This is a genomic window from Nocardia asteroides (assembly GCA_019930625.1).
GTDB classification, from domain to species: Bacteria; Actinomycetota; Actinomycetes; order Mycobacteriales; family Mycobacteriaceae; genus Nocardia; species Nocardia sputi.
Map to the genome: position 1 here is coordinate 5,057,981 of CP082844.1, position 57,671 is coordinate 5,115,651.

54 protein-coding genes (2 of these 54 running past the window's edge) are annotated in these 57,671 nt (G+C 67.3%); 26 read left to right on the plus strand and 28 right to left on the minus strand.

Annotated elements, in window-relative coordinates; translation table 11 throughout:
• Both K8O92_23265 and K8O92_23270 read right to left on the minus strand, forming a co-directional pair.
• Positions 1–390, minus strand: partial view of an NAD-dependent epimerase/dehydratase family protein gene (locus K8O92_23265; GenBank protein ID UAK30790.1) — the beginning only. Its footprint begins 690 nt before the window's first position; the window shows 390 of its 1,080 coding nt (coding positions 1–390); its start codon is at positions 388–390; its stop codon lies beyond the left edge, outside the window.
• A complete protein-coding gene (locus K8O92_23270; GenBank protein UAK30791.1) occupies positions 387–548 on the minus strand; it encodes a hypothetical protein in 162 nt (53 codons plus the stop codon). The genes K8O92_23265 and K8O92_23270 overlap by 4 nt, the downstream gene beginning before the upstream one ends.
• A 144-nt stretch (positions 549–692) precedes the next feature.
• Here K8O92_23270 and K8O92_23275 point away from each other — a divergent pair, with 144 nt between their 5' ends.
• Positions 693–1,520, plus strand: coding sequence for an SDR family oxidoreductase (locus tag K8O92_23275; GenBank protein ID UAK30792.1), 828 nt, complete (start codon positions 693–695; stop codon positions 1,518–1,520).
• Between the two features lie 15 nt (positions 1,521–1,535).
• On the opposite strand, the gene K8O92_23280 is transcribed toward K8O92_23275, so the two are convergent.
• The 6 genes from K8O92_23280 to K8O92_23305 form a co-directional block, all read right to left on the minus strand.
• Positions 1,536–2,885, minus strand: coding sequence for a family 1 glycosylhydrolase (locus tag K8O92_23280; GenBank protein UAK30793.1), 1,350 nt, complete (start codon positions 2,883–2,885; stop codon positions 1,536–1,538).
• A 96-nt stretch (positions 2,886–2,981) separates the two neighbouring features.
• Positions 2,982–3,563, minus strand: coding sequence for a TerD family protein (locus tag K8O92_23285; GenBank protein UAK30794.1), 582 nt, complete (start codon positions 3,561–3,563; stop codon positions 2,982–2,984).
• An 89-nt stretch (positions 3,564–3,652) separates the two neighbouring features.
• On the minus strand, positions 3,653–4,585 hold the full coding sequence (locus K8O92_23290; GenBank protein UAK30795.1) for a phytoene/squalene synthase family protein: 933 nt from the start codon (positions 4,583–4,585) through the stop codon (positions 3,653–3,655).
• A 16-nt stretch (positions 4,586–4,601) separates the two neighbouring features.
• Complete coding sequence (crtI, locus tag K8O92_23295) at positions 4,602–6,137, minus strand: phytoene desaturase (GenBank protein ID UAK30796.1); 1,536 nt, start codon at positions 6,135–6,137, stop codon at positions 4,602–4,604.
• A gap of 14 nt (positions 6,138–6,151) precedes the next feature.
• Entirely contained in the window at positions 6,152–7,270 is a 1,119-nt protein-coding gene (locus tag K8O92_23300) for a polyprenyl synthetase family protein (protein UAK35896.1), read from the minus strand.
• 66 nt (positions 7,271–7,336) lie between these two features.
• A complete protein-coding gene (locus K8O92_23305; GenBank protein ID UAK30797.1) occupies positions 7,337–7,834 on the minus strand; it encodes a protein kinase in 498 nt (165 codons plus the stop codon).
• 313 nt (positions 7,835–8,147) lie between these two features.
• Here K8O92_23305 and K8O92_23310 point away from each other — a divergent pair, with 313 nt between their 5' ends.
• Positions 8,148–9,011: a MerR family transcriptional regulator gene (locus K8O92_23310; protein ID UAK30798.1), complete on the plus strand. Its 864-nt coding sequence runs from the start codon at positions 8,148–8,150 to the stop codon at positions 9,009–9,011.
• Positions 9,012–9,381: 370 nt separating this feature from the next.
• Here the strand turns inward: K8O92_23310 and K8O92_23315 are convergent, their stop codons facing one another.
• Both K8O92_23315 and K8O92_23320 read right to left on the minus strand, forming a co-directional pair.
• Positions 9,382–9,999 carry a DUF1109 domain-containing protein gene (locus K8O92_23315; GenBank protein UAK30799.1) on the minus strand — a complete coding sequence of 206 codons (618 nt, stop codon included), beginning with the start codon at positions 9,997–9,999 and terminating at the stop codon, positions 9,382–9,384.
• Between the two features lie 44 nt (positions 10,000–10,043).
• Entirely contained in the window at positions 10,044–10,736 is a 693-nt protein-coding gene (locus K8O92_23320; GenBank protein UAK30800.1) for a TetR/AcrR family transcriptional regulator, read from the minus strand.
• A gap of 240 nt (positions 10,737–10,976) precedes the next feature.
• Between K8O92_23320 and K8O92_23325 the strand changes: the two genes are divergently transcribed.
• Positions 10,977–11,210: a hypothetical protein gene (locus tag K8O92_23325; GenBank protein ID UAK30801.1), complete on the plus strand. Its 234-nt coding sequence runs from the start codon at positions 10,977–10,979 to the stop codon at positions 11,208–11,210.
• Between the two features lie 455 nt (positions 11,211–11,665).
• Here K8O92_23325 and K8O92_23330 read toward each other — a convergent pair whose 3' ends face one another.
• The 3 genes from K8O92_23330 to K8O92_23340 form a co-directional block, all read right to left on the minus strand.
• Entirely contained in the window at positions 11,666–12,247 is a 582-nt protein-coding gene (locus tag K8O92_23330; GenBank protein ID UAK35897.1) for an MspA family porin, read from the minus strand.
• Between the two features lie 210 nt (positions 12,248–12,457).
• Positions 12,458–14,497, minus strand: coding sequence for a glycoside hydrolase family 15 protein (locus K8O92_23335; GenBank protein ID UAK35898.1), 2,040 nt, complete (start codon positions 14,495–14,497; stop codon positions 12,458–12,460).
• A 72-nt stretch (positions 14,498–14,569) separates the two neighbouring features.
• The gene (locus K8O92_23340; protein UAK30802.1) at positions 14,570–15,151 is read right to left on the minus strand and encodes a TetR family transcriptional regulator; all 582 of its coding nucleotides are present in this window, start codon (positions 15,149–15,151) and stop codon (positions 14,570–14,572) included.
• Positions 15,152–15,236: 85 nt separating this feature from the next.
• Between K8O92_23340 and K8O92_23345 the strand changes: the two genes are divergently transcribed.
• The 6 genes from K8O92_23345 (at position 15,237) to K8O92_23370 (ending at position 20,605) form a co-directional block, all read left to right on the plus strand.
• Complete coding sequence (locus tag K8O92_23345; protein ID UAK30803.1) at positions 15,237–15,710, plus strand: DUF4334 domain-containing protein; 474 nt, start codon at positions 15,237–15,239, stop codon at positions 15,708–15,710.
• A gap of 6 nt (positions 15,711–15,716) precedes the next feature.
• Complete coding sequence (locus tag K8O92_23350; protein ID UAK35899.1) at positions 15,717–16,811, plus strand: NAD(P)-dependent alcohol dehydrogenase; 1,095 nt, start codon at positions 15,717–15,719, stop codon at positions 16,809–16,811.
• A 110-nt stretch (positions 16,812–16,921) separates the two neighbouring features.
• A complete protein-coding gene (locus K8O92_23355; GenBank protein UAK30804.1) occupies positions 16,922–17,494 on the plus strand; it encodes an exonuclease domain-containing protein in 573 nt (190 codons plus the stop codon).
• A gap of 348 nt (positions 17,495–17,842) precedes the next feature.
• Positions 17,843–19,186, plus strand: coding sequence for a cytochrome ubiquinol oxidase subunit I (locus K8O92_23360; protein UAK35900.1), 1,344 nt, complete (start codon positions 17,843–17,845; stop codon positions 19,184–19,186).
• Positions 19,187–19,189: 3 nt separating this feature from the next.
• Positions 19,190–20,242, plus strand: a complete 1,053-nt coding sequence (locus K8O92_23365; protein ID UAK30805.1) for a cytochrome d ubiquinol oxidase subunit II — start codon at positions 19,190–19,192, stop codon at positions 20,240–20,242.
• A gap of 219 nt (positions 20,243–20,461) precedes the next feature.
• Entirely contained in the window at positions 20,462–20,605 is a 144-nt protein-coding gene (locus K8O92_23370; GenBank protein ID UAK30806.1) for a hypothetical protein, read from the plus strand.
• A gap of 107 nt (positions 20,606–20,712) precedes the next feature.
• On the opposite strand, the gene fabG is transcribed toward K8O92_23370, so the two are convergent.
• The 3 genes from fabG to K8O92_23385 all read right to left on the minus strand — a co-directional run bounded on the left by fabG (position 20,713) and on the right by K8O92_23385 (position 23,303).
• Entirely contained in the window at positions 20,713–21,459 is a 747-nt protein-coding gene (fabG, locus tag K8O92_23375) for a 3-oxoacyl-ACP reductase FabG (protein UAK30807.1), read from the minus strand.
• Positions 21,460–21,505: 46 nt separating this feature from the next.
• Complete coding sequence (locus K8O92_23380) at positions 21,506–22,669, minus strand: acyl-CoA dehydrogenase family protein (GenBank protein UAK30808.1); 1,164 nt, start codon at positions 22,667–22,669, stop codon at positions 21,506–21,508.
• A gap of 382 nt (positions 22,670–23,051) precedes the next feature.
• Positions 23,052–23,303 (minus strand): hypothetical protein, encoded by a 252-nt coding sequence (locus K8O92_23385; GenBank protein ID UAK30809.1) that lies wholly within the window; start codon positions 23,301–23,303, stop codon positions 23,052–23,054.
• A gap of 556 nt (positions 23,304–23,859) precedes the next feature.
• On the opposite strand from K8O92_23385, the gene K8O92_23390 reads away from it, so the two are divergent.
• Positions 23,860–24,546 (plus strand): cysteine hydrolase, encoded by a 687-nt coding sequence (locus K8O92_23390; GenBank protein UAK30810.1) that lies wholly within the window; start codon positions 23,860–23,862, stop codon positions 24,544–24,546.
• A gap of 74 nt (positions 24,547–24,620) precedes the next feature.
• On the opposite strand, the gene K8O92_23395 is transcribed toward K8O92_23390, so the two are convergent.
• The 4 genes from K8O92_23395 to K8O92_23410 all read right to left on the minus strand — a co-directional run bounded on the left by K8O92_23395 (position 24,621) and on the right by K8O92_23410 (position 33,999).
• A complete protein-coding gene (locus K8O92_23395; GenBank protein ID UAK30811.1) occupies positions 24,621–31,787 on the minus strand; it encodes an amino acid adenylation domain-containing protein in 7,167 nt (2,388 codons plus the stop codon).
• A 441-nt stretch (positions 31,788–32,228) separates the two neighbouring features.
• Positions 32,229–32,429 (minus strand): hypothetical protein, encoded by a 201-nt coding sequence (locus K8O92_23400; GenBank protein UAK30812.1) that lies wholly within the window; start codon positions 32,427–32,429, stop codon positions 32,229–32,231.
• 77 nt (positions 32,430–32,506) lie between these two features.
• Entirely contained in the window at positions 32,507–33,250 is a 744-nt protein-coding gene (locus K8O92_23405) for a cache domain-containing protein (protein UAK30813.1), read from the minus strand.
• Positions 33,247–33,999 (minus strand): GntR family transcriptional regulator, encoded by a 753-nt coding sequence (locus K8O92_23410; protein UAK30814.1) that lies wholly within the window; start codon positions 33,997–33,999, stop codon positions 33,247–33,249. The genes K8O92_23405 and K8O92_23410 overlap by 4 nt, the downstream gene beginning before the upstream one ends.
• Before the next feature lie 300 nt (positions 34,000–34,299).
• Here K8O92_23410 and K8O92_23415 point away from each other — a divergent pair, with 300 nt between their 5' ends.
• Both K8O92_23415 and K8O92_23420 read left to right on the plus strand, forming a co-directional pair.
• Positions 34,300–34,566 (plus strand): hypothetical protein, encoded by a 267-nt coding sequence (locus tag K8O92_23415; protein UAK30815.1) that lies wholly within the window; start codon positions 34,300–34,302, stop codon positions 34,564–34,566.
• 110 nt (positions 34,567–34,676) lie between these two features.
• The gene (locus K8O92_23420) at positions 34,677–35,573 is read left to right on the plus strand and encodes a hypothetical protein (GenBank protein ID UAK30816.1); all 897 of its coding nucleotides are present in this window, start codon (positions 34,677–34,679) and stop codon (positions 35,571–35,573) included.
• An 869-nt stretch (positions 35,574–36,442) separates the two neighbouring features.
• Here the strand turns inward: K8O92_23420 and K8O92_23425 are convergent.
• The 4 genes from K8O92_23425 to K8O92_23440 all read right to left on the minus strand — a co-directional run bounded on the left by K8O92_23425 (position 36,443) and on the right by K8O92_23440 (position 40,148).
• Positions 36,443–37,762, minus strand: coding sequence for an MFS transporter (locus K8O92_23425; protein UAK30817.1), 1,320 nt, complete (start codon positions 37,760–37,762; stop codon positions 36,443–36,445).
• On the minus strand, positions 37,759–38,886 hold the full coding sequence (locus K8O92_23430; GenBank protein UAK30818.1) for a PLP-dependent cysteine synthase family protein: 1,128 nt from the start codon (positions 38,884–38,886) through the stop codon (positions 37,759–37,761). The genes K8O92_23425 and K8O92_23430 overlap by 4 nt, the downstream gene beginning before the upstream one ends.
• Positions 38,887–38,991: 105 nt before the next feature.
• Positions 38,992–39,447, minus strand: a complete 456-nt coding sequence (locus tag K8O92_23435) for a hypothetical protein (protein UAK30819.1) — start codon at positions 39,445–39,447, stop codon at positions 38,992–38,994.
• Positions 39,448–39,794: 347 nt separating this feature from the next.
• Positions 39,795–40,148, minus strand: coding sequence for a RidA family protein (locus K8O92_23440; GenBank protein ID UAK30820.1), 354 nt, complete (start codon positions 40,146–40,148; stop codon positions 39,795–39,797).
• A 177-nt stretch (positions 40,149–40,325) separates the two neighbouring features.
• Between K8O92_23440 and K8O92_23445 the strand changes: the two genes are divergently transcribed.
• The 8 genes from K8O92_23445 (at position 40,326) to K8O92_23480 (ending at position 47,531) form a co-directional block, all read left to right on the plus strand.
• Positions 40,326–41,300, plus strand: coding sequence for a WYL domain-containing protein (locus tag K8O92_23445; protein UAK30821.1), 975 nt, complete (start codon positions 40,326–40,328; stop codon positions 41,298–41,300).
• 258 nt (positions 41,301–41,558) lie between these two features.
• Complete coding sequence (locus K8O92_23450; protein UAK35901.1) at positions 41,559–42,053, plus strand: hypothetical protein; 495 nt, start codon at positions 41,559–41,561, stop codon at positions 42,051–42,053.
• Positions 42,050–42,760, plus strand: coding sequence for a hypothetical protein (locus K8O92_23455; GenBank protein UAK30822.1), 711 nt, complete (start codon positions 42,050–42,052; stop codon positions 42,758–42,760). The genes K8O92_23450 and K8O92_23455 overlap by 4 nt, the downstream gene beginning before the upstream one ends.
• Positions 42,761–42,773: 13 nt before the next feature.
• Positions 42,774–43,649 (plus strand): 1-acyl-sn-glycerol-3-phosphate acyltransferase, encoded by an 876-nt coding sequence (locus tag K8O92_23460; protein ID UAK30823.1) that lies wholly within the window; start codon positions 42,774–42,776, stop codon positions 43,647–43,649.
• An 87-nt stretch (positions 43,650–43,736) separates the two neighbouring features.
• Positions 43,737–45,590, plus strand: coding sequence for a hypothetical protein (locus K8O92_23465; GenBank protein ID UAK35902.1), 1,854 nt, complete (start codon positions 43,737–43,739; stop codon positions 45,588–45,590).
• On the plus strand, positions 45,587–45,775 hold the full coding sequence (locus K8O92_23470) for a hypothetical protein (protein ID UAK30824.1): 189 nt from the start codon (positions 45,587–45,589) through the stop codon (positions 45,773–45,775). The genes K8O92_23465 and K8O92_23470 overlap by 4 nt, the downstream gene beginning before the upstream one ends.
• On the plus strand, positions 45,775–46,161 hold the full coding sequence (locus tag K8O92_23475; protein ID UAK35903.1) for a hypothetical protein: 387 nt from the start codon (positions 45,775–45,777) through the stop codon (positions 46,159–46,161). Before K8O92_23470 ends, K8O92_23475 begins: the two co-directional genes overlap by 1 nt.
• The gene (locus K8O92_23480) at positions 46,158–47,531 is read left to right on the plus strand and encodes a hypothetical protein (GenBank protein ID UAK30825.1); all 1,374 of its coding nucleotides are present in this window, start codon (positions 46,158–46,160) and stop codon (positions 47,529–47,531) included. Before K8O92_23475 ends, K8O92_23480 begins: the two co-directional genes overlap by 4 nt.
• Before the next feature lie 331 nt (positions 47,532–47,862).
• Here K8O92_23480 and K8O92_23485 read toward each other — a convergent pair whose 3' ends face one another.
• Positions 47,863–48,546, minus strand: coding sequence for a hypothetical protein (locus tag K8O92_23485; protein UAK30826.1), 684 nt, complete (start codon positions 48,544–48,546; stop codon positions 47,863–47,865).
• A gap of 674 nt (positions 48,547–49,220) precedes the next feature.
• Here K8O92_23485 and K8O92_23490 point away from each other — a divergent pair.
• On the plus strand, positions 49,221–50,105 hold the full coding sequence (locus K8O92_23490) for a hypothetical protein (protein UAK30827.1): 885 nt from the start codon (positions 49,221–49,223) through the stop codon (positions 50,103–50,105).
• A 406-nt stretch (positions 50,106–50,511) separates the two neighbouring features.
• Here the strand turns inward: K8O92_23490 and K8O92_23495 are convergent, their stop codons facing one another.
• On the minus strand, positions 50,512–51,867 hold the full coding sequence (locus K8O92_23495) for a 2OG-Fe(II) oxygenase (protein ID UAK30828.1): 1,356 nt from the start codon (positions 51,865–51,867) through the stop codon (positions 50,512–50,514).
• Positions 51,868–52,313: 446 nt separating this feature from the next.
• Between K8O92_23495 and K8O92_23500 the strand changes: the two genes are divergently transcribed.
• The 3 genes from K8O92_23500 to K8O92_23510 all read left to right on the plus strand — a co-directional run bounded on the left by K8O92_23500 (position 52,314) and on the right by K8O92_23510 (position 54,447).
• On the plus strand, positions 52,314–53,240 hold the full coding sequence (locus K8O92_23500; GenBank protein UAK30829.1) for an ATP-binding cassette domain-containing protein: 927 nt from the start codon (positions 52,314–52,316) through the stop codon (positions 53,238–53,240).
• Positions 53,237–54,046, plus strand: a complete 810-nt coding sequence (locus K8O92_23505) for an ABC transporter permease (GenBank protein ID UAK30830.1) — start codon at positions 53,237–53,239, stop codon at positions 54,044–54,046. The genes K8O92_23500 and K8O92_23505 overlap by 4 nt, the downstream gene beginning before the upstream one ends.
• 62 nt (positions 54,047–54,108) lie before the next feature.
• A complete protein-coding gene (locus tag K8O92_23510) occupies positions 54,109–54,447 on the plus strand; it encodes a hypothetical protein (GenBank protein UAK30831.1) in 339 nt (112 codons plus the stop codon).
• Here K8O92_23510 and K8O92_23515 read toward each other — a convergent pair.
• Together K8O92_23515 and K8O92_23520 are read right to left on the minus strand one after the other, a co-directional pair.
• Entirely contained in the window at positions 54,422–54,601 is a 180-nt protein-coding gene (locus tag K8O92_23515; GenBank protein UAK30832.1) for a hypothetical protein, read from the minus strand. The genes K8O92_23510 and K8O92_23515 overlap by 26 nt on opposite strands.
• 204 nt (positions 54,602–54,805) lie before the next feature.
• Positions 54,806–54,994, minus strand: coding sequence for a hypothetical protein (locus tag K8O92_23520; GenBank protein ID UAK30833.1), 189 nt, complete (start codon positions 54,992–54,994; stop codon positions 54,806–54,808).
• A 465-nt stretch (positions 54,995–55,459) separates the two neighbouring features.
• Between K8O92_23520 and K8O92_23525 the strand changes: the two genes are divergently transcribed.
• Both K8O92_23525 and K8O92_23530 read left to right on the plus strand, forming a co-directional pair.
• The gene (locus K8O92_23525) at positions 55,460–56,125 is read left to right on the plus strand and encodes a sigma-70 family RNA polymerase sigma factor (protein ID UAK30834.1); all 666 of its coding nucleotides are present in this window, start codon (positions 55,460–55,462) and stop codon (positions 56,123–56,125) included.
• A 704-nt stretch (positions 56,126–56,829) separates the two neighbouring features.
• Positions 56,830–57,671, plus strand: the 5' portion of a protein-coding gene (locus K8O92_23530; protein UAK30835.1) for an IS110 family transposase. 373 nt of this gene lie beyond the right edge of the window; the window shows 842 of its 1,215 coding nt (coding positions 1–842); it begins with the start codon at positions 56,830–56,832; its stop codon lies beyond the right edge, outside the window.

Consider the following 57,671-nt stretch of genomic DNA (forward strand, 5'->3'; position numbering starts at 1 on the left):
TTCGGAAACGCGGCGCCATCGGTCGGCCGGGGTGTAGGCGGCGCACGAGGAAGCGGCGACGAAGTGGGGCACCGCGGTCTCGGCTGCTGCTCGCAGTACGTTCTCCGTGCCGGTCTCGTTGGTTCTGCGCATCGGAGGGTCGCCGCGACGCGGATGAATCGCCCATGCCAGGTGGACCAGTGCGTCGGCGCCCGCACAGGCCGCGCGCAAGGTCTCGACGGAGCCGGCGGCCCCGATATCGCAGGACACCCACCGGGCCGCCGAATAGGGTTCGCACGCCGGATCCGGTGCGCGGCGAGCGATCCCCACGATCTCGCAGCCGTCCGCACGCAACACCCGCAACAACGCCGTGCCCACGTTGCCGCTCGCGCCGGTGACGACCACCCTCATGCGCCGCGCCGCACGGGGGTGGGGCGGGCGATCCGCGCAAGCGGGGGAGGCGCGGAGTTCCGAGCTCGATCGAGCAAGTCGGCCACCTCGATTCGCCGCGGGTCGAACACGTCGCGGCCCGTGAGCGGCCCACGCAGGCAGGCCAGGATATCCGGCATGCGCCACCTCCATTCCCACCGCGCGATTACCCCATCGGTGGGAAACAATGACAACCGGTTCGGGAATGCGCTGAAGCGAAACCGCACGGAATGGTGGCCGGGAGCGGAGAGTGTTGTCCGCGCCCGGCCGGGTAGTCGCGGAACATGGCTACTACAGCTCCACTACCAGAAGAACGGGAAGGCGCTCCGCGGCGAGCCGTGGTGACCGGGGGAGACTCCGGGATCGGTGCGGCGATCGCGGTCGCACTCGCGGCGGGCGGGATCGATGTCGGGCTGACGTTCCGCCGCGACCGGCCGGGTGCGGAGGACACCGCCGCGCAAGTGCGCGAACAGGGGCGGACCGCTGCCGTGCGCCATCTCGACTTGACGGATCCACCGGCCGCCGCGTCGGTGATCGACGACCTCGCCGGTGAACTCGGTGGCCTGGATGTGCTGGTGAACTGCGCCGGTACCGGGTCGGCGCAGAAGGTCATGGAAATGGACTTCGACACCTGGCGGCAGGTGCTGTCGGTCGACCTCGACGGCGCGTTCGTCTGCGCGCGGCGCGCCGCCGAGCACATGATCGCCGCGGGCGACGGCGGCCGGATCATCAACATCACCAGCGTGCACGAACACGCGCCCCGCGTCGGCGCCGCACCGTACTGTGCGGCCAAAGCGGGCCTGGGAGCACTGACGAAGGTGCTGGCACTGGAACTCGCCGAACACGACATCACCGTCAACTCGGTGGCGCCCGGCGAGATTTCGACACCGATGACGGGCCAGGAGGACGTCGATCCACGTGAGCAACACCGACCGGGCGTACCGCTGGGCCGAACCGGCCATGCCAAGGAGGTCGCCGCCGTAGTGGCGTTCCTCGCCGCACCGGAGGCGAGCTATGTCACCGGCGCGTCGTACGTCGTGGACGGTGGCATGCTCTTGATGGGTCCGCAGGCCAGCACCCTGCTCACCGACGAGAAATGGCGCACGCCTTAGCCACGTCCGGCCGGTCTACCGCTCCGCTACCGGGGTAAGGCAGCTGTCCGGTGGATCGACGAAGAAGCAGAGGGCCGGACCCCGGGTGGGCCGGTAATGATCGGGAACTCCGCCCGCGGCGACGAGCTGCGTGTAGGTGCCGACGGCATCGGTGGGGCGGCGGGTGAGGGTGGGGTCGGTGCGCACGTCCACGGTGTAGAGGCCGAATCGTGGGGTGTAGCTGCCCCATTCGTAGTTGTCGGTCAGGCTCCAATAGTTGTAGCCCATGACGTTCATGCCGTCGGCCTTGGCGCGCTGAATCCAGTAGACGGTGTCGCGCAGGTGATCACTGCGGGTGTAACCGTCGGCGCGAGGACGACCGTTCTCGGTGGGCATGCCGTTCTCGACGACGTAGAGCGGCTTGCCTGGGAACCGGCGCGAATAGAATTGCAGCGCATAGTAGATGCCCTCGGTGCGCAACGGCAGCTCCCAGATCTGCGGTCCCGGCAGGTTCGGCATCGCCGAGCCGCTGGCCCTCGCGATGGACTCGATCAGCGACTGCGCCGGATCGTAGGCGAAGTAGTAATCGACGCCGACGTAGTCGAGCCGGTCGGCGATGCGGTCCACCAAACCACCGTTGACCTGCGCCTCCGAGCCGGCGACATAACCGACATTGCTGGTCACCTGCGCACCCGGCTGCTGCTGGTGGATGTAGTCGTAGATGGCGTTGTGCGCCTGCGCGACCCGGTCCAGCATCTCTCCTGCGTCCGCGGCGCCCCTGCGGACCTCGTGCATGATGTAGGCGACGGGCTCGTTCACGGTGACCCACAACGGGTTACGAGACGAGTAGCGGTCGACGACGGTGCGCATGTTGGTCAGCCAGTCCGCGACCATCCGCGGACTGCGCCAGCCCCCGCGGTCGACGGCCCAGCCGGGGTACACCCAGTGATCCAGGGTGATCATCGGACGCATCCCGGCCCGCTCGACGGCGGCGATGACCGCGTCGTAGAAACGAAACGCGGACTCGTCCCACACGCCCGGCGCGGGTTGCACTCGCGCCCATTCGATTCCGATCCGGAACACCCGCACGCCGAGGTCGGCCGCGAGCTGGATGTCCGAGGCATACCGGTCGTAGAAGTCGACCGAATCGCGAAGTTCGTCGTAACCGGGATTCGCGGCGATGTACCGCGTCCAATTGCTGTCGGGCGCATGGCCTTCGGACTGGAATCCGGAAGTGGAGACGCCCCAGAGGAATTCGCCGCCCAGCGACGGTAGGCCGGCGACCGGCCGTACCGGCGGGGTGGCGGGAGAGTGCGTGGAAAGCAACAGCGTGGATGCCGCGGCGGCGAGCGCGGCGAGGACGTACCTACGGAACCGGGATCGCATCCGCCCAGGGTAACCGCGTCCTGTCCCGCGGTGTTGAAATCCGCGTTTCAGGGCGATTCGAGGACGTCGATGGTTCCCCTCGCTACTGCCGACTGCCTACTGCATGGCGAAGCGCAACAGCGCCTGCATGTCGCCTTGCTTGACCTTGCCTTGGCGGTTGAGGACCTCGAGCTGCCACTGATCGCCGTTACGGAAGGCGCGGGCTACCGCATTGGCGTTGTCGGTGCCGAGCAGGGAGGGCCAGATGTCGGCGACCTGCTGGCTGTTTCCGCCGGTGGCATCGTAGATCTTGAAGGAGATGTTGTTCGCCTTCTCGAACGAGCTGCCCTTCTTGAACGCGGCGGCCACGAAGACGATGGCGTCGATCGCGGAGGGGACGTCGGCGAAGGTGACGTGGATGGTCTCGTCGTCCCCGGAGGCGGCGCCGGTCTGCTCGTCACCGGTGTGCGCGACCGATCCGTTGCCGAACGGGTCCAGGGAATCGAGTCCCGCGAAGCGCACCGGCTCGCTGCCCTGCATGAGCACGGCGACCAGATCGAGATCCACACCGCGTTTGCGGCGCGCCCAGCCGAGTGCGCCACCGCTCGTGCCGGAGGACGGATCCCAGCTCACGCCCACACTCAACTTCATGATCCCCGCCAGGTCCGCGGCACCGTCTTCTTTTCTAAGCGTTATCACGCCATCAGGATACTGATGACGACCTGTCGCGCCCGCCATAACCGATTCGCCCGTCAGGGGAAGCCGGATGACGTCGGCGGCCCCTGGAATCACTGGCCTGTAATGGAACCTCGGCGTGCCCACCATGCCTTGACGACTCCGGCCGCACCCACCTGGACTCGACGCCGGTTCGGCACGGTGGCGCGATAGTCGAACACGGCGAAATCGCTGTCCTCGATGCGGTCGAGGATTTCCGCGTACAGTGTCGCCGCCGTCGCGACGCAGGGTCGCGATCGGCGGTGCAGCAGGGCGATTCCGTCGTGGGCGAAGCGGTAGACGTCGCGGGTGAGCGCGTGCTGGGCCGCGAGGGCCTTGCGGACCCGGGGCTCGGTCCGCCGACGCGCCAGGCACCAGCGCAGCAGATCCCGGTCGACTCCGAACGCGGCCAGTTCGTCGGCGGGTAGGTATACCCGATCGCGCAGCAGGTCTTCGCCGACGTCGCGCAGGAAGTTGGTCAGCTGGAACGCCCTACCGAGTGCGGCGGCGTAAGGTGCGGCATCGGCGGCGCAGACGGTCCCCAGTACCGGGAGCAACTGCAATCCGATCACTTCGGCCGAACCGTAGACGTAGGTGTCGAGCGCGGCGCGGTCCGGGTAGTCGGTCACGGTCAGGTCCATCCGCATCGATGCGAGGAAAGCATCGAACAGGGCTGCCGGTATGCCATAGCGGTCGGCGGTGTCGAGAATCGCGGGTAGAACGACGTCGGTGGTGGCGTCGCGATCACGGAAACGCGTGGCGAGAGCATCCAGTTGCCGGGCTCTTTCCGCGGGTTCGCGGTGCGGGTCGAACTCGTCGAGGATGTCGTCGGCTCGGCGCGCGAATCCGTACAAGGCGTGTACCGCTGGACGCTGATCAGGTGCGAGCAGCCGGGTCGCCAAGAAGAACGTTTTCCCGTGGCGTGCGTTGAGCTGTCGGCAACAGCGGTAGGACCGCTGGAGCGGCGAATCGCCGATCCGGGTGCTTTCGAGTCTTGTGCGGGTCATCTCGGTTCCGATCACGTCAACGATCAGTTCGGCTGTTGGTGAGCCCTGTTCCCACCGGTTCGACGCGGAGAGGCCGGGCGGGCGGTAGGCCGGTGATGCGATCCGCGGCAAGCCGACCGGAGATGAGCACCGGGGGTATTCCCACCCCTGGCACTGTCGAGCCACCGGCCAGCACGACGTTGTCGACGCCGCGGATCATGTTGGCGGGCCGGAACGGACCGGTTTGAGTGAATGTGTGGGCAAGTGCGAAAGGGCTTCCGGCGCGCATGCCGCGGCGCGACCAGTCGGCCGGCGTGTCCACGCGCAGGATCTCGACATCGCCGAGTCGCGTACCGAGGCGTTCCTGCGCGATCTGCACGATCCGCTCGATGTAATCCGGCCCGTCCTGCTCCCAATCGATGTGGCCCCGTTCGAGATTCGGCACCGGCGCGAGGACATAGAGCAGATCCCGCTCCGGTGGCGCCAGCGAGGGATCGGTAGCGGTGGGACGTGTGACCAACAGCGAGGGATCGCGCATCACCTGCCCGCGGACGGTGATTTCGTGGAATGACTCCTCCCAGGCGGTCCCGAACAACAGGCTGTGGTGCGCGATCCCGGCCGCGGGCGCACACGCGAGATGGGCGATCACCGCCGACGGGGCGGAACTCAGCGGAACCGGACGTCGCGGTGTGCGCGCGATCAGCTGGTACGCCTCGTGCAGTTCCGTCGTCAGCACGACAGCGTCGCAGGCGATTCGGTCACCGTCGCCGGTGAACACGCCGGTGATCCGCGAGCCGGTGCTCTCCAGCGCGGTCACGGCGGTGTCGTAGCGGAATCGGACACCGGCAGCGGTCGCCGCGTCGGCGAGCGCGATCGCAACGGAGCGCATGCCGCCGCGCGGAAAGAACACACCGCCGATGGTGTCCATGTAGGCGATCACCGCGTAGGCGGCCAGCGCCCGGCTGGGCGCGACGCCCGCGTAGAGCGATTGGAACGTGAAGATACGCCGCAGGTCCGGGTCGCGGATGTGTCGTGCTACGGCGCGATCCCATCGCCTGAAACCGCCCAACGCGACCAACCGAGCCAGGGCGGGGGAGACCATCGACAGCGGTGAGTCGAAATTGGAAGCGATGAAGGGGTCCATCTCCGCTCGATACAGGCGCGTCAGCCACCGCCGCAGACGGCGATAGCCGTCCGCTTCGCCGGCTCCGGCGAACCGGCGGATTTCCTCGTACATCCGTTCGGCGTCGGTGTGCACCTCCAACGTCCGGCCATCGGCGAAATGCGACCGGTACGCCGGCTCGACGGGCGCCAGCGTCAAGTGATCCGCGGCGCGAGCTCCGGCGGCGGCGAAGACGCTGTCGACGAGCTCCGGCATGGTCAGGACCGTGGGGCCGATGTCGAGCCGATACCCTCCGAGGTCCGCGTATCCGGCTCGCCCGCCAGGCACCGATTCGCGTTCCAGAACGATGACTTCTCGGGATCGGCCCGCCAGGTGCAGGGCCGCCGACAACCCCGCAAGGCCTGCTCCCACGATCACGATCCGGTCGGTAGCGCCGTTGACGGTGCGCATCGGTGGGCCTCCTGTCAGGCGACGCGTTCGGTGCAGGCGGTGGCCATCTGGCCGAGGGCGGCGCGCATCGGCGCGGTGAACGTGGCGGTATCCAGTGCGCTCAGCGCTCCAGCCACCAGTTCGGCGATCATCGTCTCGGCACGTGCGGGCGCGCCGGATTCGGCGATCAGCTCTCGGGCGCGGTCGATGTCCGCCGCGTCGAGCCGAGGACGATTCAGCAGTTCCGCCAGTTCGGTCCGGGCCGACGAGGTCGCCATCTCCCGGGCGAGGACCACGACGGTGGTCGCGGTGCGCTCCCCGAGGTCGCTGTCGGCGGGCTTGCCGGTCACGGCCTGCGCTCCGAAGATGCCGAGAAGGTCGTCACGCAACTGGAATGCCTCACCGAGCGCGGTGCCGTACCGGCCCAGCGCGTTGAGCACGGACGCATCACAGCCTGCCATCGCGGCCCCCATCTCCAAGGGCCGTCGCACCGTGTAATTGCCGGACTTGGTTCGGGCGATCGCCAGTACCGAGGTCAGTTGTGGTTCGGCGCGGGCGTCATTGAGCAGATCCTCGAACTGCCCTGTCGCCAGTTCCAGCCGCATGGTGTCGTAGTACGGCCACACCGGTCCGAGCGCGGCCGCGGGGAGCCCACTTTCCCGGAGCATCTGCTCGGCCCACACCAGGCACATGTCCCCGAGCAGTGTCGCGGCCGACTCGCCGTACCTGGTGGCGGAACCGGGCGCACCGGCGCCGCGGTGCAGTGCGGCGAACCGGACATGCGCGGACGGAGCGCCTCGGCGCGTCTCGGACTGGTCCATGACATCGTCCTGGAGAAGGGCGAACGCGTGAAGCAGCTCCAGACCGGCCGCTGCCCGCAAGGCCGCCCGGTCATCCGCTGCGCCGCACAGCCAGCCCAGATACATGAAGGTCGACCGCAGGCACTTCCCGCCCATCGCGTACTGGACCAGGATGTCTTGCGCACCGAGGCGACGCAGCGCGGCCGGGCATGCCCGCAGGAGGAAATCACCGATCTCGTCGAGCACCGCCCGCCGCACCGCCTCCCGCCATACCGGAAACGAGTCCGCGCCATCGAGCGCCGGAATCTCACCGACCGAGTCGGCCAGTGGTGATTCGGACGACGCGATGCTCATCATCGATCCCTTTCCTGCGCCTGCGGCGCGCAGCTCACTACCAGAGATGGTGTCCATAACGATGCATTAACGATTCGAAACACAGCCCTGCAACGTTTGGAAGTCGCCCGCGAAGGCCCACCCGCCGCTACACGTGGGCGTCGAGACGCCGGTGACCGCGACCGTGGCTCCCGGGCCTGCGATGCCGATCGACAACCCGGGTCGCACGCCGGATGAGGTGACGCTCGCGCCGGGGCCGAGGGCGACCGCGGCCGGGCCGGACAAATAGGTCGAGTTCGAGGTCGCGGTGCCACCGTTCTGCGCGATCGCGAGGGACAAACTGGCCGGTGCGGCGTCGGCGGCAGCGGTTCCGTCGATGCCGTAAGCGGCGGCGGCGCCACCGGCGTCACTGGTTGCCGAGCATGAGGCGCCGCCGCCGGAAGACCGCGCCGTCGCCGGGCCCGGCGCCGGGCATTCCGCAGGCGGAGCGGAAGTCGCGGTGGGCGCGGCGAGCAGTATGCCCAGCGACGCCGCCCCGACGCCGGCCACCAGCCCGAGTGGTCGCGTGCGAGTGAGTCGATCCATGACGTCCTCCCATTGGGGTCTTTGGGCTTCTAGCGCTTCACACTACTCCTCTAATGATGCAAAATCGACGCATCACTTGGGTAGCATTCGACGCTCCGCACGACACCGCATCCACTCGCCGAGGCGGTTCGCCGACTTCGCCCGCTGACGACGGTCGGTGAAGAAACACCCGGCTCGCGACGAGGAGCAGACGACATGCCGATACCGAACCCGCGCAGGATGCTCCGCTGTGGACGTCCCCTTCCTCGGCCACCATCGGTCGCGCAGTCCCGCGGCCGCGATCGCGACCATCTCGAGCAGATGCGGTCCCGCGATGGTTGAGCGCCGATCCGCGGAATTCACGGTGGGCGCCGTGGCGGCCAGGCTCGGGGTTCCGGTCGCGACGCTGCGCAGTTGGAACCGGCGTTACGGGATCGGCCCGCCGACATGGCAGCCCGGCGTCCATCGCCGCTACTCGGAATCCGAGATCGCGACGGTGCGGCGCATGATCGAACTCGTTCGAACGGGCGTCACCCCCGCCTCGGCCGCACGACGAGCACTGGCCGAAGCCGATCCGGCAACGGAGGATCGCAGCGCCCTACTCGCGGCCGCCGAAGAGTTCGAACCCGATGTCGCCCTCAGCGTGCTCATCACCTGTCTCGCGCGTGACGGCGTCGTCGCGACGTGGAACCGGCTGTGCCGTCCGGCGTTCGAGGCGATCGTCACCGGGCAAAGCGCCGGGCGGGGCCTGATCGAAGTGGAACATCTGCTGTCGTGGGCGACGATCGCGGGACTGCACCGCATGTTCCCGCCGGTCCGGCGCCCACGCTCCCAACCACCGATCGTCCTGGCGTGCCCCGCGGGGGAGGACCACGTGCTGCCGCTCGAAGTGCTGCGAGCCGCGCTGGCGGAGCGGGGCATCGTCGCGTTGCTGCTGGGCGCGGCGGTGCCCGATCCCGCTCTGCGGGCCGCCTTGTCGCACCACGACCGGTCGTGCGTGCTCGTGCTGTGGTCCCAGATGCCTGCGACCGCCACGCCGGAAACGATCCGTGCCGGGCAGCGGGCCAGCGCGCGGGTACTGGTTGCCGGACCCGGCTGGTCCGCGATCGCGTTGCCACCCGAGGTGGCGCACGTCAGCTCGCTCGAGGAGGCCATCGAAGCGGTGCGGGATCTCGGCGAGCGACATGACCTCACGTGACCACGGTTTCGCGACTCGCTCCGCGTCGAGGCGATGCCCGCCGGCAAGTCCCGGCCGAATCGCTCCGTGGCCGCCGGTTCGGCCGGAACACCGGAGCGACACGGGACCTCGAGCGTGCGCAGACGCCGTCGTCGTCGACAGTGCATTCGGCCAGACCGAGTTTTCGCAGGTGGTAATTCGGTCGGCAGCACGCCGCGGTACCGCCACAGCGGCACCGCCTCATCGACGAATTCGTCCAGTCACAGGGCACCGAGTGCGCCCCGAGAATGAAGCCGGTCGGAGCCGTTGTCCTGGACGAACGCGTCGATCTGCGCTCGAGTCAGGAGAAATACCCGCCCGGGAGGTCCTGCCTGGGCTTGCGGCCATGGCTCTAAGTTCGCCAGACCGCGGCGAACTCATACCAAGGCCCGCCTAGGGGCTTCGCCGAGAAGTCGTCGAACCCGGCAGGTTCGCCGTTCGGCGAATAGACCCAGCCGGAGCTGGTGGTGAGACCGAACCCGGTGGCCTCGATGAAGTAGACAGCACCGTTGGCGTCCGCCATGGCGTAGGAGATATCGAATCGACCGATCTCCAGCTCGCGGCGGTGCCTTTCGGGGCCGGCCAGCAGCTCTTGCGCCAGTGCTTCGAACGCCGGTCGCGCCTCGTCGAACGAGGTCGGTGGCACGAGCAGCCCGATCGCCGACGCGACCAGCACGGCAGCCGGAGCCGGAAGAATCCACCACGAGCGACGACGGTCTCGTGCCACGAGGTAGAGCGTGCGGATCGCCCAAGCTGTGCCCGCCACCGCGAGTCCCACGAGCGCTGCCGCGCCGAACAGGAGCGGGTCGGCCCACCGCATACTCCCGAATCGAGAAGGCCACCAGCCGTGCTGGAGGCAGATCAGTACGACCAGCGCGACAACGACAACGGTCGCGATGATCGGACCGGGAGGTTTGCTCGCCTTGCCCGCACCACTCGCCTTCGCGGTAGTTCCCTTTTGCTCACGCATCAGCATCCGATCTCTACGTCGGGTCGACCAGCGTGCTGTGGCGTTCACCGCGGCGGCCGCAAAAGGTGTTCACCGGCAAGCTGAATGGCTTCGCGTTTGGTGTACCCAGGGTGGTCGGCGACGATGAAATGGCGGCCGATCGCAAGGGCGAATGTCAGCGTACTGCGTGCCTCGATCTCGTCCGGGTCGGTGATGAAGGTCTGGAACATCTTGCGGAGGAACTCCATCCGCTCGTTGTCGATCCGGCGCAGCCGCGTCGCGACGGACTCGTCGTGGCGGGCCCAGGCTCGCACCGCGAGATCGATCCGGTGCAGGTCCTCTGCGAAGGTCAGCTGTCCTGCCCGGCGGATCCGGTCGGCGGGATCACTGCCTTCGGCGTCGGCTCGCGCGATGACCTCTGTCGTGCAGCGGCGTTCCCACTCGTCGAGCATTTCCGAGAGCAACGCGGGACGGCCATCGAAGTGCCCGTAGAACCCGCCCTTCGTCACGCCGATTTCGGCGGCGAGCGTCTCGACGCGGACGGCGTCGGGCCCTCCTCGGGCAAGCGCTTCGAGGCCCGCCTCGATCCAGCGGGCGCGTGTGGTGCGGGGCACGGCGGGAATGTCGGGACCTCCATTGATCGCGCTGCTTTTATACGTTACCGTACAGATCAAATGTACGGCACCGTATAAATCAGTTCTCCGGCAATGGGAACCAGCCTGGCGGGTTCGCGAGGATTCCGGGTGAAGGACGAACATGGAAGGTCACGATGAACTTCGGAAAGCGATCACTTCGCTGGGCGAGCGGGATCATGCTGACGCTGGGGACGGGGCACCTGATCCTGGCGGCGCTCGCCTCCTGGCAGGAAATCACCGGCTGGGTCGATCGAGGCATATGGGCAGCCGTCCCGCTCACGCTCGCCGACGAAGACGCCGGGCAGCCGGCGGATTCCCTGCCGGACAAGGGTCACCTTCTGGGCCGGTCCGGGCAGCTTCGCCGTGCCGTTGATTCTCTTGGGACTGCTGACCTGGCACCTCGCCGGGCGCGGGGTCACGGTGCCCGCCGGGATCGGCTGGGGTCTCGCGGCATGGTGTTCGCTGTGTGGCGTCCTTCTCGTGCCCTCCCCGTTCTTCGTCGGAATCATCCCGGGGGTGCTCATCGTGCTGGCGGCGCGCAAGGGTGATCGGTCGCCGGGCGCGGGTGTCTCGCGCGCCGAGCTTTCGGGCAGGTGAACCGCCCTCGTTTCCGAGGCTCACTCGAATGCTCGCCGCGCTACCGCGTAGGAATTCCGTGACCACGTCGCCCGGCGACGCCGTTCGACACCCTTTCGATCCAGCTCGACTCGACGGCTAGCGGGCGGGCACGATCGGTCGGCCGCTGCCGGGCCCCGGGGCCGGCGGTACCAGTGCACCGGCGGGCGGGTTGCTACTCGGCGCCGAGCGTGCGGGCGGGGGCGCCAGCATCTGCAATGGCAGCGTTGCCGGCGGTGCGGGAGGACCGCCTCGCGTGCCTGGTGCGGGCTTGTCGGGACCGCATCCTGGAGCGGTCGCTGTGCTGGGTGTTTCACCGCAGGTCTGCGCCGGACCGGTCGGAACGATTGGTTCGGCGGAGGCGGTCGCGGCGGCGATCATGAGCCACACCGATACGCCGGTCGGTGCGATCCAACGGCGCCGACCTCGCGTCTGGATCACAGCCATATCGGATCACCGTAGACAGCGACCGAATTGTCGGCTGTAGCCGTCGAAATCGACACGATCGCGAACGAGCGAAGACTGACCGCGCCCGCACACGCATCGATCTTGATCTGTATCTGATCGACGGAGATCGAACCGTGCGCTCCGGCGAGCGCTTTCGTGCCCAGCGTGATGCTGTTGATGGTGCCGGGCTTGATGGTCGTCGACATGTTCGGCAGTGCCAGCGCGCTGCCGCCGACCGAGAGGCCGGGCGTCGGGGCGACGGTCACCATGGCGTTCGGGCCGATCGCCGCGGAAATTCCCACCGTCAAGCCGTTGGACACGTCGACCTGGCAGCCGATCTGGTATCCCAGCTGCAGTGTCCCGGAGTTCACCGGCTCCCGGCCCTCGCCGCTGATGTCCGCCGCCGCCGAGAGCGTGACGAATCCTTCCCGGGTGAACGGTGTCGCGGCCAGATTGGGTACGCGTTGCACGTCTTCCGCGGTTTTACTGACGCGTAACTCCCAGCCGTCCTCCGTGCCGACAACGCGAGATTTGTCCGCCATTTGGTCAGCGGTCGCGGGGGCCGGGGTCATGCCGAATGTAGCGGTCGCAGCGATGCCGAGCATCGCTATCGTCGAGCCCTTCAATGGAATCCTTAGTACAGGTAACAGTCGGTCGTTATAGTACTGACCGGCTCCCTGTTGCGGCACCCGAAGCGCGTCCAATTCCAGACCGCATCGGCCGTCGACCGCTCCAGCCCGCTGCGGGAACGTGCGCCGCGGCCGGGTGTCGGAGAAGTCGGGTCAGCGGTGGATATATCCCCGGGTGAGTGGTGCGTCGTCCAGGCGGGGGGCGATCGATTCACCGCCGAGTGCCTGACGCAGTATCGCCTGCTCGTCCTGGATGACGTGCATGACGGCGTTGATCAGGGCGAGGTGGGTGAACGCCTGCGGATAGTTGCCCCAGTGGCGGCCGGTTCGTGGGTCTATCTCCTCGGCGTAGAGGCCCAGAGGGCTGGCGTAGCCGAGCAGTTTCTCGCACAACTGTTTGGCTCGCGTCTTCTCGCCGATCTCCGACAGCGCCGAGACCAACCAGAACGAGCAGATCGTGAAAGCGCCTTCCTCTCCGGCGCACCCGTCATCGGTCTCACCGACGCGGTAACGCAAGACGAGGCCGTCTTCGGTCAGCTCGTCGGCGATCGCCAGCACGGTGTTGCGTACCCGGTCGTCGTCGGGCGGCAGGAAACGAACCAGCGGGATGAGCAGGGTCGAAGCGTCCAAGGCAGTGCTGCCGTAGTACTGGGTGAACACCCGCCGAGAGTCGAGCGCGTGCGCGCAGATGTCGGCGTGGATCTCGTCGGCGGCTTGTTGCCAACGATGCGCGCGTTCGAAGTCTTGGTGGATGCGGGCCAGCCGGGCGCCGCGATCGGCGGCGACCCAGCACATGACTTTGCTGGAGGTGAAGTGCTGGGGCTGCCCGCGAACCTCCCAGATGCCATGGTCGGGCTCGCGCCAGTAGGTGAGGGCGCTTTTGACCGCCCGGCCCAGCAGCGGCCAGGCCCGCGCATCGATCTGATCTTGGTGGCGGGCATAGAGGTAGACCGCGTCCAGTGCGGCGCCCCACACATCGTGCTGCCGTTGCCGGTAGGCGTCGTTGCCGATGCGTACCGGTCCCGCGTTGTCGTAGCCGCGTAGGTGGGTGAGGGTCTGTTCGGTGAGATCGGTTTCCCCGCCGATGCCGTAGACGATCTGCATGTCGCTGGCTTCTTCGGTCAAGTCGAGGATGTAGGAGAAGAAGTCGTTCGCCTCCCAGCTGAAGCCGAGTGTGTACAGGCCCCACAACGCGAAGGCGGAATCGCGGATCCACGAGTAGCGATAGTCCCAATTGCGTTTTCCGCCGGGGGTTTCCGGCAGCGACGTGGTGGCGGCGGCAGCGACGGCCCCGGTGGGGGCGAAGGTCAATGCCTTGAGTGTCAGTGCGCTGCGGGTGAGTTCCGCGGTCCACGGATGGTCCGGGAATCGGCCGCCGGCCAGCCAATGCCGCCAGTGATGGACCGTCCGCAGCAGCCGTTCATCAGCCTCCTCGACGTCGCGGGGGGCGTCGCGACTGCCCCAGGAGAGCGCACAGAAGCGGGTGTCGCCAGTCTTCAGAAGGGTGCGGGCTACCGCGTGCGTTCCTTCCAGTCCCAAGCGCATGTCGGTGCTCAACGTCAGTTGCAGATCGGTTCCGTCGGCACTGGCTTGGGCGAGGTGGTAACTGCCCAGATAATCCCACCGAGCGCGATACCGGCCGTAGTCGAAGGCCGGTTGGCAATCGAGCCCGAACTGGATCTGCCCCGTCTCGCAGTGCACCGTCCGCAGCAGGATGTGCTCGGCGTCGTAGTCCGTGGGGGTTCGCCGGTGGGCGCTGCGGCCGGGGGTCTGGTGCCGCCAAGGGCCCACCAGCAGCACGTCACGCACCGTCGCCCACCCGTCACCGCTGCGCCAACTCGTCTCCATGACCATCGTGCCGGGGATGTAGCGACGATCGGTGGGCACCATGAAATCGGCGGGGCCGAACCGGAACGAGCCGGCGGAACGATCGAGGATGGCCGCGAAGACACTGGGGGAGTCCATGCGGGGCAGGCACATCCACTCGATGGCACCGCTGGGGGCGATGAGGGCGGTGACCTCACAGTCGGAGATGAACCCGTAGTCATCGATGCGCGGAAACGCAGTGAGCCGCGGCGTGCGTTCGATTTCGACCATGCGCTGCTCCATCGTCATCTCGGCGGCTACCGGCCGGCCGGCCATCCATGCGATTACGCGCTGGACCGCCTTCCTTCTCGACCACACTGCGAGCATTGCCGGGGCGTGCGTGATGTGACGCTTCCACCAGCCCACCATCTGGTGGGCCGGATCGGCAAGCACTGCGGACTAACGATCGTCTTCGGCCCGGGGAAAGTCTGGGCTGACCAGCCGCCGAGCGGCGAGCACGATGGCGGCGCGGCGTTCGGCGATGCGGTGGGGGTCGGCGCGGATGGCGTGCATGGCCGCGGTGCGGGCGAGGTCGGTCAGCATGACGATCAGTGTGATCGGCGCGAACGCCTCGGTGATCAAGCCCTGGTCTTGTCCGCGGTGGATCTCGGCGAGCTTTCCGGCGATGATGCGGCGGATGGCGTCTTCGGCGGCGGGGATGTGGGTCTGTTCGATCTCGGCCCAGGCTTGCAGGCGGGCGTTGTCGGGGTGCGCGACGTAATGGTCGAAGAGCCTGCCCACATAACCGGGGAGGTCCGCGGCGTCGAGGGCGGTCTCGTCGGTGGTCTGGGTGACCCACGCCTCGGTCACGGCGGCGTAGAGCTCCTCCTTGCCGGCGAAATACGCGTAGAGCCGGTCTTTGCTCGCTTTGGCCGCGTCGGCGATCCGATTGATGCGCGCGCCCGCGATGCCGTACCGGGCGAACTCCGCTTTTGCCGCGACGAGTATTCGTTCGCGGGTGGCCTGACCTGCTGCGCGCATGGCGGCATCCTATCTTGCCGAACCTTTTGGTTCGGATATACAGTTTCCGAACCAAAAGGTTCTGGAAACCGCACCGGGAACGAGGATGGACATGAGTTCTATGGGGACTGGTTGGCGAGATCTCGCCACCCGAGAGGCCGGGGTATCGGCCGCGGAGCTCGATGCGCTGTGGGCCGATCTACCGGTGGCGCGCGCCGAAGACATACTCGGGGAGTGGAAGGGCGCGGCGTTCCCCACGGCGCACCCGCTGCGTAAAGCGCTGTCGGCGAGTCGCTGGTACGGCAAGACGTTTCACAGCCTGCTCGATGCCAAGCCGTTGATCTGCCGCGCCGAGGACGGATCGCTGTTCTCCGATGTCGACCTCGGCGGCGGGGAGGCGACGTTGTGGAACATCGAATTCCGCGGCGAGGTGACCGCCACCATGGTCTACGACGGCCGCCCGGTCTTCGATCATTTCAAATGGCTCGAGGAGAACACCTTGATGGGCATCATGAACGGCAGGCCCGAACTGGTGCTTGCCGGCGGCGAGTACTTCTACTTCCTGCTCGAGCGGGTCTGAGCGATGGTGACCTGCACCGCGGTGCTCTCCCGCGATCCCGCCGCGCCGTTCACCGTGGAAGCCGTCGAGATCGACGACCCCCGCGACGACGAGATCCTGGTGCGGGTCCAGGCCACCGGCATCTGCCACACCGACCTCGTCACCCGCGCGGCGGGCCGCGCCGACCGTCCCGTCCTGCTCGGGCACGAGGGCGCCGGAGTGGTGGAGACGGTCGGCGCGGCAGTGACCGGTGTGCGCCCCGGAGACCGTGTCGTGTTGACCTTCCGGCACTGCCGGACGTGCCGGAACTGCCGGGCGGGGCGCCCGGCATACTGCGTGCGAGCGGCGGAACTCAACCAGTTCGGCGGCCGGGCCGACCGCTCCCGCCGGATCACCGTGGCGGGAACGCCGGTGCGGGACGGCTTCTTCGGCCAGTCCAGCTTCGCCGCTTACGCGTTGACCAGCGCAGACAACACGGTGGTCATCGATGCCGCGGTCGAACCGGCGGTGGCGGCTCCGCTGGGCTGCGGGTTCCTCACCGGCGCTGGCGCGGTGCTCAACGTGCTGCGCCCGGACCGGGATTCCCGCATAGCGGTCTACGGCGCCGGGGCGGTCGGAATGGCCGGCGTGCTGGCGGCACTGGCGTGCGAAGTCGCCGAGCTGGTCGTAGTCGAGCCCGCACCGACGCGGCGAGCGCTGGCGCGGGAACTCGGCGCCACCGCGGCCCTGGATCCGGCGGCCGACGACATCGTGCCCACGATCCGGAAGCTGACCGACGGCGGGTCGACCCACGCGCTGGACACCACGGGCTCGTCGAGTGTTCTTGCCACTGCGGCCGCCGCAACGGCCATCGGCGGCACCGTGGTCGCGGTCGGCCTGGGCACCGGGGTGCCCGAGATCGACCTGCGCGATATCGTTCTGGGCGGCAAGGTGATACGAGGTTGTCTAGAAGGCGACGCGGTGCCCGCCACCTTCATCCCGCACCTGCTGGACCTGTATGCCTCCGGCCGGTTTCCCATCGATCGGCTCGTCACCCCGTATCCGCACACCGACATCAATCTCGCGCTCGCTCAACAGCGCGAGGGAAAGGTCATCAAACCCGTCCTGACCTGGGGAGCGTGACGGCCGGCCCCGTAGGCCGCCGGCGACGGCGCGACCGGGGTGGGTGCGCTGTTTCGCGCGGCGCCGAAAACCTATTGAACGCCGCGTGCTTCGGTTCCTACGCTCAGCGAGTGAACGGCTTCTCCGGACTGCTGAATGTGGTCGATGTCGAGGCGACGTGCTGGGAGGGTGGGATCCCCGCGGGCGCGGTCAGCGAGATCATCGAGATCGGGTTGACCGTTGTCGACCTGGACGCGCGAGACCGGATCGCCAAGCACCGGATCTTGGTCCGGCCCGCGCGGTCCACGGTCGGCGCGTTCTGCACCGAACTCACCGGCCTCACGCAGGCCGAAGTCGACACCGGCATGGCATTCGCGGACGCGTGCCGCCTGCTGGCGACCGAGCATCGAGCCGGAATCCGGCCGTGGGCCAGCTGGGGTGACTACGATCGCAAACAATTCGTAAGGCAGTGCGCGGCCACCGGTGTCGCATACCCCTTCGGGCGGCGGCATACGAACGCCAAGCAGGTCTTTTCCGAGGCATACGGCCTGAAGCGCCGTCAGGGGATGGCGGGCGCGCTACACATCGCCGGGATGCCGCTTGAGGGCCGTCACCATTGCGGCGCGGACGACGCCTGGAACATCGCCGCTCTCGTCCTGGACATCGTCGGACGCCACGCCTGGCGCACTACTACGGAATCCTGACGGGCCAAGAGCCGGATCAGCGTCTCGCGACGTCGGCCCCCGCGCCGGGGGACGACTAGTTGCCGCGTCCCGCGCGTTGCTGGCACACGTGCCGCTGGCACAGCCACACCCGGGCTTCGATCTACCCCGCGCCGGTTCGTCCATGGCAGCGACTCTTGTGTCCGATTCTTGGTGATCGCCTGGTTGGTGCCGTGCAAAAGGGGGATACCCGCGGAAGGGCCGGGTGCATGCACAGGCATGCGGCTCTCGGGACCGTGGGAAGGGGCTGGCATGGTGTCGAGCACGCTCGCCGCGCTCTACCAAGCGTCGGCGCAAGGACCGCCCGGTCTGCTGCCCGCACGCCAGCAGATGGCGTTCTCGCTGGGCTGGCACATCGTGCTGGCCTGCTTCGGGGTGGCGTTTCCCGCGATGATCTACGTCGTACACCGCCGCGGCATCGTCCACGACGACCCCGTGGCACTGGGCTTGGCCAAACGGTGGGCCACGGTGTCGGCGATCCTGTTCGCCATAGGGGCGGTCTCCGGAACGGTCCTCAGTTTCGAAATGGGGCTGCTGTGGCCAGGGCTGATGGGCCGCTACGGCGACGTGCTCGGCTTGCCGTTCGCCTTCGAAGGACTTTCGTTCTTCATCGAGGCGATCTTCCTGGGCATCTACCTCTACGGGTGGGGCCGCATGCCGCCACGGAGGCACCTCGCCATGCTCGTCCCGATGGGTGTCGCGGGGGTGGTCGGCACGTTCTGTGTGGTCAGCGTCAACGCGTGGATGAACAACCCGACCGGCTTCCGGCTCGTCGACGGCTCGGTGACCGACGTCGATCCGTGGCGAGCGATGTTCAACGACGGCGTCTACCTCCAATTCGCGCACATGTGGGTCGGGGCGTTCATGGTCGTCGGATTCCTCGTGGCAGGCGTCTACGCGGCCGGGCTGCTGCGGGGACGCCGCGACACCCACCACCGGCTGGGGTTCACCGTCCCCTTCGTCTTCGCTACCGTCGCCGCACTCGCACAACCGCTCATCGGGCACGTTCTCGGGATGCGGGTGCACGACACGCAACCGGCGAAGCTGGCCGCGTTCGAACTGGCCCCCACCACCGAAGGTCCGGCTCCGCTGCGACTGGGCGGTGTGCTCGTCGACGGCGAGGTACGCGGGGCGCTCGAGATCCCACGCCTGGGTTCGATCATCGCCCGCAACTCGCTGACGGCCCCGGTCCCGGGGCTGGACACGGTCCCCGTCGACGACCGGCCGCCGGTCAACATCACTCATCTCGCTTTCCAGACCATGGTCGGCATCGGCACCCTGCTCGCGCTGCTGGTGTTCGTCTTCTGGCTGCTGCGCTGGCGGCGCCGCGACCTGCTGGACGATCGCTGGTTCCTGCGGGCGGCGACAGCCACCGGACCCCTGGCCGTTCTCGCTCTGGAATGCGGCTGGATCGCCACCGAAGTGGGCCGTCAGCCGTGGACGGTGTGGCGGGTACTGCGCACGGCCGACGCCGCGAGCGCGAGTACCGGTCTGTGGTGGAGCTACATCAGCGTGGTGCTGGTCTATCTCGGGATGACGGTGGGTGCGATCGTCGTCTTGCGTTCCATGGCGCGTCGCTGGCGCAGCGGCACCACGACCATCACCGCTCCCTACGGACCCGGAGCGTCCCCGGTCGACCAGGCGCAGCGTGCCCGCAGCGTCGGAAAGCCGTGACCGATGGATCTCTCCGACGTGGTCGCGACGGCGATGTTCACCGGCGTGGTGCTGTACGCGTTGTTCGGTGGAGCGGACTTCGGCTCGGGATTCTGGGACCTGACCGCGGGCGGACCGCGCCGCGGCAGCCGCATGCGGGTGCTCATCGACCACAGCATCGGTCCGGTATGGGAAGCCAATCACGTCTGGTTGATCTACATCCTGGTGTTTCTCTGGACCGCCTACCCCACGGTCTTCGCCGCCGTCATGACCACCCTGTTCATCCCGATGAGCCTGGCACTGCTCGGGATCGTGCTGCGCGGAGCCAACTTCGCGTTCCGCAAGTACTCCGCGACGCTGAGTCAAGCGCGCCTGTTCGGCGCCTTGTTCGCCGGCGCGTCGCTCATCACGCCGTTCTTCTTCGGCACCGCCGTCGGTGCGATCGCCTCCGGCCGGGTGCCCGCCGAGGGGTACGGCGACGTGGTGGGCTCGTGGCTGAACCCGACCTCGATCCTTGGTGGCACTCTGGCCGTCGGGACGTCCGCCTTCTTGGCCGGTGTCTTCCTCACCGCCGATGCCGCTCGCTCCGGCGACCACGCACTCGCCGAGTACCTGCGTTCCCGCACGTTGCTGGTCGGCGTCGTGACCGGCGCGATCGCGATCGCGGCGATCGCGCCGATCCGTCGTGACGCGCCGACCCTCGGCGCCGAACTGCTCGGCCGCGCCCTGCCGCTGATCGTGCTCTCCGCCGCCGCCGGGGTACTCACCCTGGCCTTGATCCACCGTCGCCGATTCGGCTGGGCGCGGGTGCCCGCGGCGGTCGCGGTCGCGGCGATCGTCATCGGGTGGGCGGTCGCGCAGACGCCGTGGATCCTGGTCGATCAGATGCTCATCGCCGACGCCGCGGGAGCACGAGCGACGCTCCTCGGACTGCTCGCCGTCGTCGCCCTCGCCGCTGTGACGGTTCTTCCCGCCTTGACCTACCTGTTCTGGCTCACCCAGACCGATGCCTGGGTCCGCGACGAGCCCGTCGCTGTCGGGTCCGCCGAACATGCGGAGGACACCGACGTGGCCTGACGGCCGGTCGCCGCCTCTGTCAACAAAAAGATCGGTTTGTTTGCGAGCGCCGGTGGTATCCGCTGCACGTATCGGTTCGACAGCGCGGTCGTGCCGGTACGCCTCGGGGCACCCTCACTGCTCGACGACCAGCAGCTTCGAAGTTATCGCGAATCGCTTGCGCCGCACGAACACGAGGTGCCTCTTCCAAAAGGATGGACGGCGCAAAGGATTTGCATCGTGATCGACGACGTGAACGTGCCCATCACCGATGACGAAGACCGAGACCGGATCGTCTGGCCCGAGTCCAGCTCCCTGAACGCATGGTGGGCGGATGTCATGAGCCACCGGTTCCCCCGAACGCAGACCACGTCATCGAGTTGACCAGGATCGGCGTGGAGGCCGTTGTCGAAAGGGCGGCCAGCGACGAGAGCCGAGTTCGGTGGTGGACTGGGTAAGCCGTTGTCACCCGCGCGTGGCGTCGAGGACGGTCACATGAACCGCCCGCCGGTCACCTCGAGCACCGTCCCGGTCATGTACGACGACAGATCCGAGGCCAGAAACAGTGCGACGGTGGCGATCTCGCTCACCTCACCCGCGCGCCCGAGCGGGATTTCGGCCAGCTTCCGATCCCACACCTGCTGTGGCAGTGCCTCGGTCATCGCGGTGCGGATCAGGCCGGGCTGGATCGCGTTGACCCGCACGCCCACATGCGCGAGTTCCTTGGCCGCGGCCTTGGACAGGCCGACGATGCCCGCCTTGGCGGCGGAGTAGTTGGTCTGTCCGGCCAAGCCGATCTTGCCCGAGAGCGACGACATGTTGACGATCGCGCCGCCGCCACGCTCCCGCATGATCGCACCGGCCAGCCGGGTGCCGTTCCAGGTGCCTTTGAGGTGTACCGAGATCACTTGATCGAACTGGTCCTCGGTCATCTTGCGCATGGTGGCGTCGCGGGTGATTCCGGCGTTGTTGACCATCACGTCGACGGGGGAGAAGGACTCGGCAGCGGCGTCGAGCAGCGCCCGCACCTCGTCGGCGACGGTGACATCGCAGCGCACGCCGCGCGCGACGGCCGCGCCGCCGAGTCGCTGCGCCGCGTCCGCCGCCGCGGCACCGTCGATGTCACCGACGACGACGCGGGCGCCCTCGGCGACGAATCGCTCGGCGATCGCATACCCGATCCCCTGAGCGGCCCCGGTGATCACAGCGGTCTTGGCTTGGAGTAGTGGGCCGGTCATGCGTTTTCCTCACGGTTGTCGGTGTTCGGGGTAGCGCACGGCCGCATCACGAGCGCTTCTTCGCTGCGCGGACCAGGCCGCCGCCGATGATGAGCCGCTGGATCTCGCTGGTGCCTTCGTACAGGCGCAGGAGGCGAACGTCGCGGTAGATGTGCTCGACGGGCACCTCGCGCATGTAGCCGGTGCCGCCGTGGATCTGGACCGCGTTGTCGGCGACCCGGCCGACCATCTCGGTGCAGAACAGCTTCGCCACCGACGGCGCGATTCGGCGGTCCTCGCCGGAGACGTACTTGGCCGCCGCGTCGCGGACCAGGGCCCGGCCGGCCATCACACCGGTCTGCTGGTCGGCGATCATGGCCTGTACCAGTTGGAAGTCGCCGATGGCCGTCCCACCCTGGGTGGCGGTGGCGGCGTAGGCGACGGATTCGTCGAGCGCTCGCTGCGCGGTGCCGACCGACAGGGCGGCGATGTGCACGCGCCCGCGGGACAGTGAGCTCATCGCGGCACGGTAACCGACATCCTCGGAGCCACCGACGAGCGAATCCGCGGGGACGCGGACTTCGGAGAAGGTGACATCGGCGGTCCAGGAGCCCTCGTGGCCCATCTTCGCGTCCTTGGGGCCGACCGTGACGCCCGCGGTGCCGGCGGGCACCAGGAACACCGCGATGCCGGGCCCGTCCGGCCCCGGCTCGCGGGTACGGGCGAAGGTCACGAACAGGTCGGCCAGCGGGGCGTTGGTGATGAACCGCTTCTGGCCCTCGATCACCCAGTCGTCACCGTCACGGGTCGCCTTGGTGCGCAGACCCGCCGGATCGGAGCCCGCGCCGGGTTCGGTGAGGGCGAAGGAGGCGACCACTTCCCCCGAAGCGATGCGTTCCAGCCACTGCTCCTTCTGTTCCTCGGTGCCATAGTTCACCAGCACCTGACCCGCGATGCCGTTGTTGGTGCCGAACATCGAACGCAGCGCCAGGCTGGTGTAGCCGAGTTCCATGGCCAACTCGACGTCTTGGGTGAGGTCGAGGCCGAGACCGCCCCACTGTTGCGGGATCGCGTAGCCGAACAGGCCCATGTCGGTGGCCTGGCGCCGGAGGTCGTCAGGGATCGCATCGGTCGCCAGGATCTCCGACTCGCGGGGCACCACCTTCGTCCGGACGAACTGACGAACCTGCGCCAGGATCGGCGCGAAGTCCTCGGCACTGACTTCGGACACTGTCGGCTCCTTCGGTCGGCCTTCACGAGCAGCTCGGCCGGTGCGCTCAATATATCGTTAGATAGCGTAACGACCACATCGACGGCATCGCCGCCGAAGGAGATGGCATGCCGGGGATGTCGAGATCTATCCGGGGGATCGGCCGATCCGCTGTGGGCGAATTCGAAGCAGGTGGTGTCTCGATACCTGGGCGTGAATCATCGACCACGATGAAGTCCGGGCCTGAGTTACGCTGCGGCTAACGCATACGCATGGTGCCCACCGAGGACCTGTCCGAACTCAGTGCTGAGCCTTCGGCACGGACAGCCGGTCACAGACGCAGGAGGGTAGCGAAAGTCTCGGGATAGATAGAGCGGTTCACGCACGCTCCCTCGCCGTAACCTCAGCTCTCGGACGGCCGGGGCAGCGCGAGAAGTTCGTCGATGATCTCGATCGGCGTCAGCGAGAACGGTGCGGCATCCAACGAGGTCGCGTTGCGGATCTGAGCGGCGAGACCCGCGGGGCAGTCTGCACCCGGGCGGGCAGTGGTGGCGCACGCCGTGCAGCCCTCGACAGCGTCGGTGAGATGGGCTTCGACATTGCGCATGTCGAGCGCGGCGATCAGGTCGAACACGCTGAAGCGGTCGATCGGCATGTCGGTATTTTCCTCTGGCTCGATGTCCAACCGGGTCAGCGGCCCGCCCACCATGGTCGCGCGACGTGAGCGGTCGCCGGCGGCTGATCCGTTCCGCGGCCGACGGCGCTGTCGACCTGCCGACATCATTGTCGGGACGGATGTCCGGGGCGACGACGTTGTCGTTCGGACGAGGAGCACGCACGTGCTTTTGTATAGGCTCCGCATCGGTAATGTAACAGATGGATATAGGCTCGGGGAACCCGTCAGCAAACTCCACATCTACTTGAATTCATGTGATACGGGCCACTGTTACCGTGCCGGGGTGCGGCACGAGCCGGGCCTCTACTCTCTGGGTCGGCGACGGCGACGAAGGGCTCGATCGGCGCAAGAGAACCTCCTCTTCGACTTGCTTGCCTACTACGACAGCGCAACTGCCTGGCACAGGACTGGGGCCTCGGCCCTCGTCTTCGCCGACCCACGGAGCGCAGCCCAGTCGAACCGGCGCGTAGCGCGGTAGCGAAGGCCTACGCTGTCCTGGCCGAGGATCAGTCGTGTTTGTCAGTTGGGGGAACCGATGTCCGACACCGCGCTCTTGCTGATCGACCTGCAGAACAGCTACCTCGTTCAAGACGTTCGCGACGCGCTGGGCTGGCCGCCGATCTGGCGGCTCGACCAGGTGGTGGGCGAGTGCCGTGACCTCGCTGAATCCGCCCGCGAGTCGCGCATCCCGGTCATCTACTCACGTCAGATCCCCAGTCCCGCAGGCCCGTTGGCACTCAATCCGCGCTCCGCTCGGCATCGCCGCTCCCGCGCCCAACTGTTACCGAAGCTGTCCGCCGAAGACCGGCATCGGCGATCGCAGATCATCGACGCCGTGGCACCGCAGCCGAGTGATCTGGTGCTCGACAAGACCCGGCACAGTTTCTTCGCCTACACCGAACTCGACCCGATCCTGCGCAGCATGAACATCCGTCGGCTCGTCGTCGCGGGCCTGCAGACGAACGTGTGCGTCGAGGCCACCGTTCGTGCCGGGTTGGAACGGAACTTCGAAATGGCCGTCGCTGAGGACGCGGTCAGTACCGACGGCCCCGCCCTCCACTTCGCGGCGCTGAACGCCATGCGGGTGCTCTACGTCGAAGTCGCCCCCTGGCGCGAACTCATCGCTCCCGGTGCTCCGTGGGATCTGGCCTACCGGACACCCAACTACGGCCGCGACCCCGCGTACTGGTCGGACCCGCACATGCCCGTGCCGAACCACTAGCGCCGCTGCACAGCCAGCTCGTCAGCTCCTCCCCACGACCATCATGCGAACCCTTCCGCTTTCTCGGTCGAGTGTCACCACTCACCGGCCGGCACTTCACCGTCGGAGCCCAGGACGACCGACGCGCCGACGGTTCCACCGGCGACCAGTTCGATCAGGGTGTCGGAGGATCCGGGGTCGCGGTACAGGACTTCGGATTCGTAGGTGAGTTCGTCTCGCGTGCGCAGTTGCGCGGCGGCAGTGGCGAGGTCGTCGTAGCTGAGCACCCGTTCTCCGATGAACGCCGGGTCGTTGCCGCGCAATGCGCGCGTGCGGTGCGCGTAGGTGACCGGTCGCGGTGATTCGGCCGCGATCTCGGCGACGACGGCGGGATCGTCGAGGGAGAGCCAGTCGACCCCGGCGCCGGATCGGGTGCCGCTGAGCGTCAAGCCGATCTTTATTTCGAGGTGGTCCGGCAGTGGCGTGTCGAGTGCGTCGACCGGGACCAGGGCTGCGCCGGTTTTGAGTACGGCCCAGGTGGCGATGACGGCTTCGAGGCCGCGGTCCAGCCGGACCGCGACGCCCGCGCCGGGTCCGCAACCCCGCGCGATGAGCACCCGCGCCAACCGCGACGAGCGAGTCTCGAGGTCGTGGTAGGACAGCTCTTCGTCGCCGGAGACGAGGGCGGGGGCATCGGGGTCGTCCTCGACCGCGGCCACCAGCGCCTGGGTCAGCGCGGTACCCGCGGTCGGCGTCGACGGAGGTAGCGAGGAGGGTGTGCCGACAGCCGTGATTCGTTCTCGTTCGGTGTGGTCGAGGATGTCGATGTCGCCGATGGGGGTGTGGGGGTTGGTGGCGATGGTGGTGAGGATGCGGTGGAGTCGGTGGCCGAGGGTGTGGATGGTGGGTTGGTCGAATAGGTCGGTGGCGTAGGTGAGGATGGTGTCGAGGTGGGCGGGGGTGCCGTCGGGGTGGTGGTGGGGGGTGACGTTGACTTGGAGGTCGAATTTGGCGGCGACGGTGCCGGGGTCGAGGGCGGTGACGGTGAGGCCGGGGAGTTGGAGGGTGGGTTGTTCGTTGTTCTGGAATGACAGCACGACGCCGAAGAGGGGGTTGTGGGTGGTGGCGCGGGCGGGGGCGACGGTTTCGGCGACGCGTTCGAAGGGGATGTCGGCGTTGGCGAAGGCGGCGAGGTCGGTGTCGCGGGTGTGGTGGATGAGTTGGGTGAAGCTCATGGCGGGTTCGATGTGGGTGCGCAGGGTGAGGGTGTTGACGAACATGCCGACGAGGTCGTCGAGGGCGCGTTGGCCGCGTCCGGCGATGGGGGTGCCGATGGCGATGTCGTGGTGGCCGGACAGGCGGGCCAGCAGGACGGCCAGGGCGGCGTGTACGACCATGAACAGGGTGCTGTGGTGTTCGCGGGCCAGGGCGGTGAGCGCGGTGTGGGTTTGCGGTGCCAGGGTGAGGGTGGTGTTGGCGCCTTGCATGCTGGGCACGGTGGGGCGGGGGCGGTCGAGGGGGAGGTCGGGTTGGGTGGTGAGGCCGTCGAGGTGGGTGCGCCAGTAGGACAGTTGGCGGGCGGCGATGGAGTCGGGGTCGGTGTCGGTGCCGATGACGGTGCGTTGCCAGATGGCGTAGTCGGCGTATTGCACTTCCAGGGGCGCCCAGCGGGGGGAGTTGCCGCCGATGCGGGCGAGGTAGGCGGTCATCAGGTCGCGGGCCAGGGGGGCCATGGAGGCGCCGTCGGCGGCGATGTGGTGGGCGACGAACGCCAGGAGGTGTTCCTCGGGCCCGGTTTCGGCCAGCAGGGCGCGGACGGGGACTTCTTCGGTGACGTCGAAGCCGGTGTGCATCAACTCGGTGATCGCTGTGAGGGGGTCGTCGGTGACGGTGAGTTCCAGCCCGCCGGGTAGTGCTTGGTCCACGGTGAGGATTTGCTGGTAGGGGGTGGCGCCGGGTTCGTCGGCGGGGTAGCGGGTGCGCAGGGATTCGTGGCGTTCGAGGACGTCGGCCAGGGCGTGCCGTAACGCGGAGACATCCAGCGCGCCGCGTAGCTGGATGGCCAGGGGGATGTTGTAGGCGGGGGAGGTGGGGTCGAACTGGTTGAGTACCCACATCCGTTGCTGGGCCAGTGACAGCGGGATCGGTTCGGTGCGCGGACGGCGTTCGAGTACCGGGCGCGCGCCGCCGCCGGCGCCGGGGATCACCCGTGCGGCCAGGCCGGCGACGGTGGGTGCTTCGAACAACTCCCGTACTGCCACATCCGCGTCCAGGGCCTCGTTGATCCGGGCGATCACCCGGGTGGCCAGCAGCGAGTTGCCGCCCAACGCGAAGAAGTCGTCATCCAAACCGACCCGCTCGGCGCCGAGCAGCCCGGCGAACACCTCGGCGACGGCCTGCTGGACCGGGGAACTCGGCGCCCGGAACACCGCACCGGAGCTGAACTGCGGGGCAGGCAGCGCTTTACGGTCCAGTTTCCCGTTGGGGGTCAGCGGCAGCGCGTCCAGCACCACCACAGCATCCGGCACCATGTAGCCGGTCAAGAACTCCGAGACCTGCGCCCGCAACACCGACGCGTCCACACTCACCCCGGTATCGGCCACCACATACCCGATCAAACGGTCCCCGGCGTGCTCCTCGGAGCGAACCAGCACCACCGCCTGACCGACCCCCGGACACCGCAGCAGCGCCGCCTCGATCTCCCCCAACTCGATGCGGAACCCCCGCAACTGCACCTGCTGATCACCACGCCCGGCGTACTCCAGGGTGGCCTGACCACCGAAACCGACCCACCGGCCGATATCGCCGCTGCGATACATCCGCGAACCCGGCGCACCGAACGGATCGGCCACGAACCGTGTCGCGGTCAACCCCGGCCTGCCCAGATAGCCACGCGAGAGCTGCCCACCCGCGACGTGAATCTCACCGGCCACACCGACCGGTGCCGGATGGAGCCGGTCATCGATCACGTAGGCGTCCAAACCGGGCAGCGCGCGCCCGATCACACTGGCCTGGTTGTCGACCATCTGCTCATCCAGCGACAGGAACGACACATGCACCGTGGTCTCGGTGATGCCGTACATGTTCACCAGCCATGGCGCATCGACCGGATGACGGTCGTACCAGCGCTGCAACTGACGCAGATCCAATGCCTCGCCGCCGAAGACGACATAGCGAAGCGCGAACTTGCCCTGGTCGCTCGGGTGCGCGGCCCGGTCGGCCTCGGCGAGCTGGTAGAACGCCGAGGGGGTCTGGTTGAGCACGGTGACCTGTTCCCGGATCAGCAGCTCACGGAACTGCTCGGGCGACCGCGAGGTCAGGTAGTCGACCACTACGACGGTGCCGCCGTTGGCCAGCGCGCACCACAGCTCCCACACCGAGAAGTCGAACGCGTAGGAGTGGAACAACGTCCACACGTCGGTCTCGTCGAACTCGAACAGCGACTGGGTGTTGGCGAACAACTCCACCACATTGCGATGCGCCACCCCGACACCCTTGGGCACACCGGTCGAACCGGAGGTGTAGATGACATACGCCAAGTTGTCCGGACGCAACCGCGCCCGTCGCTGGCCATCACCCACCGGCGCATCGGAGAAGGATTCCGCCTCCCCGAGCAACACCACAGGCAGATCACCCGCCGGCAGCGCTTGCTGTTCCTGCTCGGTGGTCAGGATGCATACCGGTGCGGCGTCCTCGAGCATGAACTCCAACCGTTGCACCGGATAGGTGGTATCGATCGGCAGATACGCCGCCCCCGCGGTCAGCACACCCAGCAAAGCCACCGGCAATTCCTCGGTACGCGCCACCGCCACCGCCACCACCGACTCCGGACCCGCACCACGGGCGATCAACGCCCGCGCCACCCGATTCGCCCGCCGCTGCAACTCACCAAAGGTCAAGAAGGTGTCCCCGAAACGGATCGCGACCGCATCCGGGCGGTTACGCGCCTGGCTGGTGATCACATCCACCAACGTCACCTCCGGCACCAGCGCACCCGGCGTCGACCACTCGTGCAACACCAGATCCCGCTCACCGGGCGCCAGCACATCGATATCCCCCACCACCACCGACGCATCCGCCGCGACCGCGGCCAGGATCCGGGTGAACCGATCCGCGAAATCACGCACCGTCGCCTCATCGAACAAATCGGTGGCATAAGTGAACGCCGCCGACAAACCCCCCACCCCACCCTCACGATCGAACCTCTCCGCCACCGCCAACTGCAGATCGAACTTCGCCACCCCCACCGCCGAATCCACCCCCGACACCGACAACCCCGGCAACTCCAACTCCGGCACCACCACATTCTGGAACGTCAACATCACCTGGAACAACGGATGCCGCGCGGGCGAACGCGGCGGATCCAGCAACTCCACCAACCGCTCGAACGGCACATCCGCATGCCCGAACGCCTCCACATCCACCGACCGCACCCCAGCCAGCAACCCCGAAAACGACACAGCGGGATCGATCTCGGTCCGCAACACCAACGTATTGACGAACATCCCGATCACATCATCCAAAACCGCCTCACCACGCCCGGCCACCGGCGTCCCCACCGCGATATCCCGCGTCCCCGACAACCGCGCCAACAACACCGCCAACGCCGCATGCACCACCATGAACAACGTCACATCATGCGCACGCGCCACCCGCGCCAACCCCGCGGCCACCCCCGCATCCACCTCGAACCCCACCGTCGCCCCCCGATACGACGACACCGCCGCACGCGCCCGATCCGCCGGCAACTCCAACTGCTCGGGCAACCCCGCCAAACCCGCCCGCCAAAACGCGATCTGCCCCGCCAGCACCGACTCCGGATCATCCTCCGAACCCAAAACCTCCCGCTGCCACAACGCGAAATCCGCATACTGCACCGCCAACGGCGCCCACACCGGCCCCTCACCCCCCAACCGCCGCACATACGCAGCCATCAAATCCCGCGTCAACGGCCCCATCGAAAAACCATCACCCGCGATGTGATGCACCACACACACCAGCACATGCTCGAACTCACCCACCCGCAACAACCGCACCCGCACCGGCGGCGCCACCGTCACATCGAAACCCTCACCCACCACCGCAGCCACCCGACCAGCCACCCCCGCAGCCTCCACCGACTCCACCACCACCGCCGGCACCGCCCGCGCGTCCCCCACCGGCAACACCACCTGAAAACCCTCCCCATCCACAGCCGGATACACCGTCCGCAACACCTCATGCCGCTCCACCACATCCCCCACCGCAGCCCGCAACGCCCCCACATCCAACCGCCCCGACAACCGCACCGCGACCGGAATATTGTTCACCCCACTACCCGGATCGAACCGGTTCAAAAACCACATCCGCTGCTGCGCATACGACAACGGCACCCGCTCCGGCCGCACACCCGCAACCAACGCCCGACCCGCCACCGACCCCGCAAGCCGCTCCACCCCAACAGCCAACCCCGCAACCGTCGACACCTCGAACAACAACTGCACCGGCACCCGCACACCCAACGCCGCACCCACCCGCGCCGCAGCCTGCGCCGCCAACAACGAATTACCACCCAACTCGAAGAAATCATCATCCACACCCACACGACCACCCCCGTCCGCCACCAACAACGCAGCGAACACCTCCGCCACAACCTCCTCCGTCGGAGTCGACGGCGCACGGAAAGCACGAGCGGCGAACACCGGCTCCGGCAAAGCCGCCCGATCCAGCTTGCCCACCGGCGTCAACGGAATCTCGTCCAGCACGATGATCGTTGTGGGAACCATGTAAGCGGGCAATGTCTCGGAGATGAAGTCGACGAGTGTGGCGGTGTCGAATTCCGTTGCCAGTTCTGCCGCCTTGGGCAGTACATAGGACGCCAGCATGGTCGTACCGTTGGGTTGCCGCTTGCCCAACGTCACCGCGAACTCGATATCGGGATGGCGGCTCAGCGCATCATCGATCTCGCCGAGTTCGACGCGGAAGCCACGCACCTTCACCTGGAAGTCGGAACGTCCCAGGACTTCGATGCCGCCGGAGCCCAGACGGCGCGCCAGGTCGCCGGTCCGGTACATCCGTGAGCCCGGGTTGCCGCCCTCGCCGCCGAATGGGTTGGCCACAAAGCGTGCCGCGGTGAGACTTCGCCGATTCAGATAACCCGCTGCCAGCGCGGGACCGGACAGGTACAGCTCGCCGACCACTCCGGCAGGGGCCGGGCGCAGGCGGGAATCCAGCACGTACAGACCGAATCCGGGTATGGCGCTGCCGATGGTTATCGTCTCACCCGGCACGAGAGGTGCACTGCTGGTCGCGATGACCGTGGCCTCGGTGGGCCCGTATCCGTTGATCATGGCGCGGCCGCCGCCGGTCCAGCGGTGCACCAGGTGCGGCCCGAACCGGTCACCGATGACCATGACGACTCGCAGGTCCGTGAGACCCGCGGGGTCGACGGACTCCAGTGCCCCGGGTGTGATGAGCATGTGGGTGACGTGTTCGCGCCGTAGCAGATCGGCGAGTTCGAATCCACCGAACACCGTCGGCGGCGCGATCACGAGAGTCGATCCTGTGGCGAAGGCGACCAGCAGTTCCAGCACCGACACGTCGAAGTTCGGCGAGCAGATATGCATCACCCGGGAGCCGTCTGTGACACCGTAGCGCTCCCGCTCGGACGCCACCATCGCTCCCAGTCCCGAATGGGTGACCACGACCCCCTTGGGGCGTCCGGTCGATCCGGAGGTGAAGATGACGTAGGCGGGATGCTGCTCGGTGAGCATCCGCACCCGATCGGTGTACGAGACCGGGTGCGCGGGCCGCTCCGCGATCCGCTCTCGGTGTCGCGGGTCGTCGAGTTCGATCCAGGGGATGGACGTGCCCAGCGCTTCTCGGTACGCCGAGGTGGTGAGGCCCAGCGCGGCCCCTGAATCGGACACCATGTAGGCGATTCGCTCGGGCGGGTAGGTGGGATCGATCGGCACATAGGCAGCGCCTGTCTTCGCGATCGCCCATACCGACAGCACGGACTCGACCGAGCGCCGGATGCCGATGGCCACGACGTCGCCGGGCCCCAGCCCCCGGTCGATCAACTCCCGCGCCAACCGTGACGACGATTCATCGAGCTGCCGGTAGGTCAGCTCCACGGCATCGGCGGAATCAGCTGTCGCGGCGAACCGGATCGCGACCGTGTCGGCGGCGGATTCGACTGCGGCGGTGAGCAGTTGGCCGAAGAGTGGACCGCCGGAACGGCGACGGCGGCTTCCACGCGCAGAACGGCGGTCCATCTTCATTTCGGGTGCTTACTCCTTCAGGTGCTGGACTCGCGGACGAACGTTTCGATCCGACCCACAGCGTCGCTACAGGCTGGCAATGGTGTCGCAGACAGACCGGTGATATCTCGTTCAGTCAGGTTTCTGTTCCCCCGTTGGGGACATAGCGGGAGAGCCGCCTACGGCGCGGCATACTACGGTGCCGCACCAAATATGTTGTGGCTCACATCTTTTCCGCCGGTGTGCTTCGCAGCAGTGCCGCCACACACGTGTCGCTGCGTCCGCCTGCTTCTTCGGTTCGCCCGACCTTGTGGGCAGCAGCGCAACGTGTCATCTCACTCGCGGAAGTCGAAGCGCCGCAGGGCTGTACATCAGCTCGCTGCCTTGACATCCGGGGCGGCGATCGGGCCCGGCCTCAGTGATGCAGCGGGCCGCACCCATACCGGTCATCGGTCCGCAGGGTCAGAAAAATGTGCAGGCAGGGCCACCGGCCGAACTGTCGACGTACCCCGCGCGCAAGATGCGCAGTAGCAGGCACAGCGATCGAGTGGCCGATCCGGTTTCGGCGACGGTCGACGGCTCTTCGAGCGGCGCGGCGGACGCGGCCGACGGGGGTGCGAGGAGTGTGGCCGTCAGGAGGAGGCCTGCGGTGATCGCCTTCATGGACACGAGTATTCGGCGAACTTCGCTGGGTCGCACGACCCCAGTCATCGGGGCGCGCCGCGCTGTCGCGCGGGTAATCAGTGGGATGCCGTGGATCCCAACGGATGCAACGACCAGGGCAAGGTCTCGATCGGCACCGCGGCGGCAGGCCGGTCCATTCGGCTCGTCTTGGATCCGGTCGTGAATTCCGGATCAGTGCCCATGATCACGCGGCCCTCGCCGTTGACCAGCACCACCCGCTGACCGGATGCCCGGAACCGCGGGAGCAGGATCTCCTCGAGCGAGGCGACAGGGACATCCGCACCGGCGACTCCGAGGAAGGTCCCCGAAGGAATCGTGACCGGTACAGCGAATGTGCAAACGTATTGATCGGTGCACGCGTAATCCAGGGCGGGGCCGTGCACCCATCGCCGATCCTGGTCACGCGGAATCGCGAACCATTCCATTCCGGTGTAGTCGTAGAAATATTCGCTGTGCGGGTTCAATTCCAGCAGCAGGCGTTGTGGTCGGCTCTCTGCGTCCAGCAACCACCATTCGAGGTGACGGGGACGATCGGCGAGAATGCCGTCAGCGAGCACTACGCCCGCGCTTTCGAGGAGTTTCCCATGCCGCTCGAGTTCACCGACAATGGTGTCGCGAAGCGCAACGAGGTCGGTCGACCGTGGAGTGGACCGCGGCTGATCGGCGAGATCTTCCCACAGCGTTGCCAGCGCCGTCCCGATGATCCCCAGTGATCGGAAAACCTCGTCGGCCAGCTTTCCGACGGTATGAGCGAGCGACTCGACGGTCACCGGGGTGGGGGAATTATCGGTGTCCCTCATCGATCACTGAGCTCCAAGCGTAGGGCGACGAGGCGGCGGATGCGTGATTCGGTTTGTGATTCTGCCAGCTCTCTCGCTCGGGCATCGTCTTCTCGTTCGATCGCGTCCACCAAATTCCGATGAGCGGTCGCCTCGGCCTCCGGGTCCAATTTCAGCCGCGGCAACCAGAGCAACGCGGAGAGTTCGGCTTGCAATGCGACCTCGGCGCGGGTCAACCGGGTGGACTGCGCGCACACCGCCATTTCGATATGAAACCGGCTGTCGGCGCGGCGTGCGGAGATGGGTTCGCTGCTGTCCTTCAGCCGGTCGGCCAGGGAGCGGAGCCGGGCGATATCGGCCCGCAACCCGCGGCGGGCGGCGAACACGGCGGCCGCTCCGGTGACGGCGAAATGTTCATCCCCCAGATCGCGCAACTCTTGAATGCTCATCTGCTGCAATCGCGCCAGCGAGGCGCTCTCGAGAACCTCCGCCGAACCGCGGATGAAGCTGCCACCACCGCGGCCGCGCTTGGTGTGCACGATCCCGCGCTGCCGGAGTACGGCAAGTGCCTCGCGCAGGGTCATCGTCGATATACCCAACTGGTTGGCGAGATCGGTCTCACTCGGCAGTTGCTGGCCGTCTGTCATCAGACCGAGGCTGATCGCGGCGCACAGCCGCTCCACCACGGCATCGGTCTTCGGACCGCCACCTTCGAGAGGTGACAGCACGGCGCCCAAAGCGGTCAATCCGGCGCTCTCCCGGTTCGACAACGCGACTCCTCGGTGGGGGATGTCACCTGATCCTAACAATGAACCCTTGAACTATGAACTCTAATGTCTTAGGTTAAATGCCGTGGAACTGCCTCCCCGGGCACCTTGACGCGCCGACGTCACGATCGAAGCAGGATTCCCTGATGTCCGATAATCAGATCTTTCACCGCGAGCGCCCAGGGTGGGCCGCCCGTGACCGGGCCGGATCGTCCGCCGAAATGGTGGCGCACGGCCGAGTGTGGCCGACCGGTAGTGGCCCGCGCGCCCGTCGGGTGAGCGCACGGCGCAGGAGTGGCCGAGATGGATGATGTGCACCGAACCGAAGTCGACGGATTGCGTGTGACCTGGCGCTTCGTTCAGCACCACTTGATCGCCATCGTCGCCGTAGACCATGCGTCCGACGCTTCGCCGGTAGTGTCGTTCAGCCCCGGCGGTTATCCCGACCTCGCGCAAGCGCGAGAGCTCCTTCCGGAACTGACCAGGCTGTGGGACGCGGTGCGTCACGAGTTCTGGGCGAAACTCTTCCCGCCGATGCCGCTGGCAAGCGGGCGGCAGGCATGGGCCTGACTCCGGAGGAGTCCGCCTCCCACGGCTGATCCTCGCGCGGCCCCTTGACTAGAGCTTCACTACAGTGAAAAATTCACTGTAGTGAAGCTCTAGTGATAGGTGGTTGGATTGTGGCGGCTCGGCAGGCGAAGCGCGGTAGAAAATGGATTCAAGCGGAGATCGAACGGCTCGATCCCGCGGTGGACAGCGAGCGAATCGTGCGGTTGACGAGCTGTCAGCTGGTGCCGAGGAGCCTGCTCGTGGTGCACCTGTTCTATACAGTCGGTTTCGTGCGCTTCGCCGGGCCGCCCGCGTCGGCGGTCTCGGTGGACCGCAACGGCACCGGGATGCTCTACGAGCAAGGTATCCGACGCGCCGATGAGACCATGTTTCACCTGTTCTCCTGGATCGACGACGGCGTTTCGAGCCCTGTGACCGGCCAGAGCCTGGACTATGTCCGGAATTGGCATTCCACCGTCGCCCGGAACTGGCCCATGCCGTTGCACACTTTTCAGCACAGCGCCGCGGTGTTCACGCTCATCTACGATCGGCTGTTGCGGCAGGTCGCGGGTGCGCCAGGGCTCAGCGAGAAGGAGCGCCGCGCCCAGCTCGTCCACTGGCGCGAGGTCTCGGCACGGCTCGGCGTCGCCGATATTCCGCAGACCTGGCACGACATGCAAGAGTTTCTCCACTCCTACGAGCACGGCCCGGATTTCGCCTGCTCCGAGGCCGGGCAGCGGTTGGCGAATGCGCTCATCGATCAGTTCGCCACGCGGTGGTTTCCACGGCCGCTGCGCTGGTTCGGACGCTGGCTGGCGCTGGCGCTGTCGGAAGAACACGTGATCGAAAGCCTCGGAATCCCACAACCGCCCGCAGCCTTCAGCTACGCGGCGCGTCATATCACCCGGGTCGCGGTCTTCGCGATTCGACATGTCTTGCCGGACCCGCGTGAGGTGTTCCGGCTCAGCGAAATCGTCGCCCACCACAGGAAATCCGCGCTGCGGGGGCCGACCGTGGTAGCGAGCTGACGGTGCTTTCTCAGCATATGGTGGTGGTTGTGAGAAACGTGTTGGTACTGGGTGGGTACGGCGCTGTCGGTGTCCATCTGATGGCCGAATTGCGCGCGAGGGGAGTGCACGCGATCGCGGCCGGACGCGACCCTGCCCGCGCGGACCGGACGGTGGACTCGACCGAACCTGATCTGCGCTCCTATCGCGCCGCTCTGGCGAGTATCGATGTGGTGGTCAATGCGTCCGGTGCCGAGAATCCTCGGCTCGCCGAAATCGCAGGCACACATGGAATCCCATTCGTAGACGTCACAGCCTCGACGGAATATGTCGCCGCGCTGGAACGGCTCGCGCCTGCGGCCGCGGTGGTCGTCGATGTGGGGCTCGCGCCCGGGTTGACGAACCTGCTCGCTGCCGCCGTGCATCGCGCTTCGCCCGGACCGATCGATCTGGTGGTGCTGCTGGGGGCGGGGGAGCGGCATGGGGCGGCCGCGACGGAATGGACATATCGGTTGCTGGGCAATTATTTTCACGATGGCGAGCGAATGGTCCGCAACTACACGGATCCGAAAACGTTCGACCTTCCCGGACAACGCCGTCGACGACTGTATCGGGTCGATTTCTCGGATCAGCACTCGTTGGGTCGCGACCTGGGGGTGCAGGTCAGGACGTACTTCGGTGTCGACTCGACGGTCGCCACCGCGGCGTTGGCCGTCCTGACCTGGCTGCCCGGAGCTTCCCGCGTGCCACGGCGGCTCCATCTGCCTGGCGCCGAAGATTGGCTCGTCCTCGCCCGCGGCCGCCACGGTGTGACGAGGTGGGCGCAAGGGCGAAAGCAATCCCGCGCTACCGCCGTCATCGCGGCGGCCGCCGTCGAGGTGGTGACCCAGCTATCGCCGGGAGTTCATCACCTCCACCGGGTCCTCGACCTCGAGGACGTGCCGACCGCGCGTGGAATCGCCATGGGCGCCACCGGCGACCGCACGCTTCGCACGATCGGATCGGTCGAGCCTGTGCAAGGCCAGCGCGCCGACCGCGCCGACCGCGCCGAGACCGACCCAGACCGCCCACTCGACTCCCGCGGCGTGGGCGGCGCCGACCACCGCGCCGGTGGCGAGGTTGCCGCCCAGGATGCCGACGCCGACGACAGTGTTGTAGAAACCGTAATGCGTGGCGACCAGCTTGCCCTCGGCCAGCGATACGACGGTGTCCATCTCGAAGGGGAACACCGCCGCCGTCCCGATCGCCAGTAGCGCCGCCGTCACCAGGAGCGCGGCCACGGCCGCGACCACGCCGAACCGCTGGGGTCCGGGCACGATCGCCAGCGGCAGGAACGACACCGCCAGCACGCTCATGCCGACGACGAGGCTGCGGCCGGAGCTCCAGCGGGAGCGCAACCACGCGGTGATACGCAACTGTCCGGCCACCGCGACCACACCCGAGATCACGAACACCGCTGAGGTCAGGGCCTGTGATCGCGCGCCTGCCACGTAGCCCGCTTGCAACGGCAGCGCGAGATAGACTTGGAACGACAGCACATACGAGCCGATCATCGCCACTGCGAAGGCCACGAACCGGCGATTGGAGACGACGGTGCGCCAATCCTCGAGCACCGAGGTCTTTTCCGCCGGGAGCGCGGCGCGCCGGGTGGGTAGCGCGAACAACTGCGCGACCGTCAGCACCGCGAACACGGCCGCCGCCGCACCCGCCGTTACGCGGAAATCCAACGTCATCAGCAGGAGTCCGGCCAGTGGCCCGGCCAGAATGCCCGCCTGATAGAAGATGTTGAACACCGCGAACGCTTCCACCCGTCGTTCGCCGGTGTCGGCCGCGAGATACGCGCGGACGGCGGGATTGAACAGCGCTCCGGCGAAACCCGTTGCCGCCGAGGCGATCAGCAAACCCGGCAGCGACGTGGCGAACGCCAGCAGGGCGAAACCACCGGTGCGCAACAGGCATCCGGCCACGATCAGCGGCTTGTAACCGAGCCGGTCGGCGAGCGTACCGCCGACGAGGAACATGCCCTGCTGGGAGAAGTTCCGCATACCCAGCACCAGCCCGACTGCCCACGCGGCCAAGCCCAGTGGGCCGGCCAGGTAGCCGGCCAGATACGGCATCAACATGTAGAAGCCGAAATTGATGCCGAACTGATTGACCATCAGCAGCCGAGCGGCGAGATCGAAGCTGCGGAACTGCGTGAATCCCGTCATCGCGACTGCTTCCGTCCGAAGGTGGCAGCTCTCGGGTCCAGGACGCGGGTGCAGCGTGTCCAGGACCGCACGACCCGCTCGGCCGGGTGTCTGACGGTCTCCGGTTCGATCGGCGGATCGGCGTCCAACAAGCCCAGATCCTCGCAGTAGGAGTCGTTGTAGATCGTGTCGAAATAGCGGTGCGGCCCGTCGGGGAAGACGGCCGCGATCCGCGCCTCGGGGTCGTGGCCGCGGGCGGCCCATCCCGCCACCAGAGCGACCGAACCCACGCTCCATCCGCCGCTGGCATGGTGGGTCGCGGCGAGCGTGCGGCACGCCCACACGGCTTCGGAGGGCGCGACCCAATGGACCTCGTCGAAGGCGGCGTAGTCGACGTTGCGTGGGTAGATGCTCGAGCCGAGGCCGCGCATCAGCCGCGTACCAGCCGGTTGCCCGAATATGGTGGATGCGATCGTATCGACGCCGATCAGCTTCAGATCGGGATTGAACCGGCGCAGGACCCGCGCCACCCCGGCCGAATGGCCGCCGGTGCCGACCGCGCATACCAGCACGTCGACTCCGCCGAGTTGTTCGATCAACTCGATGGCCAGCGATTCGTAGCCGTCGACATTGTCCGGGTTGCTGTACTGATCCGGGCACCACGCGCCGGGCTCGCCATCGAGCAACTCCGCGACACGGACGCGGCGCGCCTCTTGCCAGCCGCCGGTCGGGTGCGGCTGGTCGACCACGTCGACTCGCGCCCCGTAGGCCGTGAGCATCCGAGCGACAAGAGGCTCCAGACCGGAATCGGTGACCACGGTCACCGGATGGTGGTAGATCATCCCGGCCAGGGCCAACCCCATACCGAGGGTGCCGCTGGTGGACTCCACGATCCGCGCGCCGGGCGCCAGATCGCCGCGTTCCTTGGCCCGCCGCACCATATGCAGGGCGGGACGATCCTTCATCCCGCCCGGATTGAATCCCTCGAGCTTGGCCCAGAATCCTCGGCCGGCCGGTGCCAGCGGCGCGCCGACCCACAACACGGGAGTGTTACCGACTAGCGCTCGGGGATGCCGCGCCGCGTCCGGGGCGGGCACCAGCGCTGCGGGCACCCCGGCGCGCTCATCGAGCACATACTTGTCCATGACCTTCGCTTTCCGTATCGAAACCGCCCCGTAGGGCGCAGACGTGCATCGGGAACAGACACCGGCCGACGCGGGGACGACACCCGCCGACCTGGCGCTGACCGATCAGCGTCGGGCGATACAGAAGCGCGTCAGCAGTACTCTGCCGCTGACGACGGGAACGGCCGCGACGGGCGGACCGCGTACTCCGGCGGAACCCGCCCGGCCCACAATCGCGAGGACTACGACCGCGGCCAGCATCAATAGGAGCAACTGCGGCGGGGCGATACTGCCGCCCCCGGCCGGGAGCGCGGGTGTGATGGCGCAGTGGACTGCGTGCGGTACACCGTGACGGTGCGTCGCGTCGGTGCTGACGTCCGAGTGGTAGTCCAGCGCCGAAACCACGGCCGCCGGGATCGGAGTCACGGCCGCATGGACGTGCCGCGCGACCGTGGAGGAGTGGTCATCGGCATCCAGCAGCGTGCAGTGCAGCAACGGCGCCATGAGCAGCGCCGCGGCAAGCATCGCCAGCGTCAAGCCGCTGGGCCGCAACCATCCGATGAGTTTCACTGTGGAATCCACCCTAGCGACGAGATTTCGATGCGAAAGCTTGCGGGCGCCGGAAAGCATCCCGTTCGAGTGGGACGGTGAGGCGGGCGCGTGGCACTCGGCCGACCAGACATCTGCGGCAATGCGATCCTTCCGGGCAGCTGAATCGCTAGGTACGATACCACCCTAGGGTATTAGGGCGGAGTCACCGCGCCCCTGTCGCCTCGATCCGGACCGAGACCAGAGGACTTCACTGGCACGCCCGGCCGGAAGATCGTCAGCACGTTGACGCTGACAGTCACCCCTCGGCCCGGAATCTCGGCCCACCCCGGGCTGGGCTACTCACCGCCTCCGGCAGCCCCGGAGGCGGCGAGTCGGCATCACTCGACGGCGGTTGCCTCGAGTTCGACCATCTGGCCGGGGATCGCCAGTCGTGTGATCCCCAGCATCGTGGTAGTCGGTGCCACTTCGGAAGCCGCCAACCGCGACGCCAGCACGCCGTAGTGCTGGAAGAGCAGATCGACGTCGGTGGTGTAGACGTTGAGCCGGACGAGGTTCGCCAGGGACATGCCGGCCTTTCCGAGCACGGCCTCCACGTTGTCCAGGCTCAGCGTCAACTGCGCTGCCATGTCACCGGCATGCTGGGGTTTGCCGTCACCGCTCATCGCGGTCTGCCCGGAGCAGTACAGGGTCCGGGTGTGCCCGCAGACGAGCTCACCTTGGTTGAATCCCATCTGCACCGACCATGTCACCGGGTTGACTGCCGTTCGTTCCGCTACCACATCAGCTCCATTCGATTCGTTGAAGTACGTACGTCCATCGGCCCGATAGCCGCTGTCTGTGACGCCGTGGTGGTAAGCCTCGCAACGAATCACGACATCCTGTGTCGTGTATTCCGCTAAAGTTTTCGCATGCGCGCCGACCGTCTGGTCTCGCTGGTGCTGCTGCTGCGCCGGCACGGTCGGTTGTCCGCGACCACGCTGGCCCGCGAACTGGAGGTTTCCACCCGCACGGTGCTGCGCGACATCGAGGCGCTGTCCGCGGCAGGCGTGCCGGTCTACGCCGAGCGCGGCAGGCACGGCGGTTTCGCATTGTTACCCGGTTTCCAGACCGAGCTCACCGGACTGAATCACGACGAGGCGCTGGCCCTGCTGGTCGCCGGGTCACGGCGCGGCGCGCAGGCATTCGGCCTGGGCTCGGCGCTCGCTTCGGCCATGCGCAAGCTGGTCGACGCGCTACCGGAAAGCTATCGCGCCACCGCGACCGGCGCGGCCCAGCGATTGCTGATCGATCCGGAGACCGACCTCTTCTCGCGCCGGTTGGTCGCTGAGCAGGTGTCCGACGCCGTAGTGGCCGAGATCCGGCGCGCGGTCCTCGCCGGGCACAAGCTGCGCATCCACTACGCGGCTGTGGATCAGACTCCGGAGTGGCGCACGGTGGACCCGATCGGTCTGGTCACCGTTCGCGACCAGGGCTATTTGCTGGCAACAAGATCGGGGGCGGACCGCACCTATCGGCTGTCGCGGGTGTTGGCCGCCGAGGAACTGCCCGATCCCGCACAGCGACCGGACCGGGTGGATCTGGACCGGGCCTGGCGGGAACGCAGCACGCGTTTCCGGACCGGCGGCGACCAAGCCACCGTGCTGGTCCGGGTGCACCCGGCGGGACGGGAAGAGCTGGTGAGCACCGCGCTGGCCGTCCGCGCCGAAGACGCCGACGCGGACGGCTGGTTGCGGCTGGAGGTGACCTTCCAAGATCCCAGACACGCCGAGTGGGCGCTGTGGCAGCTCGCCACGGACGCGGAAGCCCTTGCCCCGCAGTGGTTACGCGCCTGCCTGCGCGACCGCGCCGTCGCGATCGCCACCCGCTACGGAGTGTCGGTCTGACAGTTGCCGCCTGCTGCGGCCAGCTGCCCAAGCCGACAAGGGCTGGCCGGGCTCGCCGCAGTCCGGCCTCTCCCAGCGGCACCTACCCACCGTGGGCAGAGGTGCCCAGCTGTTCCGCAGACGCTCACCGGTTTGGAAGCTCCTCCAGGAGGCATTACCCCTGCGAACAAGCTCGACAAGGAGGTTCAGATGTCGGCTGCAGTATGGGCAATCATCGTCGTCATCGCCATTGTCGTCGTCGCGGCCCTTGTCGCGTTCGTGGTGTGGCCTGCGCTGCGCAGACAGCGATTACGCCGCAAGTTCGGCCTCGAGTACGACCGGACGGTCCGGGAACACGAGGACCGCAAGGCCGCCGAGCGCGAACTCGCCGAACGCGAACGCAGGCACGCACAACTGCGGTTACGCGAACTATCCGACGACGAGAAGCGGGTCTACACCACCCGCTGGGTAGAGGTGCAGGAGCGATTCATCGACGACCCCGCCGGGGCGCTGACGGAAGCCGACCGCCTCGTCATCACGATCATGGCCGAGCGCGGCTATCCCACGGAGAACTACGAGCAGCAGATCGCCGATCTTTCCGTAGAGCACGCCGCGCCGCTGGGCCACTATCGCGCCGCGCACGAAATCGCGACGCGACCCACGGGCACCGCGGTGTCCACCGAAGACCGGCGCACGGCCATCGTGCACTACCGGGAACTGTTCGAAGACCTGCTCGGCGTGGCCGGCAAGGAGAGCAAGGGCGTGAAATCATGAGCACCGAGTCCGAGCGGCGATTCCCCGGCGACGGCACGCGAAACGAGTCGGCGACCACGGCGGGCACCGGCGCCGACTACGACAGGTACGGCGCGGGAACTCCCGAGACGGGCCGTCGCCCCGAGACCGACGCCGAGCGGGTCGGTGAACCAGGAGCGGTATCGCACGGCGGCGAGCGGAGTGCGGACCCCGACGTGGTCGGTTCCGGAGGCGAGCGGCGTGCAGGCGATGAGGTCGAGGCAGACCGCCCCGCTCACGCAGCCGATCGATCGGACGCAGTGCACGCGAACGCTCGGGCAGGGGAGTCCGCAACCGACACCCAGCGCGGGGAACCCATCGACGGCACGGGGGTAGGCAACGCCGTGCCATCCGAGTCCCGGGACTCGGTGCCGGGAGCCGGCGTCGGGCCGAGCGCCGCTCCCGTGGCAGGCGATCAGCCCGCTCCGCTGTTCGCCGAAGCCGATTTCGATCGCCTGCGCACTCAGTGGCGGGAGGTCCAAGTCACCTTCGTCGACGATCCCGGGGCTGCCGTCGCACGCGCCGACGACTTGGTCAACGACGCCATCGAGCAGATGATCGCCACCTACCAGCAGCGCAAGCGCGAACTGGACGAGCGGCGCGGCGACACGGCGGACACCGAGAACCTCCGGCAGGTGCTGCGCGGCTACCGGGCGTTCTTCGATCAGTTGCTCTCGACCGGCGCCTAGCCGGAGCGAACCCATGAGTGTCTTCGGATTGGTCACCGGCACGGTCGACCAAGCGACGGATTGGGTCGCCCAGCAGGTGAAGGCGCGGATCCCGTCCGCCGATCCCGCCGACCGCGACCCGGAATTCATCGGCGACACCATGGGTTTGGCCTGGCTGTTCGCGCGCCTCTACTTCCGGGCGGAGGTGCGCGGCCTGGAGCGGATACCCGAGGAAGGGCCGATGTTGCTGGTGGCGAACCACTCCGGCGGCAACGTGTCGCCGGAGGTCATGGTGACCACCCTGGCGTTCGTCCGCCGTTTCGGCCCGCAGCGGCCCTTCTTCCAGCTTGCCCACGACATGGTGATGGCCTACCCGGTGATCGGCTCGTTGCTGCGCCGCTTCGGTACGGTGAACGCCGACGCGGCCAACGCCGCGCGAGCACTGCGCGACGGCGCGGCGGTGCTGGTCTATCCCGGCGGCGACTGGGAGGTGCACCGCCCGACCTGGGAGGAGGACCGGATCGACTTCGCCGGTCGTACCGGTTTTCTCCGCCTGGCCTGGGACGAGCGGGTCCCGATCGTGCCGGTGGTGAATATCGGTGCGCAGCAGAGTCAGCTGGTACTCACCCGTGGGGACCGGATCGCACGCCTGCTTCGGCTGGACCGGATGCTGCGGCTGAAGGTCTTCCCGATCTCGCTCGCACTCCCATGGGGGCTCGACGTAGGAGATCTCGCCGGTCATCTGCCGTTGCCCAGCAAGATCACCGTCGAGTTCCTGGACCCGATCGACCTGCGGGCGGCCTTGGGTCCGGAACTCCATCTGGAGCAGGCCTACCAGTTCGTCACCGGAACCATGCAACGGGCGCTGACCAAGCTCGATGACGAGCGGACCCTGCCGATCGTCGGCTGACCGCCGTTTGCGCCCGAAGCCGGCCCCTTTTATGGTACCGTTCGTAACATATATTCGTTCGTGTGATGGAGGTCTCCCGTGCGCGAAATCGCGCATGAAAGGTTCGGATCGCTGGCCGCCCCGGGCACCGAGGGCGGCGGAGCGGCGCTGGACCAAGTAGCGGCCATGACCGGCGCCGCGGGGCTCGTCGCCGTCGTTCTGCTGTGGATCGGGTATCTGCACCGCACCCGGCGCATCACTTGGCTCCAGCGGATCGCCGACCGTCTCGGCCGATTGTTCAACCGCCCCGGCTGGGTCGCTCTTCCGCTCGCGCTGTTCCTCGCGACGATCCTGACCGCGCTGTTGGGATTCATCTGGGACGTCAGCCTGCACGTGGGCAACGGCCGGGATGACGGGCCGCTGGCGAACCCGGCCCACTACTTCATCCTCGCGGGATTGTTCTTCCTGTTCGCCGCCGGGATGTCGGCGATCGTGCTTCCGTTGGACGAAAAGCCCGGGCCCGCGGCAGTGCGGATCACCCGCACGTGGTACGCGCCCGTCGGCGGCATCCTCATCGCAAACGCCGGCCTGTACGCCTTGATCGGATTCCCCCTCGACGACCTTTGGCATCGGCTGTTCGGCCAGGATGTCACCCTGTGGGGGCCGACGCATCTGATGCTCATCGGTGGCGCGGGCTTATCGCTGGTAGGTGTGCTGCTGCTGGAGTTCGAGGGCAGGCACAGCCGGCCCGAGCCCGACCGTCCGGACGGGCGGCGGATGTGGCTGCTGCGGGCCTTCGCCTTCGGCGGCCTGCTCATCGGGCTCTCGGTCTTCCAGGTGGAGTTCGACTTCGGCGTGCAGCAGTTCCGGCTCGTCCTGCAGCCGATGCTCATCGTCGCGGCTGCCTCCATTTCCCTCGTCGCTGCCCGTGCGAGCCTCGGGCCGTTGAGCACCCTGGTCGTTGTGGGCTTCGCCGCATCGGTCCGTGCCGTGGTGGCCGTGTTGGTCGGCGGGCCGGTCATCGACGCGCCGCGCAACGTATTCCCGCTCTATCTCGGCTGCGCGGTCGTGGTCGAACTGCTCGCGCTGCTGCCGCTGACCCGGCGGCCGATCTGGTGGGGTGCGCTGTGCGGGCTCGGCATCGCGACGGTGGGACTATGGCTGGAATCCCTCTGGATCGGTGCGATGTTCGTCAATCCGTGGCCGCCCGCCATGTGGCCGGAACTCCTGGCGATGGCCGTCCCCACGAGCATCGCGGGCGGTGTCGTCGGCGCGCTGCTGGCGATGACGCTACGGGGTGAACCGCTGCCGCGTCCGCCGGTGCGCCGCGGGTTGATGGTCGCCGCGGTCGCGATCGTGGCGGCCGCGACTGCCAACGGTCTGCTCATGGACGTACCGGAGCGGGCGGAGGCCACAGTCACACTGCGCGACGCCGAATCCGCCACGGACGCAAGGATGGTGCTCGCGGACGTTCGCCTCACGCCCACCGATCTCGTCGGCTCCGACCCCGAGTGGATGCAGGTCCTGGCCTGGCAAGGCGGGATCGGGGGAGACAGTCCCGGTCGCGGACTGGTCGTCGACCAGCTGCGGCGAGTGGGCCCCGGCCACTACGTCTCGACCGAACCCGTTCCGGCGCACGGGTCGTGGAAGACCGTCCTGCGGTTGCAGGACGGGCGCGTCCTGACCGCGGCGCCGATCTTCATGCCCGCGGACCCCGGCATCGGCGTCGAAGAGGTTCCCGCGCTCGCCTCGTTCACCCGGCCGTTCATCTCCGAGATCACCGTGCTGCAACGGGAGCGGTCGTTCGACCACCCCTCCTGGTTGTTCGCCGCGGCGTCGCTCGTCGTACTGCTGTGCAGCCTCGTCCTCGTCGGGGCGTTGTCCTGGGGTGCGGCGCGGATCAACGACCGGTACCCGCACGTCGGCCGGACGGTGGCGCCGGAGCCCGTGGGGTCGCGATGAACCCGGAATACGACGGCGTGGACGTGCTGGCCGATCATTCGATTCTGCTGGCGATCCCGGCCTTCCTGCCCGCGTTGCTCGTGGTCGCCGTCGTCGTGTTCGTCGCCCTGCGAGACCGTCGGGCGCACCAGCACGAACGGACGGCGGGGTCGACGGCCGAACACGGCGCGGACAAGGAGGAATGATGGCATCCGTGCGGCGCTGGGCCGCGCTCGTGATTCTCGGGGGTCTGCTCGTGACCGGCTGCGCTTCATCCGATCCCGCGCCCTCCGCGTCGACGACCGCGGTGGCTGGGGACACGGACAGCCTCGTCGTCGCAGTACGGATCGCCGCGGGCTCGGTGAGTCCGGCCGACGTCCGCCTGGAGACCCGGGTAGGACGACCGATCGAGATCGTGGTCGACAGCGACACCGACGACGAAATGCACGTTCACGCCACACCAGAGCGCACCTTCCCGATCACCCCGGGCGCAGGCCAGCGGTTCCGCTTCACCGTAGAGGTGCCGGGACGGGTGGAGATCGAGCTGCACCACGCCCGGCGCACGGTGGCGACACTGCTCGTGCGCGGATGACAGTTCTGGCCCACGGCATCGGCGGTGCCACCGACCTGCCGATCCCGCTGTCGTACGCGCTCGTCGGCGCCGCTTGGGCTTTGACCTTCTCGTTCGCGGTGCTCGCGGTCGCCTGGCGCCGACCGCGGCTGGAACCACGATCACCGGGATTCGAGCTCCCTTCGGTAGTCGGAGCGATCGTGGACGCCGAGCCGATTCGGATCGGCATTTCGGTGGTGAGCGCGGCCGTCACCCTCGCCGTCGTCGCGATCGGCGTGTTCGGACCTTCCGACCCGGCACGCAATCCCGTCCCCGGTGTCGTCTACATCTTCCTGTGGGTCGGTGTCATGGTCGCCTCGCTGATCGCCGGACCCGTTTGGAAGATCCTGTCCCCGGCGCGTGCCGTGCACCGCGTCGTCTGCCTGGTGTGGCGCCGTCCGCCCACTCGCGGTCTGCTCCGTTATCCCAGCTCTTGGGGACAGTGGCCCGCCGTGCTCGGCCTGTTCTCCTTCGTGTGGCTCGAACTGGCCTACCCCGAACCGGGCTCGGTGGCCGCGGTGACCACCTGGCTCGTCGCATACCTCGTCGTCAGCACGATCGGACTGATCGTGTGGGGCACGACATGGGCCGAGCGGGCCGACCCGCTCGAGGTGTACAGCAGCCTGTTGGGCAGGCTGAGTCCGCTCGGACGTCGCGAAACCGGTGAGCTCGTGCTGCGCTCACCGTTGGACAACCTGGCGGGCACTCCGGCACGGATCGGCGGGGTGGCCGTCGCCGCCACCCTGCTCGGCTCGACGGCATTCGACAGCTTCACCACCTTCCCGTCCTGGCGCAGCGTGCTCGCCGAGGCGGGCAGCAACGGATCCGAAGTCCTGCCGACCGTACTGAACACGTTGGGGCTGCTCGGCTTCATCGCTGTCGTCGGGGTAGCGTTCCGAATCGCCGCCCGAGCGACCGGAGGTCTGCCCGAAGACGAGCGGAGACGACTTCCCGCTCGTCTTGCACACAGCCTGACCCCGATCGTCGCCGGCTATCTGGTGGCCCACTACCTCACGTTCCTGGTGGAGAAGGGGCAGGCGACGATGCTCTTGTTCGCGGATCCGTTCGGACGAGGGTGGAATCTCGCCGGGCTCGCCGACCGCGACGTCGCCTACCTCCTGTCCACCCACCCCGCGGCGCTGGGGACGATCAAGGTCTCGGCCGTGGTGGTCGGCCACATCCTCGGTGTCGCCGCGGCCCACGACCGCTGCCTGCGACTGCTTCCGCCCGCGCACCGGCTCACCGGTCAACTGGCTCTGATGCTCACTATGGTCGGTTTCACCTTCACCGGTCTCTACCTGTTGTTAGAACACCCATTCGGCAGCGATTTCGCCACGTATGTGGGTTCATAGCGCGTTGGGCTACCTCATGGTTCGGGGTCGCCGAGGCTTTGCCGTCGGCTGGGGGACAGGGGATGTGGTTCGGTGTCAGGCAGCAGCGGGTGCGGCTCGCCGGTCAACGTGACCAGTGCCTCGACTACATCGCCGATGGTGGGCAACACGCTCGTCGGCATCGTCCCTGCCGGGGTCGCCGTTCTGTTCGATGCGAGAAGCGCTTATCAATTTCGCTTCACAAACAGCGCGCTGTCTCGAGACTGGTGAACGGGAACCGTTCACCATCGCCCGATCCGGTGTCGACCGAATACGCCGGAAAGGGTCCGCGGGAGGACGGCGATTTCGTCGGCTATCGCCGGAGTTTGTCCATCGCGCGCCTGGCCTGCTGTTCGGTGGTCCGCTGGATGTCATCGATATCGGCGGTGGTTGTGGGCGCGACACCATGGGAGTGGCTGAATTCGAACCTCATGGACACTTCGATATAGAGGTTGTCGTCGAGGACACCTATCTGATAATCGACCCGGGTATTCTCCCCGAATTCGATGACATCGCGCTCGAAGTATGCTTTTTGCCCGAGATCAGGCACGCCACCCCTCGACCTGTACTCCATGTGAGGCTCCCATGAGGGGTTCGCCTGGCTCTCATAGATGGTGCCGGCACGGCGGTGTGATGGCCATACGGAGGTGGAGACGGAGATCGTTGCGTCTATGGCCGTTCCCTCTATCTCCGGAGCCTGTGCATACCGACCGCGCATAACGCTCGATGCAGTGCAGTCGTGGTAGCGATCGCCGACAACAGGGTTGTAGTCTCCCTCTCGCGTGGTCGACTCGGTGCCGGTCCATCTTCGTAGCACCGAGCCGTCGATGAGGCCGCAGGGATCCGTCGCGTTTTCCGCGGCGTAGGTCGTCTTCGTCCAGGGCAGCTTGCCGGAGGACACCGAGTCGAACGCGATGACGGCGACCGCGACGACGACCATTCCCGCAATCAGCAGTGAGATCCACAGTATCCGGCGCGATACGCGTGGCTTGCCCATCCGTGGCGTGACACCTCGCCACGGCTGTGCGCTGTCAGGGTGTTCGGTGGGCGACATCAGGATCCATTCGTCCGCTGTGTTTCTGCCACGTCATGATCTCCGGTCGAGCTAGCGAAGTCCTTAAGGCTCGGTTGTCACCAGTGAGTGACATCGGATCCACGTCTCTGCCCCTGGAACGCAGTTCCTGGCGTACGCGGGCATGCCGCAGTCCTGCCGAGACGGCGCCGACCATAAGCAGCTGTCGCTGGAGCGGTACGTCGCGGACGGCTTCGGCATCGACCTGCCCCGCCCGAGGATGCGGCCAATCCATGGCGACGCAGTGGATCCACGGCAGCCCAGAAGTGCGTTCGAGCCGGAGACCGTCGAGGACGAGGACAGCCGCCGGCGGAGAACGAACGGATGGATCCCGCACGCGGGCCACGGAGCCTGTGGGCAACCCAGTGCTGAGCAGGGGCGTCCGCAGGCTGAAGACAGCGGGACCGGCGCTGCTATCCGTAGCGACTTCGCAGTGCGCCCGGACAGGCTCTGTAGTTTCCGCCCATGGCGCCGAACCGGTCGGCGAGGTGAGCGTCACCGCGCGGCAGGCACGGTCGGTCCTCGCCTGGCTACAGCAGCCCGATGGAGCTGACGTCAGAGACAGAGATGCCCGACAGGCGTGGCTCTAGGCTGGATGGGTGGAGTTCACAACGGATTTCGAGCGCGGTGGGTGGCTGCTGGCGCGCGTCGGCGAACACGGGGTCGGCGGCATCGCGGGTACCGGCTTCGAGGCTTATGCGCGGATCCTGCATCCGGTCGAGGCGACCCGCCGCGACGTCACGGTGACCGACGAGTGGGGCAATCCGGCGATCGTGGAGGAGGCGATGTGGCCGTGGGCCGAGGTCGCCGCGCGCAACGGCAGAGTGATGCATCCGCTGGTGCAGTGGCGCAACCTCACCGATGATGAGGACGAGGCGGCGATGTCGTTCGACGACGGCTGGGAAGTCGGCCAGACCGTCGAGGGATGGTTCGACCCGAGCCTGCTGGCCGCGCTCACTGTCCACCTTCGCGCAGCCACCGAGACACCGGAAGAGGTGACGGCTGGAGTTTGGAATGGATTCGGCGAGTTGCACACATCCTCGGGCGCGGTGTTCGTCGCCTCCACCGACGGCGATCCGCGCAACCTCGAGCGCGAGCGAGCTCGAATCGACGCCGAGCTGGCTGCCTCTGTCTCGCCGCAAGTCGGACGGGCGGTCGAGGCGGGGCCTTTCCTGCAGTGGCCGGGACGCGACTTCATGCTGTTCGACACCAGTCTCTCCGAACTCGCCGACCCCAGGTGGGTGCATGCGGCGGGCCTGGGATGGACGACCGACTTCCCCGGAGTGACGCCGCAGCTGCTCTGGCCCGCCGACCACGCATGGGTCGTGGCCAGCGAGATCGACTTCGACTCCACGATCGTCGCCGGCTCACGTGCTCTGATCGACGCGGTTGTGGCCGACGATCGTTTCGAGGCCTTCGAGATCACCGAGAATTCGGATCTGAGCTGGGACGGCGACACCATCAACCCCGCGCCGAAGGACTGAGATGTCGGCGAGGCCTCGACCAGGGCGTGCAACCGAGGTCCACGACGACCTCACGAACAAGGCGGCAGTACTCATGGACTCGGCGGCCGCACGCCTCGAGACGGCTCACTGGTCCGCACGAGGAGCAGTGATCGGACGGCGACCGATGATTGCGCCCACGCCGACACCCGCGGTCCACTCGCCGAGCACACGACCTCCACGCGACCAGCCGGGGCCGGAGCGTGCCGGTGAGCCGGAATATGTTGTCGGCATGTGGATCCTGCATACCTCGGACGACATATCGGGTTCCAGATGCGCGGCATGCCCCTGCTGGCTGCCCAACAGCAACCCGCCGACTCGTCAGCCCGTGGGCTGACAGGTCGTTCCGCGTCGAAGGTTGACGTGGAGGATTGCATGCCGGGCCGTTCTACTGACGGGGCCGGATGATGATCGCCGCGCGCCTATACCAGAAATTGGCGGTGTTTCCTTCATTGCCCATGTAACCCTCGATTTCCGACGCGAACGGCTCCAGCATCGACTTCGATCCGCCCGCACACAACTCCTCATCCCGGACCTCCCGCACAGCGGGCACACCGGCCGCCCCTGACCGGTCGATCAGCCACGTCAATGTGATGGTCGACCAGCGCAACTCACCGAGATCTTCCGATCCCGGGACCAAAGGAAGGCTGGAGCGCACCGGAAGGCTCGCGGGGTCATCGGGCACAGGCTCCACCATTTCCCCGTCTTCATCGAACTCCACGTCAGCACTTTCGACGCATTTCCACCCGTCCTCGACGCGCTCCCAACGTTGGCGATAGATCATCATCCACGAGGTGTAGTCCTCCTCGTAGGAGTCCTCGACCTCCGCGAGCGCCAGCGACGTGTCGTATCCCGCGATGTCGGCCGCCGCGAGCATCAGCCCAGCACGTGAAGCATCGCCTCCCTTGAGCTGATCCCATCCGAATCCGTGCTGGGAATACTGATGATCCAACAGGTAGACGAGTTGACGAGGTGGGCGTTTCGCCGGCTCGCCGTGCGTACGCCACGTCGGCAATTCGATCGGTGTGGTGAAATGCGCCCGTAACTGCTCGGCCAGTAACGCGACCGACGGATGCATAGCGAAAGCGGCGGCGTCCGGGCCGGTACGCCCCTTCGCCACCAGGTTGTAGGTCAGCGTGATCCGGAAACCGTCGGTGACCGGCAGCACCTCATGCTCGCAGTCGCCATAGAACGCGACGAAGGACAGCTCCTCCGGCGACCCCTGGTCGGTGACCTTCGTCCCCTGTTGCTCGATCACCAGCTCCCCGCCGGTGAACGCCGAAGGCAGAGTCACCACCAACGTGCCGATCATGCCGTCGGCCTTCTCCGAATCCTGATGACGCCGAAAGAATTGTCCCGGCTCATACACCAGCATCGAATGCAGCTCCGCCGACAACTCGCAGTCCGGCGCCAGACCTAGCTCCGACCGCAGTATGTCCAGCATGGGCAGCAACGTCTGGCGCCACTGCCGCTCGTCGACCGTTACCCGGTCCGGCGGAATCTCCCAGGTGTCGCGCACGTGCGCGTCCAGTAGGGTCTGCTCGCGCAATCCATACCGCGCCGGCCGCGCGACCTCGCACAGTCGCCGCGCCTGAGCCGGCGTCACCGGCAACCGGATCGGCCCCACCCCATCTACCTCGATCACCAGGTTCTCCGCCGACCCCGTCCGACGCGCAGCAAATGAGCCCGCCGACGACGCCGAACCCATGAGCTCGCCGATCACCCGTAAAGCCTTGTCTGTCATGCACTTCTCCCATGTTCGACAACGTTCGCGGGCATACTCTCAGGGCCCACCGACGATCCAGCCCCGATGCCGCACCTTCGGAACATCGGGGAGGTGAGTCGGCCGGGTGTCGGGCTGGTCTACACCGTAGGCAGGTAAGCCACTACCGCACTACAACGGCCCGGTTACTGGGTTTCAGCACACCGCCCATTTGCACGGCCCCTAAGCCAGATGACATCTGGTCTACCCTGCTGGCCGCTGTTCGGATCGCCGCCTGCGTCCAGAGATACCAGTGCTCACCTGACCGGCCGGCTCTCACCGGCGGTCGTTGCGTCCATCTCGCGGTTGGTTCGTCTGAGGAAGCGGACTCGCATCCGCCCGGGTGTGAGAGCACTTCTTTCGAGAGGAACCTTTTCGATGACCATTCACCTGTTCAACGACCTCGCTGACCGCGTCGGGGGTGTGCGATGACCGCCCCGGCCGTCGTGGTCGAGGATCTGCACGTCGCCTACGGCAAAACCTGGGCGCTCGACGGTGTCGACCTGGAAGTCGCTGCTGGGACGACGCTCGGGGTGCTCGGCCACAACGGTGCCGGCAAGACCACCCTGATCCGCGCCCTCACCACTCTGGTGCGGCCCACCGTCGGCCGCGTGCAGATCGCCGGTCTGGACGTGATCGCCGACGCCACCGAGGTTCGCCGACGCATCGGGGTGACCGGTCAATACGCCGGACTCGACGCATTCCTCACCGCCCGGGAGAACCTGGAGCTGATCGGCTGCCTGAACGGGTTGCGCCGCACCGCCCGCCCACGAGCCGACGCGCTGATCGACCGGCTCGGGCTGGGTGAGTACTCGGCCCGGCGGGTCGGGGAACTCTCCGGTGGCTCCCGCCGCCGCGTCGATCTGGCCGCAAGCCTCGTCGCCGACCCGTCGGTACTGTTCCTCGATGAGCCGACCACCGGTCTGGACCCCCTGGCCCGTGCCGGACTATGGGACGTCGTCGAGGAGCTCACCACCGCGGGCACCACTGTCGTGCTCACTACCCAATACCTCGAGGAAGCCGACCGGCTGGCCGATCACATCGTGGTCCTGTCCCGTGGCCGGGTCGCCGCCCGAGGCACCCCTGCCCAGTTGAAACGGATCGTCGGCGGCAAGGTGCTGCACGCCACCGTCCCGACCCACCGGATCGCGGATCTGCCGTTCACCCCGGACGTCGACCGGGTCGACGGCACCCGGGTGCGGGTGTCGGTCACCGTCGATGACGCCCCCACCGCGACCGCGCTGGTTGCCGACCTGCACCGCGACGGTATCGAGGTCACCGACCTGGATGTGACTTCCCCGAGCCTCGATGACGTCTTCACTCACCTCGCCCACACCACAGGAGCCCACCGATGACCACCACCACGACCGCGATCGGGCGTTCCCCGCTCATCGACCAACTCGCCGCACTGACTGTCCGGAACCTGCGCACCAGCGCCCGTGTCCCGCAGCTGCTGATGTTCTCGCTGACCATGCCGATGGCGATGCTCGTGCTGTTCAGCCAAGTGTTCCGCAGCGTCGCCGCCGGGCCCGGCTTCCCGGCCGAGGTCAGCTACATCGACTTTCTCGCCCCGGCCATGCTCGCGGTCTCCACGGTGATGGCCGGCACCAACGCCGGAGTCTCCGCCGCGATCGATCACACCAACGGCATGCACGACCGCTTCGCGGCGCTGCCGATGCGAGCGACGCTGCCCGGGATGGCGCGCACCATCAACGAGGCCGTGTTCACCCTCGCGAGAGCCGCGCTGCTCGGGATCGCCGCCGTATTGCTGGGTTTCGACTTCCACGGCAACGGCGTCGATGCCGCGGGCGCGGTCGCGGTTCTGGTGGTGCTGGCGGGAGCGATGAGCGCCCTGTTCGGTCTGATCGGGGACCGGCTACGCCGCCCGGACGTGGTCCAGTTCGCCGGAATGATGGTGATGATGCCGCTGATGTTCGTCTCGAGCGCGTTCGCGCCTATCCAGACCATGCCTGGCTGGATGCAGGCCATCGCGACGGTGAATCCGGTCGCACACGCCACCGACGCTCTGCGCGGGCACGTGCTCGGCACCGCCACCGTCGCCGACACAGCCACCGCCCTGGTCGCGGCGACGGGACTGTGGGCCGCGGTCACCATCATCCCCGTTCTGACGCGTCTGCTTCGGCCGGCGAGCGCTCGCTGAAGACCACTCCCATGGCCCTACCTCGCGAAAGGGGTAGGGCTGGTTGTTTCAGCGGATTTCGGATGTCGTTCATGCTGGAACTCGGCGACGACGAGGCGAGGCGAGAGGGGAAGTCCGCTCGGCGAATTCCGACCTCACGCGTTCCGGTACCACTGGTGGCGCCAGACCTTGACCGCGGAGGCGAGCAGCAGCGCGATCAGAATCGGGATGAGCGCGGCGCTGGGGACGACGCCGAGCAACAGCCCACCGATGATGGTCCCGTGATCGACCCGGCGGCCATGACGAGGACGAATCCGATGTCGGCGCGCAGGATCTGGAAGCGCTGGTCCCGGCTGGAGCGGGCGAACGCGACCAGCATTGTTGGCAGCGAGACCATCAGCGATAAGCTCCGGCGACTTTGATGTCGACTCCGAACAGCAGCACGATCGTCGGGATCAGCAGCTCCCCGCCGGCTACACCCATCAACGCGGCCACGATCCCGATGCAGACACCGGCCAGTGCCGCGCCGCCAACCCGCGCCGCCGTCGGCAGTGCGAGAGTGCCGACCTGGCCCAAGTGACTGATTGCCAGGGCTGCGGCGATGGGTGCGCGAATGAAGCGTTGTCGCCCAGTCGGCGCCGAGCCAGGCCCCGGCGAGGCTGTCGATCAGCAGGTTGGCCGCAATCGTCCAGTGCTGGCTGAGCTCGTCGTAGAGTGAGGCGGTCAGCCGAGCCGGGAGCGCGGTGAGTACGACGATCAAGCTCGTCGCCTTGCTCAGGATCACCGCGTGCAGGCCGCGAATCCGAACAGCCCGACCAGCAGCGGCAGCCGGAACTCCGCGCCACCGATCCCGATCAAACCGCCCAGGACGCCGATCACCGCACCCGAGCCGAACACCAGCAGCAGCGCATCGCGCCGCGCTGCGGCCGATGACGTCGATGCTGCCGGGTCCTCAACCGCCTCGCTCACACGGTGAGACGTTAACGCCCCGCACTGGGGCCTCCCGGTCATGGCTGCGGGGATCTCAGACGCGACGTCGGGATGCAACGATCAGCGGCGTCGAGATCCACCTACCGTACGGGCACAGGTGGGCTGCTGTTTCAGCGGATACGCCCGCTACAGGCGTCGATGGCGCTCATGCGGTGGCGTCGAGCAGATGCAGTTCCTCGGCCACGATCAGATCGACCTCTTCGTCGGTCAGATCCGACAGCAGATGTGTCGTCAGCATCGCTCTCACCTCCTCCCCGCGCTGACGGGGTCTGTCGAACCAGAGATCCGATATCGACTTCGACACCCATACAGACGTGACACTCCGGATCGGGACGCACGGATGCGTCCGATCCCGGTCAGCGCCGTCGGTATCTGTGCTGAGGAATCAAGGCTCGCCACCACGACGGCAGGCGAGGATGCTGGAGAGGGAGAGGAACCCCGATCATGAGCCAGCCAACGGCCACCACCGCGACCACACCACAGCCGCATCCTGGCGATCTCGACCAGCTGTGGCGCCGCTTTTCCGGCGACCTGCGGGCCTTCATCGCCCGCCGTGTCTCACGCCCGGAAGACGCCGATGACATCTTGTCGATCGTGTTCCTGCGGATGGCCAGAAGCTTGGACGATCTGCGCGAGCAGGGCCGGCTGCTCGGCTGGATGTATGCCATCACCCGCAACGCGATCACCGACTACTACCGTTCCGCGGCCCATCGCCGCGAGTTACCCGTCGACGCCGTCCCGGACAACCCCTCCGCGCACGGGGATGAACTCGAGAGCGACGCGGCGGCGGAGAAAGAACTCGCCTCGTGTCTGGTGCCGATGCTTGCCGGGCTGCCCGCCGAGCAGGCCGCGGCGGTGAAGATGGTCGACCTCGACGCGCGCACGCATGCCGCGGCTGCCGGTGAGGCGGGTATCTCGGTCTCCGGGATGAAATCTCGCGTGCAACGCGGACGCGCCGCCCTGCAGGCGCGATTGCGTGCCTGCTGTCAGATCAGCCAGGACCGCACCGGCCACGTGCACGACTACCAGCCCCGCGACGGAGCATGTGGCGGCGCGGCCAGCAGCGACGGGGGCTGCGGCTGTGGTGCCACACCACCCTCCGCCCCGTAGACCGGCACACCGGTTCAGCAACGCCCCGCCGGTCAGCCGCTGGATCACCACGATCGGACAAAGGCGCGGTGCGAGCCATACGAGGCGCGCACCGCACCGTGCCGGATGAGGGGCTACTGGCAGCCGCAGCCGCTGCCTGCCGTGGCCGCCGGAGCGCAGCACCTCGCCTTGTCACTGGCATCGCAGCACGTGGTCTGCCGTTCGGGGCTGCAACACGCCGGTGCCGCAGACTGCCGTGATGCGTCCATGCGTTCTGCCGCCGAGGACTGGAATTCATTCGGGTGGGTCATGGTGACTCCTGGCTTCGTGGGGATGGGTACCAGGACAGACGGAGGAGAACAGGAAAGGACGCACCGGAAGTCGCCGTGGATGCTCCTGTACCCAGCCGAACGGGATCGCCGCATCATCCGTACCGCCATCGCCCCTGCTCACCGACCTCGCCGACGACGCCCGTGAACTCGGTGATCTCGCTCAGGCATGGCTGGATCCCTAAGTTGATAGGGGTCCGGAGCCGGTCTTCGGATGCCTGGGCCGGTGGGGTGTGGCTGATGTGCTGGATGTTGTCGTTGTGGCTTCTTGCGACTTGCCGCCCTGCCGCCCTGGACTCTCCGGCCGCTGATTGAGAGCTGTTGCGGATCGTCGCTGTTTAGGGACCTGCCGGCGGGGTGTCCATGGGCGTGGATTGCGACGACGGGAGTGGATGAGTGGCCGAGCGCCCGGAGATCTGGGTCGGGATCGATGTCGGCAAGCGATCGCATCATGCGTGTGCGGTCGACGCCGCTGGTGAGGTGGTGTTCAGTCAGAGATTCGGCAACGACCAACGCGCGATCGAACAGTTGGTTGCCCGTTCGGGCAGCGCCGCACGAAGCGTGCGGTGGGCGGTCGACTTGACCGGCCCGTTGTCATTGATGCTGCTCACCGTGTTGCTGAACGCTGGTCAGGCAGTTGTTTATGTGCCGGGTAGCGTCGTGAACGCCATGAGTCGCGGGTTCCGCGGCGAGGGAAAGACCGATGCCAGGGATGCACGGGTGATCGCCGAGACCGCCCGCATGCGTAGGGATTTGGCCGAGGTCGCGATGCCCGAAGAGCTTGTGGCCGGGCTGACCCAGCTGACGCGATATCGGGCAGATCTGATGTCGGACTGGGTCGCAGGGGTCAACCGTCTGCGTGCGGTGTTGGGATCGATCTTTCCGGTGCTTGAGGCTGCGTTCGACTATTCCAACCGCGGCCCGCTGATTCTGGTGTCGGCGTTGTGCACCCCGTCCGAGATCATGGCCGCCGGAATTGACGGTGTCACAACTCATTTGAGTCAGAATGGCGTGCGGCCCTCGAGGGTTTCCAAGCTGGCTTCGACTGCCGTGGCCGTCGCGAACGTGCAGGATATCGCAGTGCCGGGCGAGGCAGACGCGGCCGTGCTGGTCAAGCGCATCGCCGGTAAGCTGCTCGATCTGGATCGGGAGATCAAGGACACCGACAAGCTGATCGCGAAGCGGTTTCGCGCTCACCCGTGGGCGCGGATCATCGAGTCCCTGCCCGGAATGGGTGC

Coding starts and splice junctions, on each gene's coding strand:
- K8O92_23270 (UAK30791.1), bottom strand. CDS start 548: ATGCCGGATATCCTGGCCTGCCTGCGTGGGCCGCTCACGGGCCGCGAC.
- K8O92_23275 (UAK30792.1), top strand. CDS start 693: ATGGCTACTACAGCTCCACTACCAGAAGAACGGGAAGGCGCTCCGCGG.
- K8O92_23280 (UAK30793.1), bottom strand. CDS start 2,885: ATGCGATCCCGGTTCCGTAGGTACGTCCTCGCCGCGCTCGCCGCCGCG.
- K8O92_23290 (UAK30795.1), bottom strand. CDS start 4,585: ATGACCCGCACAAGACTCGAAAGCACCCGGATCGGCGATTCGCCGCTC.
- crtI (UAK30796.1), bottom strand. CDS start 6,137: ATGCGCACCGTCAACGGCGCTACCGACCGGATCGTGATCGTGGGAGCA.
- K8O92_23300 (UAK35896.1), bottom strand. CDS start 7,270: ATGAGCATCGCGTCGTCCGAATCACCACTGGCCGACTCGGTCGGTGAG.
- K8O92_23305 (UAK30797.1), bottom strand. CDS start 7,834: ATGGATCGACTCACTCGCACGCGACCACTCGGGCTGGTGGCCGGCGTC.
- K8O92_23310 (UAK30798.1), top strand. CDS start 8,148: ATGGTTGAGCGCCGATCCGCGGAATTCACGGTGGGCGCCGTGGCGGCC.
- K8O92_23315 (UAK30799.1), bottom strand. CDS start 9,999: ATGCGTGAGCAAAAGGGAACTACCGCGAAGGCGAGTGGTGCGGGCAAG.
- K8O92_23320 (UAK30800.1), bottom strand. CDS start 10,736: ATGTTCGTCCTTCACCCGGAATCCTCGCGAACCCGCCAGGCTGGTTCC.
- K8O92_23330 (UAK35897.1), bottom strand. CDS start 12,247: ATGACCCCGGCCCCCGCGACCGCTGACCAAATGGCGGACAAATCTCGC.
- K8O92_23335 (UAK35898.1), bottom strand. CDS start 14,497: ATGCTCGCAGTGTGGTCGAGAAGGAAGGCGGTCCAGCGCGTAATCGCA.
- K8O92_23340 (UAK30802.1), bottom strand. CDS start 15,151: ATGCGCGCAGCAGGTCAGGCCACCCGCGAACGAATACTCGTCGCGGCA.
- K8O92_23345 (UAK30803.1), top strand. CDS start 15,237: ATGGACATGAGTTCTATGGGGACTGGTTGGCGAGATCTCGCCACCCGA.
- K8O92_23360 (UAK35900.1), top strand. CDS start 17,843: ATGGCGTTCTCGCTGGGCTGGCACATCGTGCTGGCCTGCTTCGGGGTG.
- K8O92_23365 (UAK30805.1), top strand. CDS start 19,190: ATGGATCTCTCCGACGTGGTCGCGACGGCGATGTTCACCGGCGTGGTG.
- fabG (UAK30807.1), bottom strand. CDS start 21,459: ATGACCGGCCCACTACTCCAAGCCAAGACCGCTGTGATCACCGGGGCC.
- K8O92_23385 (UAK30809.1), bottom strand. CDS start 23,303: ATGCCGATCGACCGCTTCAGCGTGTTCGACCTGATCGCCGCGCTCGAC.
- K8O92_23390 (UAK30810.1), top strand. CDS start 23,860: ATGTCCGACACCGCGCTCTTGCTGATCGACCTGCAGAACAGCTACCTC.
- K8O92_23395 (UAK30811.1), bottom strand. CDS start 31,787: ATGAAGATGGACCGCCGTTCTGCGCGTGGAAGCCGCCGTCGCCGTTCC.
- K8O92_23400 (UAK30812.1), bottom strand. CDS start 32,429: ATGAAGGCGATCACCGCAGGCCTCCTCCTGACGGCCACACTCCTCGCA.
- K8O92_23405 (UAK30813.1), bottom strand. CDS start 33,250: ATGAGGGACACCGATAATTCCCCCACCCCGGTGACCGTCGAGTCGCTC.
- K8O92_23415 (UAK30815.1), top strand. CDS start 34,300: ATGGATGATGTGCACCGAACCGAAGTCGACGGATTGCGTGTGACCTGG.
- K8O92_23425 (UAK30817.1), bottom strand. CDS start 37,762: ATGACGGGATTCACGCAGTTCCGCAGCTTCGATCTCGCCGCTCGGCTG.
- K8O92_23430 (UAK30818.1), bottom strand. CDS start 38,886: ATGGACAAGTATGTGCTCGATGAGCGCGCCGGGGTGCCCGCAGCGCTG.
- K8O92_23440 (UAK30820.1), bottom strand. CDS start 40,148: ATGGGATTCAACCAAGGTGAGCTCGTCTGCGGGCACACCCGGACCCTG.
- K8O92_23445 (UAK30821.1), top strand. CDS start 40,326: ATGCGCGCCGACCGTCTGGTCTCGCTGGTGCTGCTGCTGCGCCGGCAC.
- K8O92_23455 (UAK30822.1), top strand. CDS start 42,050: ATGAGCACCGAGTCCGAGCGGCGATTCCCCGGCGACGGCACGCGAAAC.
- K8O92_23460 (UAK30823.1), top strand. CDS start 42,774: ATGAGTGTCTTCGGATTGGTCACCGGCACGGTCGACCAAGCGACGGAT.
- K8O92_23470 (UAK30824.1), top strand. CDS start 45,587: ATGAACCCGGAATACGACGGCGTGGACGTGCTGGCCGATCATTCGATT.
- K8O92_23475 (UAK35903.1), top strand. CDS start 45,775: ATGGCATCCGTGCGGCGCTGGGCCGCGCTCGTGATTCTCGGGGGTCTG.
- K8O92_23480 (UAK30825.1), top strand. CDS start 46,158: ATGACAGTTCTGGCCCACGGCATCGGCGGTGCCACCGACCTGCCGATC.
- K8O92_23485 (UAK30826.1), bottom strand. CDS start 48,546: ATGGGCAAGCCACGCGTATCGCGCCGGATACTGTGGATCTCACTGCTG.
- K8O92_23495 (UAK30828.1), bottom strand. CDS start 51,867: ATGACAGACAAGGCTTTACGGGTGATCGGCGAGCTCATGGGTTCGGCG.
- K8O92_23500 (UAK30829.1), top strand. CDS start 52,314: ATGACCGCCCCGGCCGTCGTGGTCGAGGATCTGCACGTCGCCTACGGC.
- K8O92_23505 (UAK30830.1), top strand. CDS start 53,237: ATGACCACCACCACGACCGCGATCGGGCGTTCCCCGCTCATCGACCAA.
- K8O92_23510 (UAK30831.1), top strand. CDS start 54,109: ATGTCGTTCATGCTGGAACTCGGCGACGACGAGGCGAGGCGAGAGGGG.
- K8O92_23525 (UAK30834.1), top strand. CDS start 55,460: ATGAGCCAGCCAACGGCCACCACCGCGACCACACCACAGCCGCATCCT.